At 62.8% G+C, this 56,555-nt stretch carries 52 protein-coding genes (1 of these 52 running past the window's edge); 31 read left to right on the top strand and 21 right to left on the bottom strand.

Features of this window, described 5'->3' with window-relative positions; genetic code table 11:
• On the top strand, nt 1-128 hold the 3' portion of the coding sequence (gene maiA / locus XCSCFBP4642_RS0119510; protein WP_029221251.1) for a maleylacetoacetate isomerase. Its footprint begins 535 nt before the window's first position; 128 of the gene's 663 nt are visible here — the last part of the coding sequence; its start codon lies off the left edge, out of view; the stop codon is at nt 126-128.
• Between the two features lie 503 nt (nt 129-631).
• On the opposite strand, the gene XCSCFBP4642_RS0119505 is transcribed toward maiA, so the two are convergent.
• Nucleotides 632-1,765: a PilT/PilU family type 4a pilus ATPase gene (locus tag XCSCFBP4642_RS0119505; RefSeq protein WP_029221250.1), complete on the bottom strand. Its 1,134-nt coding sequence runs from the start codon at nt 1,763-1,765 to the stop codon at nt 632-634.
• Between the two features lie 98 nt (nt 1,766-1,863).
• Between XCSCFBP4642_RS0119505 and XCSCFBP4642_RS25370 the strand changes: the two genes are divergently transcribed.
• The 17 genes from XCSCFBP4642_RS25370 to XCSCFBP4642_RS25975 all read left to right on the top strand — a co-directional run bounded on the left by XCSCFBP4642_RS25370 (nt 1,864) and on the right by XCSCFBP4642_RS25975 (nt 21,027).
• Nucleotides 1,864-2,247, top strand: a complete 384-nt coding sequence (locus XCSCFBP4642_RS25370) for a DUF4398 domain-containing protein (protein ID WP_033898571.1) — start codon at nt 1,864-1,866, stop codon at nt 2,245-2,247.
• Nucleotides 2,244-3,134 carry an OmpA family protein gene (locus tag XCSCFBP4642_RS0119495; protein WP_029221248.1) on the top strand — a complete coding sequence of 297 codons (891 nt, stop codon included), beginning with the start codon at nt 2,244-2,246 and terminating at the stop codon, nt 3,132-3,134. Before XCSCFBP4642_RS25370 ends, XCSCFBP4642_RS0119495 begins: the two co-directional genes overlap by 4 nt.
• A 353-nt stretch (nt 3,135-3,487) precedes the next feature.
• A complete protein-coding gene (locus tag XCSCFBP4642_RS0119490) occupies nt 3,488-3,706 on the top strand; it encodes an HP1242/YdcH family protein (protein ID WP_003484103.1) in 219 nt (72 codons plus the stop codon).
• A gap of 241 nt (nt 3,707-3,947) precedes the next feature.
• Nucleotides 3,948-5,318 carry a pyridoxal-phosphate dependent enzyme gene (locus XCSCFBP4642_RS0119485; protein ID WP_029221247.1) on the top strand — a complete coding sequence of 457 codons (1,371 nt, stop codon included), beginning with the start codon at nt 3,948-3,950 and terminating at the stop codon, nt 5,316-5,318.
• Nucleotides 5,319-5,408: 90 nt separating this feature from the next.
• Entirely contained in the window at nt 5,409-6,596 is a 1,188-nt protein-coding gene (locus tag XCSCFBP4642_RS0119480; protein WP_029221246.1) for a cystathionine gamma-synthase, read from the top strand.
• Nucleotides 6,597-6,635: 39 nt separating this feature from the next.
• Nucleotides 6,636-8,066, top strand: a complete 1,431-nt coding sequence (locus XCSCFBP4642_RS0119475) for a glycosyltransferase family 4 protein (RefSeq protein ID WP_029221245.1) — start codon at nt 6,636-6,638, stop codon at nt 8,064-8,066.
• Nucleotides 8,059-8,847 carry an ABC transporter permease gene (locus tag XCSCFBP4642_RS0119470; RefSeq protein ID WP_029221244.1) on the top strand — a complete coding sequence of 263 codons (789 nt, stop codon included), beginning with the start codon at nt 8,059-8,061 and terminating at the stop codon, nt 8,845-8,847. The genes XCSCFBP4642_RS0119475 and XCSCFBP4642_RS0119470 overlap by 8 nt, the downstream gene beginning before the upstream one ends.
• Nucleotides 8,848-8,849: 2 nt before the next feature.
• On the top strand, nt 8,850-9,593 hold the full coding sequence (locus XCSCFBP4642_RS0119465; protein WP_029221243.1) for an ABC transporter ATP-binding protein: 744 nt from the start codon (nt 8,850-8,852) through the stop codon (nt 9,591-9,593).
• Nucleotides 9,583-11,679 (top strand): FkbM family methyltransferase, encoded by a 2,097-nt coding sequence (locus tag XCSCFBP4642_RS25980; RefSeq protein WP_160170394.1) that lies wholly within the window; start codon nt 9,583-9,585, stop codon nt 11,677-11,679. Before XCSCFBP4642_RS0119465 ends, XCSCFBP4642_RS25980 begins: the two co-directional genes overlap by 11 nt.
• Nucleotides 11,676-12,308 (top strand): acetyltransferase, encoded by a 633-nt coding sequence (locus XCSCFBP4642_RS0119455; RefSeq protein WP_029221241.1) that lies wholly within the window; start codon nt 11,676-11,678, stop codon nt 12,306-12,308. Before XCSCFBP4642_RS25980 ends, XCSCFBP4642_RS0119455 begins: the two co-directional genes overlap by 4 nt.
• Before the next feature lie 5 nt (nt 12,309-12,313).
• Nucleotides 12,314-13,438, top strand: a complete 1,125-nt coding sequence (locus tag XCSCFBP4642_RS0119450) for a DegT/DnrJ/EryC1/StrS family aminotransferase (RefSeq protein WP_029221240.1) — start codon at nt 12,314-12,316, stop codon at nt 13,436-13,438.
• Between the two features lie 3 nt (nt 13,439-13,441).
• On the top strand, nt 13,442-14,476 hold the full coding sequence (locus tag XCSCFBP4642_RS0119445) for a glycosyltransferase family 4 protein (RefSeq protein WP_029221239.1): 1,035 nt from the start codon (nt 13,442-13,444) through the stop codon (nt 14,474-14,476).
• Entirely contained in the window at nt 14,473-15,510 is a 1,038-nt protein-coding gene (locus tag XCSCFBP4642_RS0119440; RefSeq protein ID WP_029221238.1) for a glycosyltransferase family 4 protein, read from the top strand. Before XCSCFBP4642_RS0119445 ends, XCSCFBP4642_RS0119440 begins: the two co-directional genes overlap by 4 nt.
• Entirely contained in the window at nt 15,507-16,799 is a 1,293-nt protein-coding gene (locus tag XCSCFBP4642_RS0119435) for a glycosyltransferase family 4 protein (protein WP_029221237.1), read from the top strand. The genes XCSCFBP4642_RS0119440 and XCSCFBP4642_RS0119435 overlap by 4 nt, the downstream gene beginning before the upstream one ends.
• A 45-nt stretch (nt 16,800-16,844) precedes the next feature.
• Nucleotides 16,845-17,879, top strand: a complete 1,035-nt coding sequence (gene gmd / locus XCSCFBP4642_RS0119430; RefSeq protein ID WP_029221236.1) for a GDP-mannose 4,6-dehydratase — start codon at nt 16,845-16,847, stop codon at nt 17,877-17,879.
• 81 nt (nt 17,880-17,960) lie between these two features.
• Nucleotides 17,961-18,860 (top strand): NAD-dependent epimerase/dehydratase family protein, encoded by a 900-nt coding sequence (locus XCSCFBP4642_RS0119425; protein WP_029221235.1) that lies wholly within the window; start codon nt 17,961-17,963, stop codon nt 18,858-18,860.
• Nucleotides 18,861-19,002: 142 nt separating this feature from the next.
• Nucleotides 19,003-21,027 carry a hypothetical protein gene (locus XCSCFBP4642_RS25975; RefSeq protein ID WP_029221234.1) on the top strand — a complete coding sequence of 675 codons (2,025 nt, stop codon included), beginning with the start codon at nt 19,003-19,005 and terminating at the stop codon, nt 21,025-21,027.
• Between the two features lie 68 nt (nt 21,028-21,095).
• Here the strand turns inward: XCSCFBP4642_RS25975 and XCSCFBP4642_RS0119415 are convergent, their stop codons facing one another.
• The 9 genes from XCSCFBP4642_RS0119415 to XCSCFBP4642_RS0119375 all read right to left on the bottom strand — a co-directional run bounded on the left by XCSCFBP4642_RS0119415 (nt 21,096) and on the right by XCSCFBP4642_RS0119375 (nt 29,965).
• Nucleotides 21,096-21,488, bottom strand: coding sequence for a GtrA family protein (locus XCSCFBP4642_RS0119415; RefSeq protein ID WP_029221233.1), 393 nt, complete (start codon nt 21,486-21,488; stop codon nt 21,096-21,098).
• Nucleotides 21,485-22,780 carry an NAD(P)/FAD-dependent oxidoreductase gene (locus XCSCFBP4642_RS0119410; RefSeq protein WP_029221232.1) on the bottom strand — a complete coding sequence of 432 codons (1,296 nt, stop codon included), beginning with the start codon at nt 22,778-22,780 and terminating at the stop codon, nt 21,485-21,487. The genes XCSCFBP4642_RS0119415 and XCSCFBP4642_RS0119410 overlap by 4 nt, the downstream gene beginning before the upstream one ends.
• A 23-nt stretch (nt 22,781-22,803) precedes the next feature.
• The gene (locus tag XCSCFBP4642_RS0119405) at nt 22,804-23,748 is read right to left on the bottom strand and encodes an NAD-dependent epimerase/dehydratase family protein (RefSeq protein WP_029221231.1); all 945 of its coding nucleotides are present in this window, start codon (nt 23,746-23,748) and stop codon (nt 22,804-22,806) included.
• A 1-nt stretch (nt 23,749) separates the two neighbouring features.
• Entirely contained in the window at nt 23,750-24,478 is a 729-nt protein-coding gene (locus XCSCFBP4642_RS0119400) for an SDR family oxidoreductase (protein WP_029221230.1), read from the bottom strand.
• Between the two features lie 2 nt (nt 24,479-24,480).
• Nucleotides 24,481-25,782: an FAD-binding oxidoreductase gene (locus XCSCFBP4642_RS0119395; RefSeq protein WP_029221229.1), complete on the bottom strand. Its 1,302-nt coding sequence runs from the start codon at nt 25,780-25,782 to the stop codon at nt 24,481-24,483.
• A complete protein-coding gene (locus XCSCFBP4642_RS0119390; RefSeq protein ID WP_029221228.1) occupies nt 25,782-27,170 on the bottom strand; it encodes a UbiA family prenyltransferase in 1,389 nt (462 codons plus the stop codon). Before XCSCFBP4642_RS0119390 ends, XCSCFBP4642_RS0119395 begins: the two co-directional genes overlap by 1 nt.
• Nucleotides 27,171-27,272: 102 nt before the next feature.
• Nucleotides 27,273-28,259 carry a lysylphosphatidylglycerol synthase transmembrane domain-containing protein gene (locus XCSCFBP4642_RS0119385; RefSeq protein ID WP_029221227.1) on the bottom strand — a complete coding sequence of 329 codons (987 nt, stop codon included), beginning with the start codon at nt 28,257-28,259 and terminating at the stop codon, nt 27,273-27,275.
• Nucleotides 28,260-28,274: 15 nt separating this feature from the next.
• Nucleotides 28,275-29,219 carry an electron transfer flavoprotein subunit alpha/FixB family protein gene (locus tag XCSCFBP4642_RS0119380; RefSeq protein WP_029221226.1) on the bottom strand — a complete coding sequence of 315 codons (945 nt, stop codon included), beginning with the start codon at nt 29,217-29,219 and terminating at the stop codon, nt 28,275-28,277.
• Nucleotides 29,219-29,965 carry an electron transfer flavoprotein subunit beta/FixA family protein gene (locus XCSCFBP4642_RS0119375; RefSeq protein ID WP_029221225.1) on the bottom strand — a complete coding sequence of 249 codons (747 nt, stop codon included), beginning with the start codon at nt 29,963-29,965 and terminating at the stop codon, nt 29,219-29,221. The genes XCSCFBP4642_RS0119380 and XCSCFBP4642_RS0119375 overlap by 1 nt, the downstream gene beginning before the upstream one ends.
• A gap of 232 nt (nt 29,966-30,197) precedes the next feature.
• On the opposite strand from XCSCFBP4642_RS0119375, the gene rfbB reads away from it, so the two are divergent.
• From rfbB to XCSCFBP4642_RS0119350, 5 genes are all read left to right on the top strand, one after another.
• The gene (gene rfbB / locus XCSCFBP4642_RS0119370; protein ID WP_029221224.1) at nt 30,198-31,253 is read left to right on the top strand and encodes a dTDP-glucose 4,6-dehydratase; all 1,056 of its coding nucleotides are present in this window, start codon (nt 30,198-30,200) and stop codon (nt 31,251-31,253) included.
• Between the two features lie 54 nt (nt 31,254-31,307).
• On the top strand, nt 31,308-32,195 hold the full coding sequence (gene rfbA, locus XCSCFBP4642_RS0119365) for a glucose-1-phosphate thymidylyltransferase RfbA (protein WP_029221223.1): 888 nt from the start codon (nt 31,308-31,310) through the stop codon (nt 32,193-32,195).
• Nucleotides 32,192-32,749, top strand: a complete 558-nt coding sequence (gene rfbC / locus XCSCFBP4642_RS0119360; RefSeq protein WP_029221222.1) for a dTDP-4-dehydrorhamnose 3,5-epimerase — start codon at nt 32,192-32,194, stop codon at nt 32,747-32,749. Before rfbA ends, rfbC begins: the two co-directional genes overlap by 4 nt.
• Nucleotides 32,746-33,645, top strand: coding sequence for a dTDP-4-dehydrorhamnose reductase (rfbD, locus tag XCSCFBP4642_RS0119355; protein WP_029221221.1), 900 nt, complete (start codon nt 32,746-32,748; stop codon nt 33,643-33,645). The genes rfbC and rfbD overlap by 4 nt, the downstream gene beginning before the upstream one ends.
• Before the next feature lie 315 nt (nt 33,646-33,960).
• Nucleotides 33,961-35,127 carry a nucleotide sugar dehydrogenase gene (locus XCSCFBP4642_RS0119350; protein WP_029221220.1) on the top strand — a complete coding sequence of 389 codons (1,167 nt, stop codon included), beginning with the start codon at nt 33,961-33,963 and terminating at the stop codon, nt 35,125-35,127.
• 300 nt (nt 35,128-35,427) lie between these two features.
• On the opposite strand, the gene XCSCFBP4642_RS0119345 is transcribed toward XCSCFBP4642_RS0119350, so the two are convergent.
• Nucleotides 35,428-36,831, bottom strand: a complete 1,404-nt coding sequence (locus tag XCSCFBP4642_RS0119345) for a mannose-1-phosphate guanylyltransferase/mannose-6-phosphate isomerase (RefSeq protein WP_029221219.1) — start codon at nt 36,829-36,831, stop codon at nt 35,428-35,430.
• A 45-nt stretch (nt 36,832-36,876) separates the two neighbouring features.
• Nucleotides 36,877-38,223 (bottom strand): phosphohexomutase domain-containing protein, encoded by a 1,347-nt coding sequence (locus XCSCFBP4642_RS0119340; protein ID WP_029221218.1) that lies wholly within the window; start codon nt 38,221-38,223, stop codon nt 36,877-36,879.
• Nucleotides 38,224-38,357: 134 nt separating this feature from the next.
• Between XCSCFBP4642_RS0119340 and XCSCFBP4642_RS0119335 the strand changes: the two genes are divergently transcribed.
• Both XCSCFBP4642_RS0119335 and XCSCFBP4642_RS0119330 read left to right on the top strand, forming a co-directional pair.
• Complete coding sequence (locus XCSCFBP4642_RS0119335; protein WP_029221217.1) at nt 38,358-39,089, top strand: CoA transferase subunit A; 732 nt, start codon at nt 38,358-38,360, stop codon at nt 39,087-39,089.
• Complete coding sequence (locus XCSCFBP4642_RS0119330; RefSeq protein WP_029221216.1) at nt 39,089-39,718, top strand: CoA transferase subunit B; 630 nt, start codon at nt 39,089-39,091, stop codon at nt 39,716-39,718. Before XCSCFBP4642_RS0119335 ends, XCSCFBP4642_RS0119330 begins: the two co-directional genes overlap by 1 nt.
• Nucleotides 39,719-39,756: 38 nt before the next feature.
• Here the strand turns inward: XCSCFBP4642_RS0119330 and XCSCFBP4642_RS0119325 are convergent, their stop codons facing one another.
• A complete protein-coding gene (locus XCSCFBP4642_RS0119325) occupies nt 39,757-41,823 on the bottom strand; it encodes a glycoside hydrolase family 99-like domain-containing protein (protein WP_266104051.1) in 2,067 nt (688 codons plus the stop codon).
• A 17-nt stretch (nt 41,824-41,840) separates the two neighbouring features.
• Nucleotides 41,841-43,490 (bottom strand): electron transfer flavoprotein-ubiquinone oxidoreductase, encoded by a 1,650-nt coding sequence (locus XCSCFBP4642_RS0119320; protein WP_029221214.1) that lies wholly within the window; start codon nt 43,488-43,490, stop codon nt 41,841-41,843.
• Nucleotides 43,491-43,615: 125 nt separating this feature from the next.
• On the opposite strand from XCSCFBP4642_RS0119320, the gene XCSCFBP4642_RS0119315 reads away from it, so the two are divergent.
• Nucleotides 43,616-44,212: an alpha-ketoglutarate-dependent dioxygenase AlkB family protein gene (locus tag XCSCFBP4642_RS0119315; RefSeq protein ID WP_029221213.1), complete on the top strand. Its 597-nt coding sequence runs from the start codon at nt 43,616-43,618 to the stop codon at nt 44,210-44,212.
• Between the two features lie 163 nt (nt 44,213-44,375).
• On the opposite strand, the gene XCSCFBP4642_RS0119310 is transcribed toward XCSCFBP4642_RS0119315, so the two are convergent.
• From XCSCFBP4642_RS0119310 to XCSCFBP4642_RS25355, 4 genes are all read right to left on the bottom strand, one after another.
• Nucleotides 44,376-45,020 carry an ABC-type transport auxiliary lipoprotein family protein gene (locus XCSCFBP4642_RS0119310; RefSeq protein ID WP_029221212.1) on the bottom strand — a complete coding sequence of 215 codons (645 nt, stop codon included), beginning with the start codon at nt 45,018-45,020 and terminating at the stop codon, nt 44,376-44,378.
• On the bottom strand, nt 45,017-45,943 hold the full coding sequence (locus XCSCFBP4642_RS0119305) for an MlaD family protein (RefSeq protein ID WP_029221211.1): 927 nt from the start codon (nt 45,941-45,943) through the stop codon (nt 45,017-45,019). The genes XCSCFBP4642_RS0119310 and XCSCFBP4642_RS0119305 overlap by 4 nt, the downstream gene beginning before the upstream one ends.
• Before the next feature lie 2 nt (nt 45,944-45,945).
• Nucleotides 45,946-46,791, bottom strand: a complete 846-nt coding sequence (locus XCSCFBP4642_RS0119300) for an ABC transporter ATP-binding protein (protein ID WP_029221210.1) — start codon at nt 46,789-46,791, stop codon at nt 45,946-45,948.
• Between the two features lie 85 nt (nt 46,792-46,876).
• Complete coding sequence (locus tag XCSCFBP4642_RS25355) at nt 46,877-47,989, bottom strand: MlaE family ABC transporter permease (RefSeq protein ID WP_033898566.1); 1,113 nt, start codon at nt 47,987-47,989, stop codon at nt 46,877-46,879.
• A 154-nt stretch (nt 47,990-48,143) separates the two neighbouring features.
• Between XCSCFBP4642_RS25355 and XCSCFBP4642_RS0119285 the strand changes: the two genes are divergently transcribed.
• A complete protein-coding gene (locus XCSCFBP4642_RS0119285) occupies nt 48,144-49,403 on the top strand; it encodes a threonine/serine exporter family protein (RefSeq protein WP_029221209.1) in 1,260 nt (419 codons plus the stop codon).
• Between the two features lie 58 nt (nt 49,404-49,461).
• Here the strand turns inward: XCSCFBP4642_RS0119285 and XCSCFBP4642_RS0119280 are convergent, their stop codons facing one another.
• From XCSCFBP4642_RS0119280 to XCSCFBP4642_RS0119270, 3 genes are all read right to left on the bottom strand, one after another.
• Complete coding sequence (locus XCSCFBP4642_RS0119280) at nt 49,462-49,926, bottom strand: H-NS histone family protein (protein WP_029221208.1); 465 nt, start codon at nt 49,924-49,926, stop codon at nt 49,462-49,464.
• A gap of 144 nt (nt 49,927-50,070) precedes the next feature.
• Nucleotides 50,071-51,765 (bottom strand): proline--tRNA ligase, encoded by a 1,695-nt coding sequence (locus XCSCFBP4642_RS0119275; RefSeq protein WP_029221207.1) that lies wholly within the window; start codon nt 51,763-51,765, stop codon nt 50,071-50,073.
• A 114-nt stretch (nt 51,766-51,879) separates the two neighbouring features.
• Nucleotides 51,880-52,281: a DUF4124 domain-containing protein gene (locus XCSCFBP4642_RS0119270; protein ID WP_029221206.1), complete on the bottom strand. Its 402-nt coding sequence runs from the start codon at nt 52,279-52,281 to the stop codon at nt 51,880-51,882.
• 132 nt (nt 52,282-52,413) lie between these two features.
• Between XCSCFBP4642_RS0119270 and pssA the strand changes: the two genes are divergently transcribed.
• From pssA to XCSCFBP4642_RS0119245, 4 genes are all read left to right on the top strand, one after another.
• Nucleotides 52,414-53,187 (top strand): CDP-diacylglycerol--serine O-phosphatidyltransferase, encoded by a 774-nt coding sequence (pssA, locus tag XCSCFBP4642_RS0119265; protein ID WP_029221205.1) that lies wholly within the window; start codon nt 52,414-52,416, stop codon nt 53,185-53,187.
• Between the two features lie 10 nt (nt 53,188-53,197).
• Nucleotides 53,198-53,662 carry an alanine acetyltransferase gene (locus XCSCFBP4642_RS0119260; RefSeq protein WP_029221204.1) on the top strand — a complete coding sequence of 155 codons (465 nt, stop codon included), beginning with the start codon at nt 53,198-53,200 and terminating at the stop codon, nt 53,660-53,662.
• Nucleotides 53,659-54,141, top strand: a complete 483-nt coding sequence (rimI, locus tag XCSCFBP4642_RS0119255; RefSeq protein WP_193395359.1) for a ribosomal protein S18-alanine N-acetyltransferase — start codon at nt 53,659-53,661, stop codon at nt 54,139-54,141. Before XCSCFBP4642_RS0119260 ends, rimI begins: the two co-directional genes overlap by 4 nt.
• Before the next feature lie 742 nt (nt 54,142-54,883).
• On the top strand, nt 54,884-56,017 hold the full coding sequence (locus XCSCFBP4642_RS0119245; protein WP_029221202.1) for a pectate lyase family protein: 1,134 nt from the start codon (nt 54,884-54,886) through the stop codon (nt 56,015-56,017).
• Nucleotides 56,018-56,555: the final 538 nt, after the last annotated feature.

Here is a 56,555-nt window from a genome sequence, read left to right as displayed (position 1 = left end):
ACAACGCACACCGATTCGACGTCGATCTGGCACCGTATCCCACCTTGCAACGCATCGAGCAGGCCTGCCTGGCGTTGCCGGCCTTCGATGCGGCACGGCCCGAAATGCAGGTGGATGCGGTGGCGTGAGGGCAAAAACGCTGCAGCCCTCATCCGCCCTTCGGGCACCTTCTCCCGTGGTACGGGAGAAGGGCAATCAACCACTTATCCGCCCTTCGGGCACCTTCTCCCGTGGTACGGGAGAAGGGCAATCAGCCACTTATCCGCCCTTCGGGCACCTTCTCCCGTGGTACGGGAGAAGGGCAATCAACCACTTATCCGCCCTTTGGGCACCCTCTTCCGTGGTATGGGAGAAGGGCAATCAGCCACGCATCCGATCCTGGCGGATGTCGCCACGCCGGGCCGACGTCGCAATGCAAGTTTGAAGGGTTCGGAGCCGGCACCCTGGAAGCATCACTTGGCCGCCGATCTTCCTTCTCCCGCAAGCGGGAGAAGGTGGCGCGCAGCGCCGGATGAGGGTGTTCGTCGCATCGACGTTGTGAATGAGGCGCTAGTCGCAGAGCTCGGCCCTCAACCACCAGTCGCCAGCAGCCCTAAGCGCCGCAAGATCGCCGATCTTCGCCGTCGATCAATCAGATAAACCCGTGGCTGATCTTCGGTGCCGATGCCGCCTCGTAATCGGCATACGGGTCGTGTTCGCCGGAGCCGCCTTCGGACAGGCGGAACTTCAGCGCCAGGCCGTCACGCGAATCGGCAGCACGCAGCGCTTCTTCCTGCTCGATCTCGCCGGTCTTGACCATCCGGAACAGGCATTGGTCGAAGGTCTGCATGCCTTCTTCCAGCGACTCTTCCATCGCTGCCTTGACCTCGTGTACCTGGCCGCGACGCAACAGGTCGCGGATCATCGGCGTATTGAGCAGCACTTCGGTCGCCGGCCGGCGGCGTCCATCCACGCCCTTGACCAGGCGCTGGGAGACCACCGCGCGCAGGTTCAGCGCCAGGTTCATCAGCACGTTCTTGTGCGCGCTTTCCGGGAAGAAATTGAGGATGCGCTCGATGGTCTGGTCGGCATTGTTGGAGTGCAGCGTCGCCAGGCACAGGTGGCCGGTTTCGGCGAAGGCGATGGCGGCCTCCATGGTCTCGGCGTCCAGGATCTCGCCGATCAGGATCACGTCCGGCGCTTCGCGCATCGCATTCTTCAGCGCGCTCTGGAAGGCATGCGTGTCCAGGCCCACCTCGCGCTGGTTCACGATCGACATCTTGTGCTTGTGCAGGTATTCGATCGGGTCCTCGATGGTGAGGATGTGCCCGGTGGTGGTGCTGTTGCGGTGGTCGATCATCGAGGCCAGCGAAGTCGACTTGCCGGAGCCGGTCGAGCCCACCACCAGCACCAGCCCGCGCGGGGTCATGATGACGTCCTTGAGCACCTGCGGCAGGTTGAGCTCTTCGATGCTCGGGATCCGGCTGCGGATGGCACGGATCACCATGCCCACCTCGCCACGCTGCTTGAACACGTTCACGCGGAAGCGGCCGGCATCGGGCAGGGCGATGGCCATGTTGAGCTCGAGCTCGCGCTCGAACTGCGGTACCTGGCCTTCGTCCATCAATGAGTAGGCGATTTTCTTGACCATCCCCGGCGGCAACCCCGTATTGCCGAGCGGGTAGAGCTTGCCTTCGATCTTGATGTAGACCGGCGCGCCGGTGGTCAAGAACATGTCCGAGGCATTCTTTTCGGTCATCAGCTTCAGGAAGTAGCCGATATCCATGCGCAATGGTTCCCCAACAAACAGCAGCGTCTCGTTGCAAGTCCGCCGCAGGCTTCCGACAATGGCCGTGCTCGAGACTTCTCGCTACGGCTCCCCTAATGACGGCTAGCTTCGCATACTTGCGGCGATCCCTGTATGGCATCGCCTGTTTCATGGTTCTTTCCTCTCCGGCCGCCGCCCAGGTGGCACCGGAGCTCACCGCCGCCGAACAGGCGGTGCAACGCGCCACCCAGGCCGACGCCGACCAATACGCTCCGGATCTGGTCAACCTGGCCCGCCAGGAGTTGATGCAGGCCCAGCAGGCGCAACTGGACAAGCGCCAGCGCAAGCAGGTGCCGCAACTGGCCTTGCGCGCCGCCGCCGATGCCGACCTGGCCAAGGCGCGCAGCGAGGAGGCCGTGGTCAGCGCCCAGCTGGAGCAACGCCGCAAGGAAGTGGCGCAGCTGCAGATCACCCTCAACACCGGGGAGGGTGCCCGATGAACCTGCGCCCCTTGCTGTATCTGGGTGTGTTGAGCCTGGCGACACTGGCGCCGCTGGCCTTTGCGGCCAAGGACGACCCGCAGGTCGATGCGCTGAACCGGCGCCTGGCCGTGCTGCAGAGCGATCCGCAGACCGGTGACCTGGCCCGCTACGAACGTCTGCAGGCGCAGCAGACCGTGGCCGCGCTGGCCGAAGCCAAGCGCCGCGACCGCGACGAGCTGGTGTTCCTGGCCGACCGCCGGGTCGAAATCGCCGAACTCACCGCCCGCACCGCACTGGCGCGGCGAGAGCTCGACCGCCTGGAAGGCACCCGCAACGATCTGCTGATCGAAGCCAGCCGCCGCGATGCTTCACGCGCGCGCCAGGAGGCCGAGCGCCTGCGCGTGCAGGCGCAGATCCAGGCCGAGGAGGCCGAGCGCATGCGTCAGGCCGCCGAGCAGGAAACCCTCGCCCGCCAGGATGCCGAGCTGGCCTTGACCAGCGTGGCCGGCAAGCAGACCGCCAAGCTCAACGCCGCCCAGCAGAAGGCCGTGCAGCTCGCGCACGAGGAAGCCGAACTGGTCGCCGGGGCCAAGCTGCCGCCCGCCAAGTTCGACACCCGGGGCGAGGTCTTCTCGCTGGGTAGTGCTGCCTTCGGTGGCAAGGCGGCGTTGTCCGGCGATGCCGCCGGGCAGGCCAAGGCCCTGGCCGAATACCTGAACATCGGCAAGAAGGGCCGGGTCAGCATCGTCGGCTTCGACAACGACGCTGCCACCGCCAAGAAGCGTGCCGAAGCGGTGCGCGACGCGCTGGTGGCCGCCGGGGTCGCCAGTGCACGTCTGCAGGTCATCGGCAGCAAGGCCGCCGCCAGCAAGACGCGCGCAGCCGAGGTCGTTGTTTCGCCGTAATGCAAGTGGTTGGGAGTTAAGGTCTTTTAACCCGGGCATGACGCCCGGTTGAACCGCAGTCACTGATTGATGCGGTAAACGCCAAAAGCGGTCGGTTCGGCCTTGAACCCCCTCCGCGACCGGCGTAGGGTCGTACCTCCGGGCAGCAACTCCGCGGCCCGGAAAGTACGGAGGGCCGGGCCAGTGACGCAAGGGCACGCAGCGACGCAACGTGATGGAAGAGCAGGTGGTCTCGCCAATTCGTGTGCCGTTGTCACCTTTGCCGCCGTGACTGGTGGGTCTTCCATCCCCAAGCTGCGCCCCGTGCCGCCCGCGGCCGGGGCGTTCTTGTTTTAAGTGAAGGAGGTAACGCCATGTTCGAAGGGCAACCGCAGACCGAAATCGATGCACTGATGAAGTCCGATCCCCAGTTCAAGCAGCTCTACCAACGCCACAAGCTATTGAACAAGAAATGCATGGATGCCGAACTCGGGGTGCTCCCGATCGACGACGTGACCTTGGGCCAGATGAAACGCGAAAAATTGCAGGCCAAAGAAAAGCTCACCCGGATGTACGACCAGCTCACGCACTGATCCTTCCCCATCGTTAGAACAAGTTCACCGTCGCGGGCGGTGGCGGCCTCCTCGTCGGCTTGCCACCGTCCGCGTCTTTCGTTGTAGTGGCGGCTCCCTCGCGGGAGCGCGGCTCCAGTCGGCTCGGTTGAGCACGCTTGTTCATCGGCGCACCACACCGCTTCACGTCTGAATGAGCATTCACCGGCCGTTCGACGGATAATGCCCGGTCTAGCCCGTGTGGCGCAGCGACGAAATCCCGATGGCGATCCATTCCTCCGTACTCGAACTGATTGGTAACACGCCGATCATCAAGGCCCAGCGCCTGGATACCGGCGTCTGCGAACTGTTCCTCAAGCTGGAGGCGAGCAACCCCGGCGGATCCATCAAGGATCGCATCGGCCTGTCGATGATCGAAGCGGCCGAACGGCGCGGCGATCTCAAGCCCGGCGCCACCCTGGTGGAAGGCACCGCCGGCAACACCGGCCTGGGCCTGGCGCTGGTGGCGCAGCAGAAGGGCTACCAGCTGATCCTGGTGGTGCCGGACAAGATGAGCCGCGAGAAGATCTTCAACCTCAAGGCCATGGGCGCCAACGTGGTGTTGACCCGCTCGGATGTGGCCAAGGGCCACCCGGAGTACTACCAGGACCTGGCCGCCAGGATCGCGGCCGAGACCCCAGGCGCCTACTTCATCAACCAGTTCGGCAACCCGGACAACCCGGCCGCGCACGAATTCGGCACCGGCCCGGAAATCCTGGCGCAGATGGACGGCCAGCTGGATGCCATCGTGTTCGGCTGCGGCAGCTCCGGCACCATGACCGGCCTGTCGCGCGCCTTCGCCAGCGCCTCGCCGCACACCGAACTGGTGCTGGCCGACCCGGTCGGCTCGATCCTGACCCAGTACATCGAAGAGGGCACGGTCAGCGAGAAGTCCGGCAGCTGGCTGGTCGAAGGCATCGGCGAGGACTTCCTGCCGGACATCTCCGACTTCACCCGCGTCAAGAAGGCGTATTCGATCACCGACGCGGAAAGCTTCCACACCGCGCGCGAGCTGCTGGCCAAGGAGGGCATCCTCGGCGGCTCGTCCACCGGCACCCTGCTGGCCGCTGCGCTGAAGTATTGCCGCGAGCAGGCCACGCCCAAGCGCGTGCTGGTATTCGTTTGCGATACCGGCAACAAGTACCTGTCCAAGATGTACAACGACTACTGGATGCTGGACAACGGCTTCCTGGAGCGCCCGCAGCACGGCGACCTGCGCGACCTGATCCTGCGCCCGTACAACAAGCGCGACACCGTGGTGGTGGGCCCCAAGGACCTGCTGACCACCGCCTACCAGCGCATGAAGCTGTACGACGTCTCGCAGCTGCCGGTCATCGATGACGGCGAGCTGGTCGGCATCGTCGACGAGAGCGACGTGTTGCTGCATGTGTACGGCGACGAGGCACGCTTCCGCGACCCGATCTCCACCGCCATGGTCAGCAAGCTCGATCGCCTGGATGTCGCCTCGCCGATCGAGGCGCTGCTGCCGGTGTTCGACCGCGGCCAGGTCGCCATCGTCATGGACGGCAAGCAGTTCCTGGGACTGATCACCCGCATCGACCTGCTCAACTACCTGCGCCGCCGCGTGCAGTGACGCCCGTGCAGCTGCGCGTTTCGACGAGACGCGCAGCACGGGCCATTCAGTCCTGCTTGTTACAATCGCCAACTTTTTCCGGGAACCTCCATGTCCAATCGCACCACACCCAGCCACGATGGCGAGCGCGAACTCTCGCTCGCCACGCTGGCGATCCATGGAGGGCAGTCGCCGGACCCCAGCACCGGGGCGGTGATGCCGCCGATCTACGCGACGTCCACCTATGCGCAGTCCAGCCCGGGCGAGCATCAGGGCTTCGAGTATTCGCGTACCCACAACCCCACGCGCTTTGCCTATGAGCGCTGCGTCGCGTCGCTGGAAGGCGGCACGCGTGGCTTTGCGTTCGCCTCCGGCATGGCCGCCACCTCCACCGTGATGGAACTGCTGGACGCCGGCAGCCACGTGGTGGCGATGGACGATCTGTATGGCGGCACCTTCCGCCTGTTCGAGCGCGTGCGTCGCCGCACCGCCGGCCTGGATTTCAGCTTCGTCGACCTGACCGATGCGGCTGCCTTCGAAGCCGCGATCCGCCCCGACACCAGGATGGTGTGGATCGAGACCCCGACCAACCCGATGCTCAAGCTGGTCGATATCGCCGCCATCGCCGCGATCGCGCGCAAGCATGGCCTGCTGATCGTGGTCGACAACACCTTCGCCTCGCCGATGTTGCAGCGCCCGCTCAGCCTGGGTGCCGATATCGTGGTGCACTCGGCCACCAAGTACCTCAATGGCCACTCGGACATGGTCGGCGGCATCGCGGTGGTCGGCAACAACGCCGAACTGGCCGAGCAACTGGCCTTCCTGCAGAACTCCATCGGCGGCGTGCAAGGCCCGTTCGACAGTTTCCTCGCCTTGCGCGGCCTCAAGACCCTGCCGCTGCGCATGCGCGCACATTGCGACAACGCCCTGGCGCTCGCGCAATGGCTGGAAACGCACCCCGCCATCGAAAAGGTGATCTACCCCGGCCTGGCCTCGCACCCGCAACACGTGCTGGCCCAGCGGCAGATGTCCGGCTTCGGCGGTATCGTCTCGATCGTGCTCAAGGGTGGCTTCGAGGCGGCCAAGCGCTTCTGCGAGAAGACCGAACTGTTCACCCTGGCCGAATCGCTCGGTGGCGTGGAAAGCCTGGTGAATCATCCTGCGGTTATGACCCACGCCTCCATTCCCGTGGCCCGCCGCGACCAGCTTGGCATCAGCGATGCGCTGGTGCGCTTGAGCGTGGGGGTTGAGGATGTTGGGGACTTACGGGTGGATCTGGCGGCAGCGCTGGAGTGCTGAATCGACGTGGGTATAGACGTTCATTTGAGGAACAAGGCATTGCAAGATTCCGCTAGCAGTCTTCCGATCCTGCGCCGATTGGCGCAATGGATCTTGCGCAACCGCTGGTTGCGGACGTTCTATGCCTGGATTCCTGCGTCATTGCGCACGCGAGTGGCTCAACGAATGATGGCCGAGCCGCGCGCTCCGGTGGTTATGTTCCCACGTTGCGAGAGTTGGGCTGCGAAAAGGCACCCGGTGACTGACGCGCCTGTCCGCTTTTTCGCATTGCCGCAAAGTGTCGAGAACGGGCAGGGGGTCAACATATTTGCTTACCTGCGCGGCCAATTCGGACTGGCCGAATGCGCCCGCCTGTATGCGCGTGCTCTGCTGGGAGCGGGATATCCCACTGCGCTGGTGGATATCGACTTGAATCTCCCGCACGGTCTGGATGACCGGAGTCTGGATAGCTACATTCGTGACGAAGCGCCTTACGACATCCACCTGGTTTTCATTAATCCGGATTATCTGGTGCCCGCATTCGAGAGTATTGGCGAGGCGCGTCTCCGTGGGAAACACATTATTGCCTGCTGGTTCTGGGAACTCGAGATCATCCCGGAAAGTTGGCTGCCCGCGATCGAATCAGTCGATGAGATTCTCGTTGCATCCGAGTTCGTGCGCGAAGCTTTCGCGTGCGTGACCGATAAGCCGGTGGTGTGCGTTCCTCTTCCACTGAGCGAGGTGGGAGACAGCGGCCTGCAGCGTGTCGATTTCGATATCGACGCCAAATCTTTCGTGTTTTTGACCAGTTTCGATTTCAATTCGTATGTCTATCGCAAGAATCCCTTCGCAGTCATCGAGGCCTTCGCGCAAGCGTTTCCCGAGACGAGGAAGGATGTGTTGCTGCTGGTCAAGACGAGCAATGGTCATCGCAACCCGCAAAGCCTTCGCGCATTGCTGGAAAAAGCCAGTGCCGACCCGCGAATCGTCGTGCGCGATCAAATACTGGATCGTGCGGACGTTCATGCCTTGCAACGGTGCGCCAACGTCTATGTTTCTCTGCATCATGCCGAGGGATTCGGTCTTGGACTTGCCGAGTGCATGGCACAAGGAAAGCCTGTGATAGGTACCGGCTGGTCAGGCAATCTCGCCTTCATGGATTCCCACAACAGTGCATTGGTGAATTACGCGATCGTACCGGTGCAGGAGGGTGAGTACGCCCACCACGAAGGCCAGCGCTGGGCGCGCGCAGATATCGACGATGCCGCCGCGTGGATGCGCCGGTTGGCGGATGATCCGGTGCTTGCGCGGCAATTGGGTGCGCGGGCTCAGGCATCCGTTCTGGAAACCCTGTCTGCCGAACGCGCGGCCAGCGCGCTCATCGGTTGGTTCGAGCGCATCCATATGCAGCGCCGCCAGCGAACGGTCGCTGTTCCTTTCTCCGGATCCACTGTCTCTTCTTCTTCGCAGGTCGACAATTTCAATGCATAGTTATTCATCCACCTTCAATGACCTGGTAGAAGGCATGAAGGCTGCGCGAGTTTCCTTCTACATAGCGCAGGGCGATATCCGCGCGCGCTACCGGCGTAGTGTACTGGGACCCTTTTGGCAGTCCCTGGCTACCGCAGTCGGGGTACTCGGCCTTGGCTTGCTATGGAGCCAGTTGCTCAATATCGATCGTCAGACATTCATTCCGACACTAACTGCGGGTCTGATCATCTGGCAGATGCTGTCCGGCGTTCTGGTCGAAAGTTGCGGGCTGTTCGTCCGACAGGCGTCCCTCATCCGCAACGTCGTGATGCCGCTTTCGGTCCATCCGACGAGCGTCGTCACGCGCTACCTGGTCAACTTCGTCCATAGCTTGATCGTGTTCCTGATCGTGGCAGTGTTCCTTCATATCCCGGTAACCTGGTACACGTTGCTTTTCATTCCGGGTCTTTTGCTGGTAACGCTCAATCTGCTGTGGATCTGTTTCGTGTTTGGTGTGCTTGGAGCACGTTACCGCGATCTGGAGTACGGCGTGTCATCGGTGATGCCGATGCTCTTTCTGGTAAGCCCGGTGATGTACCGACTGGAAGCGCTGCCATTTTCTTCGGTGATCCTGGAATTCAATCCGTTCACCTATCTCATTGAAGGGATTCGTGCACCAATGCTGGGCCATGCGCCAAGCATGGAAACGTATGTGGTATTGACGGCGATGGCGGTGCTGGGTTGGGTCGCGGCGTTCTGGTTTCTTCACAAGGCCAAGCTGCGCCTTCCCTTCTGGATCTAACGATGACAGCCAAGCTCGAATTCCACGATGTCACGTTGCGCTACCCCATCTACAACAACCACAGTCTTTCGCTACGCCGCAACCTTGTGGGGATCGCCACTGGCGGGAAGCTATTGGCGAACTCTGGCCAGGTAACCCAGGTCACCGCGCTGGACAAGGTCTCGTTCGCGCTCAAGCAGGGCGATGCGATCGGCATCGTAGGGCACAATGGCGCAGGCAAGAGTTCGCTCCTTCGTACGATGGCGGGTATCTACACGCCATTGGAAGGCCGTATAGAGCGCACTGGCCGGGTGGCAACGATGTTCGAGGTTGGCGCAGGTATGGACCCCGAGTTGTCCGGTTACGAGAACATCACTCGCATGGGCATGATGCTCGGATTATCGCGGCAGGAGATCCAGTCCCGGATTCCTGAGATCGAGGAATTCACCGACTTGGGCGATTTCCTGCAACTGGCAGTGCGTACCTATTCGGCAGGTATGACAATGCGTCTGATGTTCGCTGTGGCAACGTGCACCAAACCGGAAATTCTGCTCGTGGACGAGGTGTTCGACGTTGGTGACGAAGCCTTCAAGGAGCGTGCGGCGATTCGCATGCGCGATTTCATCAAGTCTTCGCAAATTTTTTGTCTGGCGTCGCACTCCATGGACGCCATCGCCGAGTATTGCAATCGGGTATTCGTGCTGAGTCATGGCACGCTTCGCGAAATTTCGGTGTCCCAACTCAAATCGGAAGGCTATGGCTCTTAAGCTCAGGCTGGACAATGCGGTGCGTGCAGCGGCGGACACCGCCGCGCAGGACCGAGGAAGCGACGGTACGCTCCTGCCTGGAGAGCAGGTGATGCTGTCTAGTTTGGCGGACCCTGGCACTTCGGCGTTGACTTTGCGAGGTTTTGGCGCGTTCGAATCGGATGGGGCTTGGACCGTTGGCGCCGCGGCGCAAGTGGAAGTGCGGTTGCGTGGCGTGGCTCTGGGGGCGCGCCATCGATTGATCTTGAACGTGCTTCCGTTCGAAGCAGAGGGGCATCGCGCCCTAATCGGCATGAGCATCAACGGTGGTCCTTCGAATCATATCCTGCGCCAGGGGCAGGGTTGGCAGAGGATAGAGGCGGATTGCCCGATCAAGGCAAAGGGAGCGAAGGGCTCGCTGCTGATTGAATTTCAGATTGCCAATCCGATGTCGCCCAGCGCGCTGAGCATGGGTAACGATGATCGCGCGCTGGGTCTGAAGCTCGGCATGTTACGCATCGAGGAAGTTGACGGTGCCACGGAAGCCGTGGAAGAGGTGGTCGCTGTTCCGATCGATTCCGATGCCAAAGTGCCTGCAGCGTCTTTGGGTCTCGATACGCTACCGCAGCCTGACCAATTGATTCATCAGCTGGCCAATCGTGGTCCGCTGTTGCGCAAGTTGTTGCTTGACAAAAATCCACTGGTACGTGTGGTGCGTTGGATGCGGCGTGTCTCGCGCGGCATGGTCTCCATGCAAGAGCAGCTCGATTTGATCCGGCTGGATTCTGCGCGTCAGGCTTACGATCTCTCGCGGCGGATAGATCGGTCCGAGGCCGAATTTCGCGCAATGGAGAGCCAGCGTTCGCAGACCTCCGAAACGGAACTGCGTGCAGCCGAGCATGAATTGCTGCGCGCCGATACGCGGCGACAATTGGATGAGGTTGAAGTCGCAGTGCGCCGCATGCAGCGGGAACTACAAAGTGAAATGCGCAACGCGTTGGAATCGGTGCGCTCGACTCGGGAAGAGATCTACACTGCGCTCCGCGACTCCGCGCGTGATGTGATCCAGCTGCGTGGCGAGAGCGCTGCCATGCTGGATGTCATACGGGGTTCGGCAGGTGGCGAGCGGGAAGTCGCGCGTTTCCAGCACCTGGAGGACCTGATCACCTCCGCTCACGGGAAGCTCGATCAGGCTGGCTTGGCCATCGCCGCGCAGGCGCAGTGCGATTCGGTAACGCATCCCCAGTTGCTGGCGCATATGCAGGCAGTAACTGGCGATGTGCAGGCGTTGATGCAAGGCGCGTCGCGCCGCGTGTTGCGTACGTCCAGCGGATGGATCATCAACACCGGTTTCGGACACTTCTCCTGCGACGAGCGTGACGATTTGCTTGCCGTGTGCCTTGCCGAATACGGCGACGTAGAGCGGGGTTTGCGGTTATTTCTGGAGCGTGTCCTGCAGCCCGGCGACGTGTTCGTCGATGCCGGTGCCAACATTGGTCTGCACACCGTCGTCGGCGCTCGTGCAGTCGGTCCGGAGGGACGGGTATTCGCGATCGAGGCAATGCCGCGGACGCTCGAACACCTGCGCGCCAGCGTGCGGCTGAGCATGGTCGAAGAGTGCGTCACGATATTCCCCGTGGCTGCAGGTGCACAGGCTGAAGATGGGCGCGTGTTCCATATTGGTGTCGTGTCCGGCCATAGCTCGTTGTACGCACTACCAGAAGAAGTGGCCAGCGCTCGGGTCGATATACGGCCGCTGGATGCATTGATCGATGTTGAGCGGGTCGCGCTGGTCAAGATCGATGTTGAAGGCGCCGAGCTTGAGGTCATTGCTGGCATGAAGCAGTTGATCGCACGCAATCCAGGTATCGCGATCGTCGCCGAATACGCAGCGTCGCACCTGCAGCGGGTGGGTACCGATCGCGCGCAGTGGGAGCGCATGTGCCAGGACAATGCTTTCGTGCTACATGTGGTCGACGACCTGACCGGCCAATGCCATCCGATAGAAGGCCTTGCCGCCATCGAGGCACGGCCAAGTTCCAATATTCTGATGTGCCGTGCCGATAGTCCGGTACTGGCGGCACTACACAGAGAGGTACTAGCATGAGTCGTGTGGCGGTGGTGGGTGGTGGTGGTCACGCCAAGGTGGTGATCGACTTGCTGCGTGCCGGCGGGCATGAGGTGGTGGCATGTCTGGATGCAGCCCTGACCGGACAGCAGGTCAGCGGCGTGCCGGTACTGGGTGGTGAAGACGAGTACCTGCCCAGATTGCAGGCCGACGGCATCGATGATGTATTCGTAGCACTTGGCGAGAATCGGCTGCGCCGCAAGGTGGTCGCGCGCATTCAGCATCTAGGCATGCGCTTCGTCTCCGCGATCGGTGGATCTGCGGTACTTTCCCCGTCCGCGAAGATCGGCGCAGGCTGCGCGATCATGGAAGGCGCCATCGTCAATGCCGACGCGGTTATTGGCGATTTTGCTATAATTAACACAAACGCATCGGTAGATCACGACTGCGTGGTGGGAAGTTTCTGCCACATAGCGCCCGGCAGTGTGCTCGCTGGCTGCGTGCGATTGGGCGAAGGTGTGTTCCTGGGGGCGGGAGCCCGGGTCATCCCCGGCATCGGTATCGCTTCTGACGTTATCGTGGGCGCAGGCGCCGCGGTCGTCAGAGACATCGACGAAGCTGGGGTGTGGGTCGGGGTGCCTGTGCGACAAATTATAAAAAAGGATTGAAGCAAATGTTGGCGAACAAGCGCATCCCCGTGGCGGTCCCGAGCCTGGCGGGCAATGAAAAAACCTACGTCAATCAGTGCTTGGATTCCACCTGGATATCGTCGGCAGGCGAATTCATCGGGAAGTTCGAGACCAACTTCGCGGAATTCTGCGGGGTTCGCCACGCGGTCGCGATCAATAACGGAACCACGGCCATTCATCTGGCTCTGGTCGCGCTGGGTATCGGCGCTGGCGATGAGGTGCTGATCCCCACCTTGACCTATATTGCTACGGCCAACGCTGTGGCGTACTGCAACGCGATCCCCGTCTTGGTCGAATCCGAGCCGGGTACGATGAATCTTGATGCGGCACGGCTCGAGGCGAAGATCACGCCGCGCACCAAGGCGATCATCGTGGTGCACCTGTACGGTCACCCGGTCGATATGGATCCCATCCTCGCGATCGCGCGCAGACATAACCTCAAGGTGATCGAGGACGCCGCCGAGGCACATGGTGCCGAGTACAAGGGCGTGCGGGTCGGTGGTTTGGGTGATTGCGCCACTTTCAGTTTTTTCGGCAACAAGATCGTGACTACCGGAGAGGGGGGCATGGTCACCACGAACGACGATGAACTCGCCGCGCGCCTGCGTCTGTATCGTGGGCAGGGCATGGACCCGAAGCGTCGCTATTGGTTTCCCGTCGTCGGTTTCAATTATCGTATGACAAACTTGGCGGCGGCGATCGGCCTGGCGCAGATGGAGCGCGTGGACGAGGCGCTGGCGGCGCGGCAGCGCGTGGCGAGCTGGTACGAAGCAGCTTTCGCCGCGCATGACGATCTGGTCGAGCGTCCGTTCGTTGCGCCATATGCCAAGCATGTCTACTGGATGTACACGGTGCTGTTGAAAGGCGTTAGCGAAAGCCAGCGCGACCAGGTCATGGCGTTGATGGACAAGGATGGCATTGAGACCCGGCCGCTGTTCTATCCGATGCATGTGTTGCCGCCTTATCTGCAAGATGGCGCGGAATTTCCGGTAGCCAACGATCAGGCCGCGCGTGGTATGAATCTGCCAACGCATGCGCAGCTCGACGCCACGGACGTGGAGCGCGTCGTTCATTCACTCGCCTCCGCACTGCGTCAGTTGGGGCGCTGAGTCTTGCGCATCGCGATCTGTTCTTCCTTCGTGCCGTTTATCAACGGCGGCGCACGTTTCATCGTCGAGTGGCTGGGCGAGCGTTTGCGCGAGCACGGCCATACCGTCGAGGTCGTGTACCTGCCGATGTGGGAGGCTCCCGACGCGATCTTGCCGCAAATGGCGAGCTATCGCCTGATGGATCTGAGCCAATCCGTGGATCGCATCATCACGACGCGTCCGCCATCGCATCTGATCCAGCACCCCAACAAGATCGTGTGGTTCATCCATAATTTCCGGCAGTTCTACGACATGTGGGACTCACCGTATCGCAGCTTCCCCGACGACGCGCGGCATCGCGCGCTTCGTAATGCGCTGGTGCGTGCCGATACCACTGCGCTCAACGAGGCGCGGCACGTATTCGCCAACTCGAAGGTGGTTGCCGATCGGTTGCGGCGCTTTAACGGCATCGATGCCGAGGTGTTGTATCCGCCGTTGCAGGATGTATCGCGTTTCCATGATGCGGGTTATGGCGATGAGATCGTCTATATCTGTCGTACCGAGCCGCACAAACGTCAGCATCTGTTGCTTGAAGCGTTTAAACATGTGCGGACTCCGGTAAAACTGCGCTTGTGCGGTTCGGGTAGCCTGCACTACGCCGCCCAGTTGAGAACGAAAATCGACGAATACGGTATCGGCGACCGTGTGGTGCTGGTAGATCGCTGGATCAGCGAGGAAGAGAAGGTTGAATGGCTGTCGACCGCGTTAGCAGCCGCTTATCTGCCGGAAGACGAGGATTCCTACGGTTATCCTTCGCTTGAGGCTGCGCATGCGTGCAAGGCGGTCTTGACCACCAACGATTCCGGCGGCGTCGTTGAGTTCGTCGAGGATGGCCGCAACGGCTTTATCACAGAGCCCGATCCGGTCGCATTGGCAGAAGCCATCGATCGGCTGTGGAGCGATCGTACGTTAGCCAAACGCATGGGCGCGGCGTCGCGCGAGCGGGTGCGCGAGTTGCGTATCGATTGGGACCACGTCATTGCACGGGTATTGTCGTGAAGATTCTCGTCGTCAACAACATGGTGCCGGGAATTCGCGGCGGCGCCGAAGAACTGGCCGATCAGCTGGTATCCAACCTGCGCCATCACGGGCATGAGTCGGAGTTGATGCGGATTCCCTTTACGTGGGATCCCCCGGAGCGTCTGATCGGTGAAATGCTGATGTGCAAGAATTTCCGGATTTTCAACGTTGATCGCGTGATTGCCATGAAATTTCCGGCCTATCTGGTGCCTTTTGACGAGAAGGTCATGTGGCTGGCGCACCAATATCGGCAGGCTTACGACCTGTGGGACGCGGGCCAGTCCAATATTCCGGATACCCCAGAAGGCCGGCAGATCCGTCTCGCGATCAAGGAGGCTGACAATCAGGGCCTGGAAACGGTAAAGAATATCTACGCGGTTGGGCGCACGGTGCAGCAACGTCTGCTGCATTACAACGACCTCCATTCGGAAATCCTGCGCGCTCCCTTGAACGACGAAGAGCTGTTCACCGGCGGCAATTACGGGGACTATATTTTCGCTGGTGGCCGCATCAACGCAAGCAAGCGCCAACATCGCTTGGTAGAGGCCCTGGCGCACGTGCCCGGCAATGCGCGTCTAGTCATCGCCGGTCCTGCCGATAGTCCCGCCGATGCGCAGCGGTTGCACGAGTTGGTGGAACGCCATGGGCTGGAGCAGCGTGTGAAGCTCGACATCGGCTTCCTGCCTCGGCAGACAATTGCTGACTATGTGAATGGCGCCCTGGCTTGCGCGTACTTGCCGTTCAACGAAGACTCGTATGGTTACGTGACCATGGAAGCATGCCAGGCGCGCAAAGCGGTCATTACGGTCAGCGACTCAGGCGATCTCACCGAATTAATTCATGATGGTCAGCAGGGTTGGGTCTGCGAAGACGACACCGAGCAACTCGCCGCGGCGATCGCTGCCGTATTCGCCGATCGCGGACGCACACGTGTACTTGGGCAGGCGGCGCATGCACGCTGGACCGGCATGGGTATCAACTGGACCTCGACCGTGGAGGCGTTGACGCGATGAAGATCGTCTGGGCTACTCCTTACTGTGAAGCGTCCGCCATCGCGCGCTACAGCCAAGCGGTGATCGCCGAGCTTCGCGCGCGCGGCCATGATGTAGCGGTGTATCGGACAGAAGTCGGAGCCGAAAGCGAACTGCCGCCGCGCGACGCAGTGGGTGTGCTGGAACCGGGGTCGCGCGAAGAGCGCGACTGGCTGGCGCAATGTGACCTGGTGTTTGGTAATGTCGGTGACTACTTCGCCTACCATGGCAGGCTGATCGAGTTGGCTTCTATCCGGCCCTATGTCGCTGTGCTTCACGACTGGTGCGTATTGAGTCTGTTCTTGGGGTGGCTGCAGGCTACGGAGCGTGTAAACGAAGCCGCTGCAATCATCTCGCGCATGTACGGCCGCGAAGCGGGCGAGCAATATGCGAATGCAAATCCGGAAAACCTACACGAAAGCGCGGTGCGTCAATTTCCGCTGACCGAATGGGTGTCGGGCAATACGCTGGGTTGCGTCATTCATTCGCGCTTCTACGGCGATCGCGTACGTGCCGCGTCCCCCGGTCCGGTGCACAAGCTTTCGCTGGCCTATCCTGTCGAGCCGATCCTGCGCACGCCAGTGCACGTCAACGACGGGCAACGATTGGCTGTACGCACGTTCGGCATGGTCAACCGCAACAAGCGCGTGGATTGGGTCATCCGTGCACTGGCTTCCGACGCGGTCCTGGCCCGAGTTGCAGACTATCGTGTGCTCGGTCAATGTCCCGACGACGAGCGCGAAAGGCTGGAGGCGATCTGCCGTGAGGTGGGATTCAATGGCCTCGTGCTTGAGGGTCGCGTCACTCAGGAACGTCTGCGCGAGGGATTGGCTGAGGCCGACGTGGTGACTTGCTTGCGCGACCCTGCGCTGGAAGGCGCGTCGGCATCGGCGATTGAGGGCATGCAGTCCGGCGCTCCGGTCATCGTCAGTAATGCAGGTTTCTATGCAGAGTTGCCTGACGAGATGGTGCTCAAGATACCGACCACGTCGGGGGGAACCGCATTGCGCGATCAGTTGCGTTTCGTCCACGAAAACCGCCACGCTGCGCGCGAAATCGCTAGCCGCGCGGGACAATGGGCCGCCAACGAATTTTCCGCGCGGCATTACGTCGACGACCTAGAGCGGATTGCCCCCGATTACATCGAGGCAGAGCCATACATCCGGACGGCTCAGGTATTGGGGCGCCAGCTGGGTAGAATGAACCTCTCCGGCGACAGTAATGCCGTCCAGAGCCTCTCGCGGACGCTCAACGCAATGTTTTCGCTGTAATTGAACGGGCTACCAAGCCACCTCGCACCTCTCAGGATCACTACGATGAAATCTGCAGTAATTACCGGTATCTCCGGCCAGGACGGCGCCTACCTCGCCCAATTGCTTCTCGAAAAGGGCTATCGGGTGTTTGGCACCTACCGCCGCACGAGCTCGGTCAACTTCTGGCGCATCGAGGAACTGGGTATTGCGAGCCATCCCAATCTGCACCTGGTCGAGCACGACTTGCAGGACATCGGTTCGACGGTTCGTCTTTTGCAGAACAGCGAGGCAACCGAGGTCTACAACCTCGCGGCGCAAAGTTTCGTAGGAGTTTCGTTCGATCAACCCGTGCTGACCGCCCAGATCACCGCTGTGGGTGCGTTGAACTTGCTGGAAGCCATCCGTGCGGTCAATCCCAAGATTCGCTTTTACCAAGCATCGACCTCGGAGATGTTCGGGCTTGTACAGGAAGTGCCGCAGACCGAGCGGACGCCGTTCTATCCGCGTAGTCCGTATGGTGTAGCAAAGCTCTACGCGCATTGGATCACGGTCAACTACCGTGAGTCTTACGGAATCTTCGGTTCTAGCGGCATCTTGTTCAATCATGAATCGCCGTTGCGTGGCCGGGAGTTCGTGACGCGCAAGATCACCGACTCGGTTGCCAAAATCAAACTGGGCAAGCTCGATGCGATCGAGCTGGGTAATCTCGATGCAAAGCGTGACTGGGGCTTTGCCAAGGAGTATGTGGAAGGCATGTGGCGGATGCTGCAGGTCGACAAACCCGACACCTACGTGTTGGCAACGAACCGCACTGAAACCGTGCGTGACTTCGTGACAATGGCTTTTAAGGCAATCGATGTAGAGTTGTTGTGGGCAGGTAGCGGGTTGGACGAGACCGGAACCTGCAGTAAGTCGGGCAAGGTGCTGGTGAAGATCAACCGGAAGTTTCACCGCCCAGCCGAAGTCGACCTACTGATCGGCGATGCTGCTCGTGCCCGCAACGAGCTTGGCTGGGAGCCGAAGACTACGCTGGAAGAGTTGTGCGAAATGATGGTTCAGGCCGATCTGCGGCGTAACGCCAGCGGCACATCGTTCTGACGCGCCTGCGGTGCTCTCCCGTGGCGTCGGCGCCGCGGGAAGGTACATCAGCAATGCCCCACATGCGAGGAAATTGAGTCGATGACGCCGACTGCATTGGTCACCGGAATCGAAGGCTTCACAGGGCCTTACATGGCGCAGGAGCTGAAGGCCATGGGCTATCGCGTTCATGGCCTGCGCCGCCACGGAGAGTCCGGAGCGGATCTCAGCGCGGTTGATCTGCTGGACCGCGGAGGCCTTGGTGACGTGATGGAGCGCGTCAGGCCGCAGGTGGTCGTTCATCTGGCAGGGATCTCGCACGTCGCGCATAGCGACGTGTCTGCGATATACCAGGCCAACGTGGTCGGTACGCGTCACTTGCTGGATGCGCTTGCTAACCTTAAGCAGGCCCCCGCGTGCGTGCTAATAGCCAGCAGCGCACACGTCTATGGCCCGTCGTCGCATGCATTGTTGACTGAGCAGTCACCGATGGCGCCGTTCAACGATTACGCGGTTAGCAAGGTGGCGGCCGAGTATGTCGCACGCCTGTACATGGATCGGTTGCCCATCGTGCTCGCCCGGCCGTTCAATTACATCGGCATCGGTCAGTCGCCATCGTTCTTTGTCTCCAAGGTCGTTGACCATGCGCACCGCGGAGAACGTGTGCTGCGTTTGGGGAATCTGGATGTGGAGCGCGATTTCACTGATGTTCGCGATCTGGTCAGATGCTACGGATTGCTTATTGAAAGCGGTCTGCGTGGCGGGGCGGTGAACGTGTGCAGTGGGCGCTCGGTCAGTCTGCGCAGCGTCATCGAACTTATCGAAGAATTGGCTGGAATCTCGTTCGACATCCACAGTGACACTGAGTTGGTGCGTGACAAGGAAGTCAATCGCTTGGCCGGTTCGAACGCTCACCTCATTGCACAAGTCGGTGGGTTCGCGTTCCGGCCGCTGCGAGAAACGCTGGACTGGATGCTACGGACGCCACGATCGGAGTGCTAGTCCGAGTCGAAAGGAAGGGTGGCGCCATCGGCCACTCACTCGTGGCCAGCGGTGCCACACGGTCGGTGGCCGGGAGCGCGCAGACTCTGTGACAGACATTGAAATCATAACGATAGCGCGCGGCGGCAATGCCAGGAGCACCATGATTCGCAAACGCCTTTCCACCACAGCTCTGCTGTCCGTCGCCGTCTTCGCGGCGATCGTTGCTGCTGCTCTGTTCGCCAAGGCGTCGTTCTTCTTTCACGACGACGTACTGCCATTCACCGACTACGCTTCTAACGACATCCTGGTGACCTGGGCCAAAGACTGGCTACTGTGGCACGGTAACTACAGTCGGGTGGGTTTCTACCACCCCGGTCCGTTCTTCTTTCAGCTCATGGCGTTGTCGGAGATCGCATTTCATGACATGTTGCCGATCTTCCACACACCGTTTGCCGCCCAGGTCTTTGCGACACTGTGCATCTGCGCATGCGCGATTGCGTTGGTATCCGCACTGCTGCATAGGCTGACCGGCCATGTGTCCACTGCGCTGGTCGGTACGGCCGCTTATGCAATCGTGCTGCTGCTGGCCAAAGCCTACAGTTTGACTGCGCCGTGGCCTCCGTTCCTCTACGTGGCGGCATCCACCTTCCTGAGCGTTGGATTATGCGGTTTGCTGCTTCGAGGATGGCGCTGGCTGCCGTGGTTGATTCTCGGCGCCGGTGCAATGGTGCATGGCCATGCCAGCTTTGTTGGGTTGGTTCCGATCATCTGCGTCGTTACGGTTCTGGGTGTCGCCCTTGCCATGCGTTTGCGCTGGCTGCCGAGACCACCTGTCACGATTCCGCCCCCGTCGACGATCGTGGTCAGCCTGGCGCTGATCGTGCTGTTCCTGTTGCCGGTTCTGCTGCAGACTTTCAACTATTGGCCGGGAGAATTTCCCAAGTACTTCGCTTTTGCCGGGCACCGCGCGCCTAATCCAGCATTTGCCGTGGTGCGCTATGTATTCGATTTCATGCCGCTCTGGGGCATCGTGCTTCCACTGGTCGCGCTCGGCGCCTGGTTGATGCGTGGTACGGAGAACGCGCGTGCGGTTCTCGTCGGGCTGCTGGTGCTGGCAGCTGGTCTGGTCGCGGCACTGTTGTATGGTCGCAAAGGCGTGGACGATCTTCAGTATCGTTATCTGGAATACTGGTTCGTGCCGCTCTACGCTATCCTGGTGGCGATTACCGCCGCTTGCATGATCGAGTGGTCGCAACGGGCGCATCGTGCTGCCGGTGTCGTCATCGCCGTTTTCGCGATCGGCGGTGTCGTGTATCTGGGATCCCAGTCCGAGGAATTGCTGCAGAATCCCGCGTCGGTGAGCGAAGCTCCATATCGCAATGCTTTGCAGGCCATCACCGCCAGCGCAGGTGGCAAGGTCGTCGAACTGTCCATCGATCGAGAGGGCGGCTGGGATGTGGGCTGGTCGGATACTGTGTCGCTATTTGCATACGCCAATCGCGTGGGGCATGGCAAGGCGCAGATGTGTATCGCTCCAGAGTCCTGGCATCTCCTGTTCCATACACAGTACCGGTGTCCCGAGGCAGGTCGGCGCGCTCGGGTGTTGGTCAGCGGCAAATTTTATGCCGAGCGCAAGCAGATCGTCGCAACCACCAATGCGCGCTACTACGTTGGCGATAGTAGCCACGCGCTGGTCAGGGAGCCTGGATCGGGCAGAGTAGGTGACGAGTCACTGAGGTCGGATCTGAAATTGAGCGCGATGGACGTGGCCATCGCGATGACGCTGCAAGGTGAGCCGCTCTTGGAGAAGGGAACCGGAACGGTGTCGATGCGTATACGCATCGACAATCGCGGCGGGACATCATTGGCTGGCCGCGGCCAGTATCCTGTCAATCTCGCTGTCGTGCAGTTGCCAAATGGCAGAGGCGGTATTGATGCGATGCCGCGCGTTGAAGTGCAGCGTATTCCCTTGCCGGGATTAGCACCGGGGGCCGCGGTGGAGATGCCGCTGACGGTGCCGTTGTCCCGCTTCGCGAAAGGCGCGGTGGTCCGACTGGAGTTGGTGCAGGAAGGCGTGGCCTGGTTCACCTACGACTACGGTCTGCCGCCGCTGGATATCGGTCCGTTGCAGACGTGCAAGGATCAGCCCGAGCGCTTGTGCGAAGGAGCGGCGCTGGTTCCGTAGGTCGGCGCACTTTTACCTTAAGAAACAACAGCGCGTGACGCGGTGTGTGGATCCGGCCATCGGTGCCTTCACTGCGCCCGGAACGAAAGATACTTGTGACCGACGAAGCTGGTGAACACCGGGAACACGACACCGATGGCGTGCGCCAAGGTTTCGGCCGTGTCGCGGCTCGGTAGCCAGAGGGTCAACCAGCGAGAGAGCAGAAGGCTGATCACTACCGTCTGCGCCACGGCGAACAGATTGATCAGCACGAACCACGCCACTTGCGTACCCACTGAATTGGTGGGGTTCTTGAAAACGAATGCACGGTTGAGTGAGAAAGCGGTGATCATGCCGATGATGTAGGCGATCACGATCGCTGGGACGTAAGCCAGTACATAGCTCAGTACGATACGCGAACCGAAATTCGCCGCAGCGGCGATGCCGCCAGCGGCGAGAAACAACACGACCTGCCGCTTCATCCGTTCATCGCCTCGGCCGCGAGTTGCTGCGCGGTGGCGATGCTCTCGTTGATCGAGCGGTCTTCCGGATAATAATAGGCCGTATCGGCCATGTAGAAGCCGCGCAGCGGTGTTTTCATCGGCGGCAGCATGCCCTGGAATCCGGGCGGGCAGATGGTTTGCGCATATTCGTAGCGATGGCAATGGGTTGCGCGGATCCACTCCGGCTTGAAGTCTGGATTGATCATCGGCAAGTAGCTGATGACTTCGTCGATCAACCGCTGGTTGCTCCACTGCCACTTCGGGTGGGTCTTGGGCATGTAGTAGGGCGCGTACACGATGTGCTCGCCGGGGCCATTGCCGGGGTTGAGGTTGCTGTACTCGATCAGGCCTGGGATGGCGATCCGGTCGTCGCTGATGTTCATCCAGAAATTTTCGCTGACTGGCTGGGACAGCTTGAGGATCACGCAGGCAACCGGAATATTCTCGATGGTGCCGATCTGGTCGGCGAAGGCCTTCGGCAAGCCGGGCACCATCCTGGGTACGTACTGGATCGGCGCGGTGGACACCACGCCGTCGTAGGCTTGGTGGCCATCGCAAGTGCGGATGCCGGTGACCTTGCCGTCGGTCGAGGCGACCTCGTCGATCGGTCGCGACAGCAGGATTCGGCCGCCGAGACGTGCAACTTCTGCCGCCATGCGTTCCAGCAAAACAGCCGAGCCGCCCTCAAGATAGCCCATGCTTTCATTAAGAAGATTGCGCCGCGACAACGCCACGCGCTTAATGCGTGTGCCGATCCACGAGGCGGACAGGTCGTTCTGGTACTCGAAGAACTTCAGAGCGAACGCCTTCTCCCACATCACCTTGTAGGCTTTGGGGCCGATCCAGCGGGTGATCCAGTCGCGCGCGTTCTGCTTGTCCAGCGCAGTCCAGTCGCTGATGCCCTTGGTATGCATGACGTGCAGGGCGTAGCGGATCTTGTCGACCAGGCCCAGATGCGGGAAACCCAGCAGAGCGAACGGCGTCCCCCATTTGTGCAGCTTGCCCTGGTAGTAGTAACCCATCTTGGTGTCGGTCCAATGCAGGTGATCGGACAGCTTTAGATTCTCGAGCAGTTTGAAGAGCGGAAAGTCGGTCTTGCAGATGAAGTGGTAATAGCGCTCGATGCGCAGGCCGTTGAAATCGAAGTCCGCTGACATGCCGCCGATGCGGTCGTCGCGTTCGTACACGTCGACCTGGTGGCCCTTCTTCAGCAGTTCCATGGCGGCCATCAGGCCCATTGGGCCGCTGCCGACGATCGCGAATGTACTCATAGTTTTAAGTCTCGTATGACGGTTCAGCGCTTGAGCACAATATGGCTGTAGCGCGGGTCGGTATAGCTTTCGCGGATCGCGTCCTCGAACGGCGTTTGTCGCACTCCGAACACCGCTTCGGTATCGACGCCCTTGAAGTCGTCGCCGGCGCTGAGCGCCTTGAGCTGGTCGGCGGTGAATGGTGGCTTAGAACTGAAAAGCGAATACACACGCAGCAGAAAGGCGAATAAGCCGATCGGGATATGCAAGATCAGGGTATGCAGTTTTTTAACCCGCTTGATCGTCTTGATGATGTCGACGTAGTCCACGCGCGTATCGCCAACGATATCGTAGACATCGCCGTCGGGCTCGCGTTCGATGCACTTGGCGATGCAACGGCAGAAGTCGCGCTCGTACAGCGGCTGGCGCATGAAGCGGCCATCGCCCGGAATCGGGAACACCGGCGTCCTGGCCATGAAGCGCGACAGCCAGCCAAGGTGTTTAGGATCGAACCAGCCGAACATCAGGGTTGGGCGTAGCACGCAGTGGAGCAGGCCGCTGGCGACCACCATCTCTTCCTGTGCCCGCTTGGTGTTGGTGTAGTCGTCCTTGGCCACCGAGTTCACCACCGAGGAGCTGATGTGCACCAGATATGGTACCTTCGCCGCGCGGCAGGCATCGAGCACGTGCGCTGTCGCAGTCAGATTGTTGCGGGTGAATAGGTCAGTGGTCTTGCCGGTGATCTGCGCGTGCAACTGGGCGACGCAGGCTGCACCCCCGAACTCGCGTGCCCAGTCGCCGGGCTCGGCAAGGTCCGCCTGCACCACGCGCACTGCCGGGTGCAGCTCGCGCAGGATCTGCAGGTTGTGCGCGTGTTTGTCGATCGCTACCAACTGGGTGTAGCCCTGCTGTTCGAGTTCGACGATTAGGTTCTGGCCGACCAGGCCCGCGGCGCCGGTGATGACGATCTTGGCGTGTTTGTCCGTCATGTCAGAGCTTGATCCTGCGAAAAATGAATTCCGGGATATTCTTGATTACCAGCATGATTACCCACCAGAAACCAGGCAGGTAAGCCACAGCGCGACGGCTGTCCACTGCGCTGAGTATCCCCTTGGCAATCTGGTCCGGCTTTGCCCACAGTGCGCCCTTTTTGAAGGCCGCAGTCATGGGGGTGTCGACGAAGCCCGGCTTGATCGTGACGACGTTGATGCCTTGCGGGCGCAGGCGTTGTCCCAGACCGCTCAAGTAGGCGGTCACAGCGGCCTTGGCACTGCCATAAAGGTAGTTGCTGGCTCGGCCGCGATCTCCCGCCACAGAAGAAATGACTGCCAGCGTGGCACCCGACGTCAGTCGCGGCACAATCGCTGCGCACAGCGCAATCGTGGAGGTGCCGTTGGTGGCGAATTCGCGCAGCGACAGTTCGACCGATGCGTCACACGCAGCCTGATCCGGCAGCGTGCCGTGTGCGATCAACACGACATCGACACCGCTCAAGGCAGCCCAGGCTGCATCCAGAACTTCGCCATGATGCGCATTGTCGTTGACATCCAGCACGCCGATGCTGCTTCGGGCGCCGCGGGTCGTCAGGTCGGCCGCAATCGCTTCCAGGCGAGTTGCCTGCCGGCCGAGCAAATGGATCGCCGCCCCGCGCGCGGCGTAGCGTCGGGCGGTTGCTTCTGCGATGGCCGAGGTGGCACCGATGATGAGGACGCGTTGCATGTCTACTCCGTGACCCGGCGCCAGAAGCCGGATGAAAAACGTGGATCGAGATAGCCACTGAATTCGCTCCAGCGGCCATAGGCGCGCTGGAACGAATGCGCGGCCATACGTGCGTCTTTTGCAGGGTACAGAGCGCCGCCTGCCTCGTCGACGACGCGGTCGAGTCGCTCAAGCAGGCGGAGTACGTCAGCACCTGTATTGGGAAAGTCCAGTGCCAACGTCGTCCCGGGCCTCGGGAAAGACAGCATGCCGATGGAAGGCGTGTTGCCGAACTCTTTCAGCACTGCCAGGAACGAGCCGCGACCACTGCGCGCGATCTCGGCTAGTAGCGCGTTGACCCCATCCCGTGCGGTTGCGGGGGGCAATACACATTGATACTGCAGAAAGCCGGACGGGCCATACATCCGGTTCCAGTCACGGATGCCGTCCAGCGGATAAAAGAACGGCAACAGATGGGTGACAAAGCGTTTGTGCGGAGCGGGTTGGCGCCAGTAGTAAACCGCGTTGAAAGGCCGCAGGGACAACTTGTTCACCAGCGAAATCGGTGGCGTGACAGGCATGGACACGCCTGCGCCTGGCGACGTTGGTCGCTCCTGGGCAAGCCCGGTGCAGTGATCGGCGCGGGTGAAGTGCCCGCGTCCACGCGCCTTGCCACTTGCCAGACAATCGATCCAAGCCACGCTGTACTCGTGGCTTTCGGCAGATGCCGCCGACAACTCGAAGAATTCATCGAGTGAGCCGAAGCGGATGTTCTCTGCTTCCAGCGCGGGACTGCCGACACGGCGCAACTGAATTTCCGCCCAGGTGATCAGGCCGGTCAGGCCCAGCCCTCCCACCGTGGCCGCAAACCAGAGATCGGCGTCGTCCGGGGTGCATAGCCGCCGCTCGCCGTCGCTGCGCAACAGCTCGAATGCGCGCACATGATGGCCAAAATTGCCGGTACGATGATGGTTCTTGCCGTGCACGTCGTTGGCGATCGCCCCGGCGACGGTGACGTAGCGCGTGCCGGGCGTCACTGGCAGAAACCAGCCTTGCGGCAATACCAGCTCGATGATCTCGGCAAGGGTGACTCCCGACTCACAACGCAAGACACCATTACCTGGATCAAAAGCGATGAATCGATCAAGCCCACGTGCGCACAGCAGTGCACCATCCGGGTTCAGGCAACTGTCGCCATAACTGCGTCCATTGCCACGAGGCAGGGCATGGCCGTCGAATGCCGGCAGGCTTGCCGCGCGATCATGGACCGGTAGCAGCGTCTGGTGTGCTCTGGGATAGCGCCCCCAGGACTGCCCCGCTGCCATCAGATGGCGCTCAAGGCAAACAACCCGCACAGCACGACAACAATCTGGCTTACGCGATCAGTGGCAGCGAATACGATAGGGTCATCATGCATCTCCCCCCGATGGGCGATGATCCAGACCCGGCTCACCCAGTACAGCAGCACCGGACACACCAGCCATAGCAGCTTGGGATTGCGGTACAGCGCCACGCTCTCGGGGCTATTGATGTACAGCGCCATCACCATCACCGCGATGTAGCCAGCCGCTGCACCCATCGACTGCAGTAACGAGAGGTCCTCGACCGAATAGGCGCGGCCACTGGCCTTGGTCTTGCCGCTGCTCAACATGGCATGCAGCTCGGTGTACCGCTTAAGGAGGGCCAGCGACAGGAACATGAACATCGAAAATGCCAATAGCCAGAACGAGAGTTCGACGCTGATCGCCATGGCGCCGCCGATGATGCGTACGGTGTAGAGCGCTGCGAGCAGTACGACGTCGATCATCACGATGCGTTTCAACCGCAGTGAGTACGCCAATGTCATGACGTAGTAGGCGATCAGTACCAGGGTGAACTCGATGCTGCATGCCAGCGACAGCAGGAGGCCGGCTACGGTCAGCGCGGGGGCAACCAGCAGACCCTGCAAAAGAGGAAGTCGACCTGCCGCGAACGGGCGCTTGCGCTTGCGGGGGTGCTGGCGGTCAGGCGTCAGGTCCAGCAGATCGTTGAGCACATAGACGCCGGAGGCGCATAGCCCGAACGCCACCAGCGCAATTGTGGATTGCACCACCGATTCCAGATTCAGGAAGCGGTGCGCGGTCAGCAAGGGAACGAACACCAGCAGATTCTTCAGCCACTGATGCAGGCGTAACGCCTTCAGCCATGCACGGGCGCGCGGCGGCGCCGGCCAATGCGCATGCACGGTCGTCCGCTGCGCAGCGGCCTTGGCAAGTGCGACGCCATTGTTGACGACCCAGGCGCCACCGGCCCTTTCCCACACGTGTAAATCCACACTGCCGTTGCCTGCGTAATCGAAACTGCCCTGACCAAACGCGTCGACCAGCACCTCTGCCTTGTTGCGACCAGACAGATTGCGCTTTCCATCACTGGCAATGACCTGCTCGAAAAGGCCCAGATGCTCTGCAATGGGCTGCACCAGGAGTGCGTCGGAGGCGGTGCACAACACGCGCGGGCGTTGCGTTGTGGTGCGCAACAGCTCTAGCACCTGGTGGTTGTAGGGCAGGGTCTCTGCCGGCAGGACGACGCGGGACGCAAGTTCGCGCTTCAGCACGGCCTTGCCACGCAACAGCCACAGCGGCAGCAAGAACACGTAGAGCGGGTTTCGCGCCAGCAACGCCAGCACCGACTCATAGAGAATGTCCGAATTCAAAAGCGTGCCATCCAGATCCACGCACAAGGCGCGTCCCGAAACAACCGGACGGGTGGTGCTGTTGGTAGGGGCGGACATCGACTGCCTGGCGATCCATTACGGGGCGCCGATTATACCTGCCAATCACCGAGCTCTCTTACGAACGGCGAATTCTGCAGAAAGCATGGACACTGCACCGACGAGTATGGCGTACCAAAGCGTCACCAGGCGCGCCGCGACAGCGACCGCAATAGCGTCTGCAGTAGAAATTCCGAGCCGATTGAGCATCAATACGATGGCCAGTTCGGTCGAGCCGACGCCACCGGGAACAAACGACAGTGCGCCGATCAGCATCGCAAGTGGGTAAATGCCGAACGCGACAGTAGGCTCCAGTTGCAGGCCCATGCCGACGCAAAGGCTCACGAACACCGCCGATGTCAGTCCCCAGGCGATGAACCCGGCAAGCATGCTTTGCCCGAACGCAGGTAGATCCAGGCAGCTACGCAATTCCAGCGCTGCCGCAAGGAAAAAATGCGCCAGTCGCCGCAGCCAGCGGCCGGGAAGGCGCGCGCTCACGCCTTTCAGGTTGTCCAACAACGTGGGCCAGGCGGCTGCGCCGAACAGCGCGCAGACAAATCCCAGCACAACTGCAGCTAGCGCGCCCAAGGTGGGGAATACTGATGCGGCCAGCAGGGACAGCGACAGGATGACCAAAAGGTCGGATGCGCGCTCGAAGACGAAGACACCCAATGTGCGCTCGGCGGGAATGCCCATCCGCGCGAAGTAGCGAATTCGCATCAGTTCGCCTGCCTTGCCTGGCGTAGCGGTCAGTGCGAAGCCCGCCAAATAGCCAGCCAGGCCAAGCCCCATTGGTACGCGATGCCCTTTGCGACGGAGCAGCCATTGCCAGCGCCAGTACCGAAACAGGTACGTCAGCGATACGGGCACGATTGCGAGCAACATCAGGTGCCAGGCGTCACACAGCCGCGAAAACGTCCCGTTCCCGTGGTCTACCCAGACCAATGCGGCGATATAGCCGCCGCATAGCAGCACAACGAAGCTGACCAGATAATCCAGACGGTGCCGCGATGTTGCGGCACCGTTGATGCGGGAAGATGAAGGCGCATCCATTGCAGCAGACGGGCCTCAGCCCAACGCAGCCTCCAACTCCGGCAGCAGCGCAAACAAATCCCCCACCAGCCCGATATCGGCAATCTCGAAGATCGGCGACTCCGGGTCCTTGTTGATCGCCACGATGGTGCCGGCGTCCTTGATGCCGGTCAGATGCTGGATCGCCCCTGAGATGCCGATCGCCACGTACAGCTCCGGGGCAATGATCTTGCCGGTCTGGCCGACCTGCAGCTCGTTGGGCACGTAGCCGGCATCGACGGCAGCACGCGAGGCGCCCACGGCGGCGCCGAGTTTGTCGGCCAGGCTGTAGATGTGCTGGAAGTTCTCTGCCGAGCCCACGCCGCGGCCACCGGAGACCACGCGCTTGGCGCTCTGCAGGTCTGGGCGGTCGGAGCTGCCGGCCGCCAGGCCGATGAAGCGGCTATGCGTCGGCAGGGTGGCATCGACCGTGACGGACTCGACCGCCGCACTGCCGCCTTTGGCCGCTTCCGGCCAGGAGGCGCTGCGCACGGTAGCAACCACGATCTGCTCGGCCGGTGCCTTGACGGTGATGATGGCGTTGCCTGCATAGATCGGACGCTTGAAGGTATGAGTGTCCTCGACGGCCATCAGGTCGGAGATCTGGTTGACGCCAAGCAGTGCCGCAACCACCGGCATCAGATCCTTGCCGAAGGTGGTGGAGGGGCCGAAGACATGAGTGTAGCCCTGGCCGGCCAGCTGGGCGATCTGTGGTCCCAGCACCTGCGCGATGGCGTGCTCGTTGGCGGCATTGGCCACGGTCAGCACGCGGGCGACGCCGGCCAGCTGTGCGGCCTGCGCTGCAACGGCGGCCGGGTCGGCTGCCAGTACGACCACGTCGATGGACTCAGCAGAGATCGCCTGCGCGGCGCTCAGGGTCTTGGCGGTGGCCGCATTGAGCTGGCCGTTGAGATGTTCGGCAACAACGAGAACCTTGGCCATTACAACAACCCCTTCTGCTTGAGTGCGGCCACCAGTTCGGCGGCATCCTTGACCATGACGCCACGGCTGCGCTTGGATGGCGCGGCGTAGTGGGCGGTGATCAGGCTGTCATGTGTATCCACACCGAGGTCGGCAAATGCCAACGTTTCCAATGGCTTGCTCTTGGCCTTCATGATGTCCGGCAGCTTGATGAAGCGCGGCTCGTTCAGGCGCAGATCGGTGGTGATGACTGCCGGCAGGTCCACTTCCAGCGTCTCCAGGCCGGCATCGACTTCGCGGGTCACCGTGGCCTTGCCATCGGCGACCACCAGCTTGCCGGCGAAGGTCGCCTGCGGGCGACCCCACAAGGTGGCCAGCATCTGGCCGGTCTGGTTGGCGTCGTCGTCGATGGCCTGCTTGCCCAGGATGACCAGGTCCGGCTGTTCCTTCTCGACCAGCTTGAGCAGGGTGCGCGCGGCGGTCAACGGCTGGATGGCCGCGTCGGTGACCACGTGGATGGCGCGGTTGGCGCCCATCGCAAGCCCGTTGCGCAGGTGCGCGGCCGCATCGGCCGGGGCCAGGGTGGCGACCACCACCTCGGTGGCGATGCCGGCGTCGCGCAGGCGCAAGGCCTCTTCGAGGGCGATTTCGTCGAAGGGATTGGGCGAGAGCTTGACGCCGTCGGTGACCACACCGGAGCCATCGGGCTTGACCTGAATGCGGACGTTGTAGTCCACCACGCGCTTGTAGGCGACGAGGATTTTCATCGTGTACGAGATCCTTCAGCTGTTGCGGGAAGGCCCGGCCGCGGCGGCAGGCTCGGGAGTGGGGCCATTCTAACCGGGGAGGGCTCACCATGCGATGGCGTATGGATGACCGGTTGCTTGAACGTCCTTCCGCTTGGCGTGCGCGGATGTTCTTTAAGGCTTGCGCGGCATCCAGCATATATCCTGTGTGGTTATTGAGCCGCGTGCGGCACGCAACCAGGAGAATGTGGCAGTGGCAACTTGGCTCGTAACCGGCGGCGCCGGCTTCATCGGCGGCAACTTCGTCCTGGAGGCGGTTGCCCGCGGCGTCCGGGTGATTAATCTGGATGCTCTCACTTACGCTGGCAACCTGAACACCTTGGCGTCGATCGAGAACAATCCGGACCATGTTTTCATCCGGGGCGACATCGGCGACCGCGCGCTGGTGACGAGGATACTGGCTGAGCACCGTCCCGACGCGGTACTGAACTTTGCCGCTGAAAGCCATGTGGATCGCTCGATCGACGGTCCCGGTGCGTTCATCCAGACCAACGTGGTAGGCACGCTCGCCTTGCTCGAGGCAGTGCGTGATTACTGGAAGGCGCTACCTGATGGGCTTCGTGCCGCCTTCCGGTTCCTGCACGTTTCCACCGACGAGGTCTATGGCTCGTTGGGTGAAACCGGCAGGTTCACCGAAACCACACCCTATGCGCCGAATTCGCCGTACTCGGCATCCAAGGCGGCGTCGGACCATCTCGTGAGAGCATTCCACCATACCTACAGTCTGCCGGTACTCACCACCAACTGTTCGAACAACTACGGTCCGTATCACTTTCCGGAAAAACTCATCCCGTTGGTGATTGCCAAAGCGCTGTCCGGCGAGTCTTTGCCGGTCTACGGAGACGGCAAGCAAGTACGCGACTGGCTATTTGTGAGCGATCACTGTAAGGCGATCCGTACAGTGCTGACGAAGGGCCGGGTCGGTGAGACCTACAATGTCGGCGGCAACTCCGAACGCCAGAATATCGAGGTGGTACGGACCATCTGCATGCTGCTCGATCAGCAGCGTCCGCGCGAAGACGGCCGACCCCGCGCAAGCCAGATCATCCACGTCACCGACCGTCCTGGGCACGATCGCCGCTATGCGATCGACGCGTCCAAGCTGAAGAATGAACTGGGGTGGGAGCCGGCTTATACCTTCGAGCAAGGTATCGGATTGACGGTGGAGTGGTATTTGAGCCATGAGACTTGGGTGCAGGGCGTGCTGGATGGCAGCTATCGCTTGGAACGCATTGGCGCAACAACCTGATGCAGACCCTGGCGTTCAGCGCCTGCATTCGTGACAAGTAAAGGAAACGACTTCATGACGCAACGTAAAGGCATCATCCTGGCAGGCGGATCCGGTACGCGCTTGTATCCGATCACCAAGGGCGTCAGCAAGCAGCTGCTGCCGGTCTACGACAAACCAATGGTCTATTATCCGCTGAGCGTGCTGATGCTTGCCGGCATTCGGGATGTTCTGATCATCAACACGCCGCACGAGCAGGGGTTGTTTCAATGCCTGCTGGGCGACGGTTCACAATGGGGAATCGATATCCGCTATGCCGTACAGCCCAGCCCCGACGGCCTGGCCCAGGCTTATTTGATCGGTCGCGAGTTCGTCGACGGCAAGCCTAGCTGCCTGGTACTGGGCGATAACATCTTCCACGGTCATGGCCTGACCGACACCTTGCGGCGGGCGGATGCACGCGATCGGGGCGCCACCATCTTCGGCTATTGGGTCAACGATCCGCAGCGCTATGGCGTTGCCGAATTCGACAAGCATGGCAAGGTGGTCGACATCACCGAAAAGCCTGCAAATCCACGTTCCAACTACGCAGTCACCGGATTGTATTTCTACGATGGGATGGCCAGTGACTATGCTGCCTCGCTGCAGCCGTCACCGCGTGGCGAACTTGAGATCACCGATCTCAATCGATGCTATTTGGATTCGGGCAATCTGCACCTGGAGCAATTGGGGCGAGGCTATGCCTGGCTGGACACGGGGACGCATCAATCATTGCACGAGGCCTCCAATTTCATTGAGACGATACAGACACGGCAGGGCCTGCAGGTCTGTTGTCCGGAGGAAGTGGCTTTTGGACAAGGATGGATCGATGCCGGTCAGCTGGAACGTCTCGCTGCGCCGCTGTTGAAGAATGGGTACGGGCAGTATCTTCATTCACTCGCTAAACGCGGAGTTGTTTCTTGAAAGTGATAAATACAGGGTTGCCAGGCTGCCTGCTGATCGAGCCGGCGGTCTTTGGCGACGGGCGCGGATATTTCTTCGAGAGCTGGAATGCCGAGCGCTTTGCCAAGCACGGGCTTCCTGCGAGTTTCGTCCAAAGCAACGTTTCGAGTTCATCGAAAGGAGTTCTTCGCGGCCTGCATTATCAGTGGCCACGTCCACAAGGGAAGCTGGTCAGCGTGCTGGAAGGCGAGGTCTATGATGTCGCCGTCGACATCAGGCGTGGCTCTCCGCATTTCGGGCAATGGGTGGCCGCACTATTGAGCGCAGAGAACAAGCGTCAGTTCTGGATTCCGGAGGGTTTTGCACATGGCTTCGCGGTGTTGTCCGAGAGCGCGCTCTTCAGCTACCTCTGTACGGACGTTTACATCAAAGAAGCCGATGCAAGCGTGCGTTGGGACGACGCGGCGATCGGGATCGACTGGCCGATCACCGATCCGGTACTTTCGGCCAAGGATGCCGCAGCGCCCTTCCTTGAGGACGTGTCGAGCGAGCGGCTGCCAGTGTTTGCGCCATGACGACCTTGGTGCTTGGAGCCAATGGACAGGTGGGCACGGAATTGCTGCGGGCATTGGCAGGCGATGGCCCGATCCTGGCCAGCACCCGCAGTGGTCGGTTGCCGGATGGTGCCGCGTGTGAGGTCGCCGACTTCGACGCGCCGCAAAGTCTAGGGGCGCTGCTGGATCGGCTTGCGCCAACGTGTATCGTCAACGCAGCCGCCTACACCGCCGTCGACCGCGCCGAGCAGGAGCGTGATGCGGCCTTCCGTGCCAATGCCGAAGCGCCGGCGATCATTGCGCAATGGTGCGCGTGCGCCAATGTGCCCTTGGTCCATTATTCGACCGACTATGTCTTCGATGGGCAGGGCACGCGCCCCTATCGGCCGGACGACGCCACCGCGCCGCTCGGCGTGTACGGGCAGAGCAAACTGGCCGGCGAACAGGCAGTGCAGGCGGCCGGTGGCCGCCATCTGATCTTCCGCACCGCCTGGGTCTACGCGGCGCATGGACACAATTTCCTGCGCACGATGCTGCGCGTGGGAGCTGAGCGCGACGTGCTACGCGTGGTCGCCGACCAGATCGGCACGCCGACGCCGGCCGCGTTGATCGCCGACATCACGGCGCACGCGCTACGCCAGCCCGGTGAACCCTCCGGCCTGTGGCATCTGACCGCTGCGGGGCAGACCTCCTGGCACGGTTTCGCCGAAGCCATCTTTGCCCGGGCGCATGCGCGCGGCCTGCTCGCCCGCGTGCCGCGCGTGGAGGCGATCAGCACCGCCGACTATCCAACGCCGGCCACGCGCCCGGCCTACGCGCGGCTGGATACCCACAGCCTGCAGGACACGTTCGGCGTCCGTCTGCCCGACTGGCAGGACGGACTGAGCCGGGTGCTGGACACGCTTGCCCGCGATTGAGCTTCTGAGCGGCGTGATGGGCCGGTGTGGCTTCAGCACTGACTCATAGCTTGCACCTCGCTTCGGCTACCATCTGGCACTGGTCCGCGCCGGGCCGACGAACTGCTTCGTGCAGGTCGCAGCCGGCGTGGATGTGCCGCTGAAGCGGGTGCGACGCGTGCGTGCGCTGCATCGCATCGATCGGCACCGTGCAGGTTCTTGCGTGTCCCCCAGCGGGCGCGCCGGCCCGTGACGGGCTCGGCCGTACCGTCATCACGCGACGACCTGCGCGCAGCGCGCTGCCTCCTCCCCCATCCAAAATCGCAAGGAATTCCAATGAAGATCGCTGTCGCGGGTACCGGCTATGTCGGTCTGTCCAATGGCGTGTTGCTCGCCAAGCACCATGAGGTCGTGGCGCTGGACATCGTCGAGGCCAAGGTCAAGCTGATCAACGAAGGCCGCTCGCCGATCGTCGACAAGGAACTCGAGGCCGCGTTGGCCGAGGGTGGCCTGAACTTCAAGGCCACGCTGGACGCCAACGAAGCGTTCGCCGGCGCCGAGTTCGTGATCATCGCCACACCCACCGACTACGATCCGGACACCAATTATTTCAACACCAGCTCGATCGAAGTGGTGATCGCCAAGGTAATGGAAATCAACCCGCAGGCGACGATGGTGATCAAGTCGACCATTCCGGTCGGCTACGTTGCCAAGCTGCGCGCGCAGTTCGGCACCGACAACATCATCTTCTCGCCCGAATTCCTGCGCGAAGGCCGGGCGTTGTACGACAACCTGTACCCTTCCCGGATCATCGTCGGCGAGCGCTCGGCGCGCGCGGAAACCTTCGCGCGGCTGCTGCAGGAAGGCGCGCTCAAGCCCGACGTGCCGGTGTTGTTCACCGAGCCGACCGAGGCCGAGGCGATCAAGCTGTTCGCCAACACCTATCTGGCGATGCGGGTGTCGTACTTCAACGAACTGGACACCTACGCGCTCACCCACGGGCTGGACAGCCGTCAGATCATCGAAGGCATCTGCCTGGATCCGCGCATCGGCAGCCACTACAACAATCCGTCCTTCGGCTACGGCGGTTACTGCCTGCCCAAGGACACCAAGCAGTTGCTGGCCAACTACCAGAGCGTTCCGCAGACCATCATCCGGGCGATCGTCGATTCCAACACCACCCGCAAGGACTTCATTGCCGCCGACGTGCTGCGGCGCAATCCCAAGGTGGTTGGGATCTATCGCCTGATCATGAAAGCCGGCTCGGACAACTTCCGTTCGTCCAGCATCCAGGGCGTGATGAAGCGCCTCAAGGCCAAGGGCGTGGACATCATCGTGTACGAACCGACGCTGAGCGATCCGGAGTTCTTCCGCTCGCGCGTGGTCAACGACCTGGAAACCTTCAAGCGCGAGGCCGACGTCATCATCAGCAACCGCATGGCCGACGCATTGCAGGACGTGCAGGACAAGGTCTACACGCGCGATCTGTTCGGCGACAACTGAGCAGGGCCGGCGCCGGGTTCTGGCGGGTGGCAATGCCGCTCGTCTAGGCGTCCATGAGGTTCACGCAATGCGGCGCTGTTGTCGCCTCGCAGGCGGCCCCGCTTGGCTTTCCAAACGGTATTGAAGGGCGGGCGATGCAGTTGCGTCGCCCGCACGCACAGGTGTGCAATGCAGCCTGCGCAAGCATGCGACCTTTGATCTGCCCACGCGTAGCGTGTCGCAATCGAAAGTGAGTCACCAATAACGCAAGACGGCGGCCAGGGGCCGCCGTCGATCTTGCCGTCTACGTTGGGCGCGTGATCATGCCCGGCCGTAGGTGTCCTCGAAGCGCACGATGTCGTCCTCGCCCAGATAGCTGCCGGACTGCACTTCGATCAGTTCCAGCGGCAGCTTGCCCGGATTGCGCAGGCGATGGGTCACGCCGAGCGGGATGTAGGTACTCTGGTTTTCGGTCAGCAGCAGCACTTCTTCGCCACGCGTCACTTCGGCAGTGCCGCTGACCACGATCCAGTGTTCCGCGCGGTGGTGATGCATCTGCAGGCTGAGCACGGCACCGGGCTTGACGGTGATGCGCTTGACCTGGTGCCGCTGGCCCATGTCGATGGAATCGTAAGCACCCCACGGGCGGTAGACCTTGCGGTGCCAGGTTGCCTCGGAACGGCCGGCCGTCTTGATCTGGCTGACCACGTCCTTCACCTCCTGAATGCGATCGCGGTGACCGACCAGCACGGCGTCCGGCGTCTCGACGACCACCACGTCTTCCAGGCCGACCATGGCGATCAGGCGCGAACCGTAGGCATAGGTGTTGCGGCAATCCAGCTGGATCACGTCGCCGTGGTGCGCATTGCCCTGCGCGTCCTGCTCGGACACATCCAGCAGCGACGACCACGATCCGACGTCGTTCCAGCCGGCATCCAGCGGCACGACGACCGCATCTGCAGTCTTTTCCATCACCGCGTAGTCGATCGAATCCGACGGGCTGGCCGCGAACGCGTCCTTGTCCAGGCGGGTGAAGTCGGCATCGCGCTTGCCGTTCTGCCACGCAGTCTGGCAGGCGTCGGCGATGGCGGGATGGAACTTGCGCAGCTCTTCCAGGTAGCGGGAGGCGCGGAACAGGAACATGCCGCTGTTCCAGTAATACTCGCCGCTCGTCAGGTAGCCCTGCGCAGTCGCCAGGTCGGGCTTTTCGACAAAGCGTTCAACCGCGCTGACGCCCGCGCCCGCGCCGGCCTTGATGTAGCCATAGCCGGTTTCGGGTGCGGTCGGCTTGATGCCAAAGGTGACCAACTTGTCTTGTGCTGCTGCTTCGGCAGCAACTTTCACTCCAGCCTGGAATGCAGCCTCGTCACCTATCACGTGGTCCGAGGGCAGCACCAGCAGCAGCGGGTCGGCGCCATCGCGCGTGGCTTCCAGCGCAGCAACCGCAATCGCCGGCGCGGTATTGCGGCCCTTGGGCTCCAGCAGGATGGCAGAGGGCTTGACGCCCAGCTGCTGCAGCTGCTCGGCGGCCATGAAGCGATGCTCTTCGTTGGCCACGACGATGGGTGCGTGCCCCGCGACGGGCGCGGCACGCAGCCAGGTGGCCTGCAACATGCTCTTGTCGCCGACCAGCGGAAGGAACTGCTTGGGGTAGGACTCGCGCGACAGCGGCCACAGGCGCGTGCCGGAGCCGCCGGACAAAATAATCGGAAGGACGTCGCTCATGAGCGGGGGAAACTCCAGTGCGTCAAAGTGGGGGGTGATGGTAAATCAGTCGCGCAGCAAGTCGGAAATCTCTTGCGTGCGGCTTTCCAGCAATGCGGCATCGCCGCGCGTTTCCACGTTCAGACGCAGCAGCGGCTCGGTGTTGGAGCTGCGCAGGTTGAAACGCCATTGACCGAAATCGGCGCTGATGCCGTCGGTGTGGTCCAGCTCCGGCGACAGGTCGGCGTAATGCGCCATCACGCGGGCAACGGAGGCCTTGGCATCGGCGACCTTGAAGTTGATCTCGCCGCTGCAGGGGAACTTCTGCATGCGCGCTTCGACCAGGTCGGCCAGCGAGCGACCGGATTGCGACACCAGCTCGGCGATCAGCAACCACGGGATCATGCCGGAGTCGGCGTAGGCGAATTCGCGGAAATAGTGGTGCGCGCTCATTTCACCGCCATAAACGGCATTCTCGCTGCGCATCTTTTCCTTGATGAAGGCATGGCCGCTCTTGCACAGCACCGGAATGCCGCCGGCTTCTTCGACCTGCTCGACCGTGTTCCAGGTCAGGCGCGGGTCGTGCACGACCTTGCCGCCCGGCTGCTTGGCCAGGATCGCCTGCGCCAGCAGGCCGACCAGGTAATAGCCCTCGATGAAGCGGCCGGTGTGGTCGAAGAAGAAGCAGCGATCGAAGTCGCCATCCCAGGCAATGCCGAAGTCCGCACCGTGATCCTTGACCGCCTTGGCGGTGGCATCGCGGTTTTCCGGCAGCAGCGGGTTGGGGATGCCGTTCGGGAAGTTGCCATCGGGCTCGTGGAACACGCGCACAAACTCGAACGGCAGGTGCGGGGCCAGCAGGTCCACGATCAGGCCGGCGCCACCGTTGCCGGCGTTGACCACCAGCTTGAGCGGCTTGAGCGTGCTGCGGTCCACATAGCTGAGCAGGTGCTCCAGGTAGACGGTTTTGTCGGTCCGGCTCTGCTCGCTCGCGGTCGGTTCGCCGGGCGCGGCAGTATCGGACGCGACCGTGTCGCGGATCGCAAACAGGCCGGTGTCCGAACTGATCGGGCGCGCCTGCTCACGCACCAGCTTCATGCCGTTGTAGTCCATGGGGTTATGGCTGGCGGTCACCATCACGCCACCGGCGGCCTTGAGGTAATCGGTCTGGAAATAGACCTCTTCGGTGCCGCACAGGCCGATATCGATGACCTCACGGCCGCTGGCACGCAGGCCGGCTGAAAGCGCTTGCTGCAACGCCGGGCTCGCCAGGCGCACGTCGTGGCCCAGGACCACAGGCCCCTGATCCAGCTGCGCCGCCAGCGCCACACCGATACGGCGGGCCAAGTCCTCATTGAGTTCATCCGGCACGCGGCCGCGGATGTCGTAGGCCTTGAAGGCGGGTAGCGTCATGGGCAATTCCTGGAATGGGGGACACCCGAGTTTAGCGGGTGCGCCGTGTCTTGGGTGTGGCGGAATTGCGAACAGGGACAGGGAACGGTCAGCGGATAGAATGGCCGCTTCACATCAGCGAGGTGAGGGCGGTGATGCGCAACGATGGACGTGGTACGGCAGGCGGTAAACGCCATGCCGATGCCAAGGCGGCGCTGGACGGAGTGTTGGCCGACGGCCAGACCCTGGCGGTGGGCGGCTTTGGATTGTGCGGGATTCCCGAGGCGCTGATTGCGGCCGTGCGCGATAGCGGGGTCAGCGGATTGACGGTGATTTCCAACAACGCCGGCGTGGATGGATTCGGGCTGGGGCAGTTATTGGCCACCCGCCAGATCCGCAAGATGATTTCGTCCTATGTCGGCGAGAACAAGGAATTCGAGCGCCAGTATCTGGCGGGCGAACTGGAGCTGGAATTCAACCCGCAGGGCACCCTGGCCGAGCGCCTGCGCGCGGGCGGTGCGGGAATCCCGGCGTTCTACACCGCCACCGGATACGGCACCATCGTGGCCGAGGGCAAGGAAACCCGCGCGTTTGCCGGCAAGCACTACGTGCTGGAAACCGCATTGCAGGCCGACGTCGCCCTGGTCAAGGCGTGGCGCGCCGATACCGCCGGTAACCTGGTGTTCCGCAAGACCGCACGCAACTTCAACCCGGCCTGCGCGATGGCCGGGCACATCTGCGTCGCCGAGGTCGAGGAGATCGTGGAGCTGGGCGCGATCGATCCGGATCAGGTGCATCTGCCCGGTATCTATGTCGATCGCCTTGTACTCAACGCCACGCCGGAAAAACGCATCGAACAGCGCACTGTGCGCAAGGGAGACACCTGATGGCCTGGACCCGCGATCAGATGGCCGCTCGTGCGGCACGCGAATTGACTGATGGCGCCTATGTCAACCTGGGGATCGGCCTGCCGACCCTGGTGGCCAATCACATCCCCGACGGCGTGGATGTGTGGCTGCAATCGGAAAATGGCTTGCTTGGCATCGGCCCGTTTCCGACCGAAGAGGAGGTAGACGCAGACCTGATCAATGCCGGCAAGCAGACGGTGACCGCGCGCGCCGGCGCCAGTTACTTCGGTAGCCACGATTCGTTCGCGATGATCCGTGGCGGCCACATCGACCTGGCCATTCTCGGCGCAATGCAGGTGACCGACCGCGGCGACCTGGCCAACTGGATGGTACCGGGCAAGATGGTCAAGGGCATGGGCGGCGCGATGGACCTGGTGGCCGGCGTCAAGCGCGTGGTGGTGCTGATGGAGCACGTTGCCAAGGACGGCAGCCACAAGATCCTGCGCGAGTGCGACCTGCCACTGACCGGCGTGGGCGTGGTGGATCGCATCATCACCGACCTGGCGGTGTTCGATGTCACCGCCGACGGATTGGTTCTGGTGGAGGCCGCAGATGGGGTGGAGCTGTCCGAGCTACGCACCAAGACCGGTGCCGAATTCCGGGCCTGAGATCGCGGCCGATCCCGGGCACGGGCAGCAAGGCGCCGTTACGGCGCCTTGCGTGCATAGCGATAGGGCGTGGCTGAAGCCGGCTCGCTGTTTCCCATGAGGCTTTCGAGTTTGGCAATCCGATACCCTGACTCGGTGACCGCGCGGCCCAGGAAGCGTTCGATCGCATGCGCCAGGGTCCCGTCGATCTGGCCTTGCTCGCTTTCGAAATCGTCAGGCTGCAGATGCGCGTCCAGTACCGGGCGCAAGGCGTCGAGCTTCGCCCAGAACATGCTGCCAGAGGCGAACAGGTCTTGTTCGGTCACCGCGTCCGTGCCGGTGCGAACGGCGAGATAATCCAAGGCATCGGCATTGCCGCCGATGAAGTCTGTGACCGCCAACAGATGTTCCCTCGGCGCGGCAAGGCCAAGTTGCGGGTCGGCAGCGAACGCGCCGACGACCGCATCCACGCGCTCCCCGCCCAGCAACGCGGCTAGCATCTCGCGCCGCCACGCGTCTCCATCATCGCGATGCGTCGATTTTTTGGTGTGCAGCTTCAACACCAGATGCTCGTCCTCGTCGAGCAACCGATTGGCGACATGCAAGAACGGCAAGATGTCCCGGCCTCGATTCTCGAAGCCTTCCACCTCTGCGTCGAGGCCGTGCCGGCGCAGGCATTGACGGACCTGCTCGACCAAGGCCGGATCGGTGGTGACAATCAGCCGCAATGGGGCGGCAGAGTGCGTGAGCGCATCGAAAATCTCGTCCAGGACATCCAGATACCATGCGTGCACGACCACGCAGGCGCGGTGCCGGCGCGGTGCCCACTCGACCTCGACCGGGCGCGTTAGCGCCTGGCGTGTTGCCTCCAGCCAGGCATGCCCAAGGCGCATGTCCGGCTCCAGGACGGCGCCTTCGGCCCACTCGTTCCAGGCATTGATGAATACCAGGCGATGCGCAGCCGGTGCATCGGCGAGGCGATGCCGCACGGTGTGCGACAGCCAATCCCGATAGCGGCGAGGCGATGCATGCAGATAGACGCGTCCCTTGCCGGAGCGGCGCGGCTCGTTGTCCCAGCCTGGATTCACCCCTGGATACAGCGTGTAGTCGCGTAGCGGGCGCTGCTCCATTTCGCTTGCGAGCGCGCGCCAATCCAGCACCTCGCCGCCAAAGTCCGGGTTCAGCAGGCGCTGCCGGGCCGTGACCGATGGCGGGGTGCTCATATTGGGAGGAAACTCGACCGCTGCATCGAATCCGATATCGCGTGGGTCCGGGCGTTCGAAACCCTGCACATAAGCCAGATGGATCTCACCGATGCCATTGTCGCGACACCAGGCGCGCCAGCGCGCTGCGGTCTGTGCAGGCTCGGGAAGGAGATTGGGTCGATACACCAGCAGGAGCGGGCGGCCCTCAACGCGCAGGTAGGTCGGATTGCGCATATAGGAAGCGACGTGCGCAATGAAAGCGAGATCGTCGTCGGCACCATGCGCCTGATCGATCAGGATGTCGTCGCCCCGACCGTCCCAGCGCCGCGCCCACTTCTCGTTCGCCCAGCACAGGCAGAACGGCAACGTGATGGCATCATCCCCGTGCCACTGCCGGATAGGCATTTCCAGCAAGGTCTTGCCGGCGAACCAGTAAAAGTAGAAACAGAACGCGGCAAGGCCGTATTCCTGTGCCAGGCGCGCCTGTTCGCGCATGATTTGCGGATTGCGAAGATCGTAGAAACCCAGGTCTGCAGGAAGTCGCGGGTGCTGGTGTCCTTCGAATTGCGCAAGCGCACGGCTGACATTGCGCCATTCGGTGAATCCCGTGCCCCACCATGCGTCGTTTTCCGGTATCGGATGGAACTGCGGCAGATAGAAGGCGATCAGGCTGGCCGGAAGGTTGACAGGCAGCGCTTGGGCGCGATAAGGCACGTGACCGATGGCGGCCTGGTCGCTGCGCGCAGCAGGACGCCGGGAGACGCCGTGGCCGGTCCTGCCACGCACAGGTTCCGGAACCCAATCGGCATGCCGGTCCAGGAACCAGCCGCGCCAACGGTCACGCGTCGCTTCGTCCAGTGGCATGGCGCGAAACGCGGCGCGCAACAGACCGAACAGACGGGTACGGACGCGGGTCTGCATCGAACGACGAGGCGGGTTCACAGATTCTGGTAGTTCGGACCCGAACCACCCTCCGGCGTGACCCAGGTGATGATCTCGTAGGGGTCCTTGATGTCGCAGGTCTTGCAGTGCACGCAGTTGGCGGCATTGATCTGCAGGCGTTTGCCGGAGGGGCTGGCGGTGTCTGCAACCATTTCGTAGACGTTGGCCGGGCAAAAGCGGGTGCAGGGGTTGTCGTACTCCTCCACGCAGCGGGTGGCGCAGACATCGGTGTCCAGCACCTTCAAATGCACCGGCTGGTCTTCGTCGTGTTCGGTAGCGGCGAAGTAGACGCCCTGCAGGCGGTCGCGCGGTGCGAGCTCGCGGGTGACGTAGTCGCGCTTGGGTTGTTCGTAATCGCCGATCTTGCGCAGCGCCGACCAGTCCGGTTTGTTCTTCAGGGTCCACGGCGAGGCGCCCTTGAGGGCGGTCTCCCAGGCGGCGTTGAGCAGGCCGAACCACAGGCCCTTCTTGAAACCGGGCTTGATGTTGCGGACTTCCTTCAGCTCGGCCATTACATCGGAGGCGCGTAATCTGGCGTCGAAGCCTCGCGGGGCCAGTTGCGATTGCACCAGGTGTTCGGCCGCGAGCATACCGCTGCGGATCGCCTGATGGGTGCCCTTGATCTTGGGCACGTTGAGCAGGCCGGCGGTGTCGCCGATCAGCAGGGCACCCGGCATCTCCACCTTCGGCAGCGACTGCCAGCCGCCGGTGACGATGGCGCGCGCGCCTGCCGACAGGATGCTGCCACCCTCCAGCAGCGACTTGATCAGTGCGTGGTTCTTCCATTGCTGGAAGGCTTCCCACGGCTGGTATTCGGGGTCGCTGTAGTCCAGCCCGCTGACATAGCCCAGCGCAATCTGGTTATTGTCCAGGTGATACAGGAAGCTGCCGCCGTAAGTGTGGTTGTCCGCGGGCCAGCCCAGCGTATGCACGATCTTGCCGGGCGTGACGCGGCCTTCGGGCACCTGCCATAGCTCCTTGATGCCGATCGAATAGCCCTGCGGGTCGCTGTCGGCGGTTAGATCGAAGCGCTTGAGCAGCCGCTTGGTCAGGTGACCACGTGCGCCTTCGGCAAGCACGGTGACCTTGGCGCGGATGTCGATGCCGGCGGTGTAGCCGGGCTTGTGCGAGCCGTCTTTGGCCACGCCCATGTCGCCGATACGCACGCCCACCACCTGGCCGCGATCGTCGTGCAGCGTTTCGGCGGCGGCAAAGCCCGGATAGATCTCCACGCCCAGCGCTTCGGCCTGCGGCGCCAGCCAGGCGCACATCGCGCCCAGGCTGACGATGAAATTGCCACGGTTGCGCATGCCCGGCGGCACCACCGGGAACTTGCGCGCGCTGTCCTTGCCAAGGAACCAGAATTCGTCGTCGGTAGCGGCCACGCAGATCGGCGGCGGGTTGTCGCGCCAGCCGGGCAACAGTGCGTCCAGCGGGCCGGGTTCGATCACCGCGCCGGAGAGGATGTGCGCGCCGATGGTGCTGGACTTTTCGATCACGCACACGCTCAAACCAGGGTTGAGCTGCTTGAGCCGGATCGCGAACGACAGCCCGGCCGGCCCGGCACCGACGGTGACGACGTCGTATTCCATGACGTCACGTTCGACCGCCTCTGGCGCCTGTGCGCCGACTCCCGTTACCGACATTGCTCCGCTCCCGTTGGCTCGATGGCTGAGCCGCATTTTCCGGGATTGCATGTGACGGCGGCAAATCGGCGCGATTCATCCGCTGCCGACGGCGCGGTGTGGGCACGCGTGCTAGCGTCTGGCCGATGAAGACCGAGGTGGCATTGCCGGGGGCGCAGATCCGCTGGCAGCGAGGATGGCTGGACGCGGCGCAGGCCGATACGCTGCTGCAGACCCTGCTGGCGCAGGTGCGGTGGGACGTGCACCGCATCCGCATGTTTGGGCGGGTAGTGGATTCGCCACGCCTTAGCAGCTGGATCGGCGATGCGGATGCCAGCTACCGCTATTCCGGCACGCAGTTCGCGCCACAGCCGTGGCTGGATGCATTGCAGCCAGTCCGTGCGCGGCTGCAGGCTGAGACCGGGCACCCATTCAACAGCGTGCTGGTCAACCGCTACCGCAGCGGGGCCGATGCGATGGGCTGGCACAGCGACGACGAGCCGGAGCTGGGGGCGCAGCCGTTGATCGCTTCGGTGAGCCTGGGCGCGACGCGGCGCTTTGCGTTCAAGCATCGCGACGATGCGGCGCTGAAGCAGACGCTGGAACTGGGGCACGGCGATCTGTTGCTGATGGGCGGCGACACGCAGCGCTGCTACAAGCATGCCTTGCCACGCACGGCGCGGCCGGTGGGGGAGCGGATCAATCTGACCTTTCGGCAGATTGCGTCGGTTGGGGCGGGTTGAGGCTGGGGCACGCTTGCCGAGAAACGGTGTGTGCCCTCATCCGGCGCTACGCGCCACCTTCTCCCGCGTGCGGGAGAAGGGAGGCCGGCGGATCCCGGCGATTGCAGCGTGCTGGATCTGATGCCGGGTGAGATACGCTCCGGCTGCAGGGCGACGCTTCGGCTTACGGTGTACGTGGCAGCGCAGCGCTGTCCTGCTGCCCGGTGGTCAAGGTCCAGCCCACCAGGTCGGTGGTCACCTGGGTCAGTGCCTGCTCGAAAGCGACCGCGACGGCGGCGGTCTCGGTGCCGCTGGAAGGCCGTGCAACCAGGAAGGTACGCGAGGCGACCACGCGTTGGTCGGCCGAGTGCAGCAACTTGGCGTTGAGTTCGATCAGGGCCGAGGGCAGCGACTGGCCGGCGTAATCGGATTCGAACCGGCGCACATCGATGGCCAGTTTGTAATCGGAGCGGATGCCGGTGCCGACATGGGCGACTGCGGCGATCTTGCCGGAGTCCTCGAAGCCGCGCACCACGCTGTCTTCCAGCATGTCGGTAGCCGGCTGCGCCCAGCCTGCGCCGTGATAGACCTGCAGCTCGCCGGGGCTCGGGCGCACATTGATGCGCGGGCTGTCGATCACGCGTGCGGCGCTGGGTTTGGCTACCACCAGCTGCCAGGTCACCTGCGGCCACGCCGGATTCGGCGTCACGCGCACGGTGGGGGCGTAGATGGTGGCCGGTTTCTTGTCGCCGCCGGTCAGTACCGAGCAGCCGCCCAGCGCCAGCAACGACATGCACAACAGGGGACGCAACAGGCGCATGGCAGTCATTTCGGTTCGAACTCCTTGGGTGCGTCGCGGCCGAGCAGGTAGCGCGCAGGGTTGTTGTCCAGTTTGTCGCTGACCCGGCGCAGGTCGCGGATCAGGCCACGCAATTCGGTCAGCGTGGGGCCGAGCTGGCCCAGGCCGTCGTTGGCGAAGCTGTTGATGGCCGCGCGGTTCTCGCCAAGAATGTTGTCGGCGTTGCCGGCAGCCGAATCCAGCTTGACCAGGGTGGCGTCGAGTTTTTCCAGGATGCCCGGCAGTTGCTGCACCAGGTTCTGGTCCAGCCGCTTGATGGTGCCGTTGGTGGTGATCAGGGTGGTGTCCAGATTGCGCGCGGCATCGCGCGCGCTGACGATCAGCGCCTGCATGCCTTCGTCGCGATCGGCGATGCCGCCGCTGATCTTTTCCAGGTTCTGCAGCGTGGCCGAAATGCTGGCCACGTTCTTGTCCGAGAGCATCTGGTCCATGCGCTCGACGATGCGGTTGGCGGTGTCGGTGATGTTCTGCAGCGCCGAGGGCGTGGTCTGGATGATCGGCGCATCGCTCTTGTCGATGGTGGTCAGCGACGGCGCCTCGGGCGTGCCGCCGGAGAGCTGGATGATCGACGGGCCGGTGAGGCTGGTGATGGCCAGCTTGGCGCGGGTGTCGCTCTTGATCGGCGTGGTCGAATTGACTCGCACATGCGCGACCACCTGGCGCGGGTCGTTCGGCGCCAGCGTCAGCTCGGTGATCGAGCCGACTGCGATGCCGTTGTATTGCACCGGGCTGCCGACCGACAGGCCGGTCACCGCCTCGCGGAACACCACCCGGTATTGCTGCCAGGTGCGGTCGGAGGAGTACTTGGCGGCCCACAGCCCGAATAACAGCAGGGCCAGGCCGGCCACGATGGTGAAGGCGCCGATCAGGACGTAATTGGCTTTGGTTTCCATGCTCAGGCGGTCTCGGTGGAGTCGGTCTTGGCCGCGCGCGCGGCGCGGGCGCGCGGACCGTGGAAATATTCCTGGATCCAGGGATGATCGATCTGCTCGACCTCGGCCAGCGGCGCGTTGGCGATCACCTTGCGATCGGCCAGCACCGCGATGCGGTCGCAGATGGCGTACAGCGTATCCAGGTCGTGGGTGATCAGGAACACGGTCAGGCCCAATGCCTGCTGCAGGGTGCGGATCAGGCGGTCGAAGGCGGCCGCGCCGATCGGGTCCAGCCCGGCAGTGGGTTCGTCCAGGAACAGCAATGGCGGGTCCAGCGCCAGTGCACGCGCCAGGCCAGCGCGCTTGCGCATGCCGCCGGACAATTGCGAAGGCAGCTTGTCCAGCGCATCGGCGGGCAGGCCGGCCAGCTTGATCTTCAGCAGCGCCAGTTCGAAATACCAGCGCTCCGGAAACTCGCCATGATGTTCCTTCAACGGCACCTGCACGTTTTCGCCAACGGTCATCGACGAGAACAGCGCGCCATCCTGGAACAGCACGCCGGTATTGCGGGTGATGTGCTGGCGGTCGACGAACCGGCCCGAGCGCGCATCCGCGCCCAGCACCTGGATGCTGCCGGCATCGGGCTCGCGCAGCCCCAGGATGCTGCGCATCAGCACCGATTTGCCGGTGCCCGAACCGCCGACCACGCCGATGATTTCGCCGCGACGCACGTCCAGATCCAGATCCTCGTGCACGGTCTGGCTACCGAAACGGTTGGTCAGCCCACGCACCGAGATGGCGAGCTCGTCGCCTGCATCGACATCGGCCTGTGAGCCGGGATTGGGGAGCGGGGATTCGGGATTGGTCACAGCACCTTCCTCTCCAGTACCAGTGCAAGCGCCGCGCTGCGGCTTTGTCCGAATCCCGAATCCCGAATGTCGAATCCCTGCCTCATCACCACCCCATCTTCATGAACCACAACGCCGCAATCGCGTCGAGGATGATGACCAGGGAAATCGTCTGCACCACCGAGGAGGTGGTGCGCTCGCCCACCGATTGCGCAGTGCCGCTGACCTTCAGGCCTTCCAGGCAGCCGATCAGGCCGATCACCAGCGCAAACAGCGGCGCCTTCGACAGCCCGACCAGGAAATGCCGCAGCTGGATGGTGTCGTGCATGCGCGCCAGATACATCTGCGGCGGAATATCCAGATCGAACGCGCCCACGGTGACGCCACCGGCCAGGCCCGCGATCATCGCGATGAAGGTCAGCAGCGGCAGGGTGAAGATCAGCGCGAGCAGGCGCGGAATCACCAGCAGGTCGATCGGGTCCAGACCCAGGGTGCGGATGGCGTCCACTTCCTCGCGCGATTTCATCGCACCGATCTGCGCGGTAAACGCGCTGGCGGTGCGGCCGGCCAGCACGATGGCGGTCAGCAGCACCGCGAATTCGCGCAGGAAGGCGATGCTGACCAGCTCCACCACATAAATTTCCGCGCCGAAGTCGCGCAGGATGGTCGAGCCCAGGAAGGCGATCACCGCACCCACCAGATACGACAGCAACACCACCAGCGGCACCGCATCCAGGCCCACCTGCTCCATGTGGTGCACGGTGGAGGTGAGGCGGAAGCGGCGCGGCTCGTGGATCAGCCGCATGATCTTGACCAGGTTCTCGCCTAGAAAACTATTGAGTTCCAGGATGCCCTGGCCGACCCCGTGGGTGGTGCGGCCCAGGCGGTCGAGCGCAGCGACGAAACCGTAGTCGCGCTTGGGCTTGGGGCGTTCGTCGTTGAGTTCCTCGATGGTGCACACCAGCGCCTGGTGTTCATCGCGGAAATCGATGGCGTCTTCCTTCAGCCCCAGGCGGCCGGCAAAGCGCAGCAGTTGCAGCACGCCGGCCGAATCCAGTTGCCCGATGCCGCGCGCGTCGATGCGGCGCACCCCGTCGGGCACGGCCTGCAGCAGTTCTGCCTGGGGCAGGGCGGTTGCCAGCACCCAACTGCCGGCGAGGCGGACCTGGGTCTGATCCTGCGGGTCTTGGTCGATGCGGGGAGGTTGCGGTTTGATCATGAGTGGCCTGTCCGTGGCGCCAGCATACAGGGACGATGTGAGCGAAAGATGGGCGCGCGATCGAAACGGTCGACGACAAGGGCGCCGGCGGCAGGCGCCGCGGCATACACTGGCGCTCTCGCCAGACGGCGTCCTACCGCTCCGACCCGCACGCATGTCCGCTGCCACCGTCGTTCTCCCGTCCGCCAGCGCCACCTATGCCCAGCGTGTAGCCTTCGTTTCGGAAATCGCCGGGCGCCTGCATTCCTACGGCACGACAGCGCAGCGGCTGGAGGCGGCGGTGGTCGGGTTGTCGCAGAAGCTGGGCCTGGACTGCGAGCCCTGGTCCAACCCGACCGGCATCATCCTGAGCTTCAGCGATCCGACCAAGGCGATCGGGTCCAGCGACATCACCCGAGTGATCCGGCTGGCGCCAGGCGAGAACGATCTCTACAAGCTCAGCGTGGCCGACTACGTGGCCGACAGCGTCGCCAACGGACGCATGAGCATCGCGCAGGGGCATACCGCGCTGCGCCGGCTGGACCGCGAAGTGGATCGGCGCGGCAAGACCTTGCAGGTACTGGCCTTCGGCCTGGCCGCCGCTGGGGTGGCCGGTCTGTGGAAACTGCCGTGGCTGGATATCTCCACCGCGGGCGGCATCGGGGTATCGATCGGCCTGCTCACCCAGTACACCGACCGGCGCCCGGCCACCAAGGAAGCCGGCGAAGCCCTGGCCGGGCTGCTGGCCGGCGTGGTGGCCGCAATGGTGGCCTCGCTGATCGGGCCGCTGAACCTCAATACGGTGATCATCGCTTCGCTGGTGGTGCTGTTGCCCGGCATGTCGCTGACCAATGCCTTCAACGAGCTGGCCAGCCAGCACTGGGTCTCCGGCACGGCGCGGCTGGCGGGCGCCGTGACCACGGTGCTCAAGCTCACGGTCGGTGCGGTGATTGCAGTGACCCTGACCCAGTTGATGGGCCTGCATCCGCAGGTGGCCGCCCTGCGCCCGCAGGCCGGCTGGGTGGAATGGGCATCGCTGCTGGTGGCTGCGTATGCGTTTGCGGTGTTGTTCAAGGCCAATCGGCGCGATTATGTGTGGATCATGGCGGCCGCGATGTCCGGTTATGTCATCGCACGTTACGCAGGGCATGCCTGGGGCGGGCCGGCTGGAGTATTTGCCTCGGCCATGGCATTGACCGCCGCCGGAAATCTGTTCGGGAGGGTGGTTCAAAAACCCGGTGCGTTGATTCGGTTGCCGGGCATCATCATGCTGGTTCCCGGCAGCGTCAGCCTGCGGGGTTTTTTGACCTTGGTACAGCAGCAGGATGTCAGTGTCGGGCAAGCCGCATTGCTGGCCGTTACCAATATCGTCATGGCCTTGATGGCCGGATTGCTGTTCGGCAATTTGTTGATTCCGGCCCGCAAGAATTTATGAGCAGGCGGAAATACGCCCAATGAAAACGCCGGCAATGCCGGCGTTTTATCGGTCTGGATCACGCGGCCTTTGACTTCTTGGCAGCGCGCTTGGTTGCCGTTTTACGCGGCGAGGCCTTCTTGGCCGATGCCTTCTTGGCAGCGCCACCCACCTTGCTGATCAGAAAGTCTTCCACTTTCTTGCCAGCGGCGGTCAATTCGGCCAGCCAGCGCGGCTGCTTGCCACGGCCGGTCCAGGTGTCCTGCGGATTGGCCGGATTGCGGTACTTCGGCGCGACCTTGCCCAGCTTGCGACCGGCACGTGGACCCGGCTTGCCGGCGGCGGCCGGACGACCCGGACCGGCACTGGCGGCGCTACCGAACACTTCTTCGATGGAATAACCCTGGGCCTTGGCAGCACGGGTCAGCTGCGTGCGGACCTTGGCGATCGGGGTGCGCCTGGCAACCACGCTCTGCTGCTTCTTTGCATTTTTGATCAGCGCGCCCAACTGCTTGGCCGACAGGCCGGTGAGATTGATCGACATCACTACTCCGTAAGAATGAGAGAGAAAGAATGCCGGTCCGTGGCAGCGGCGGCCATCATAATGTCAGAAAACCGCTATGACAAATGCGCCGAAATACTTCGGCGCCCCGCGTTCATCTGATTGCGGCGTGCTGGCGTTGTTTGATCAACTGCCCAGTCGGGAGAATAATCCGGCCTTATCCAGATTTTCTGCCGATTCGGCGGTGCGGGCGCGATATTCAAAAGTGCCGGCAGCCAATCCACGTTCCGAGACCACCACCCGATGCGGAATGCCCAATAGTTCCATATCGGCAAACATCGCACCCGGACGTAACCCGCGGTCATCCAGGGCCGCATCGATACCAGCTGCAACCAATTCGTCCAGCAAGGACTGGGCGGCGGCCACCACGCCGGCGTCCTGCTTGGGATTGATCACGCAGACCACCACCTGCCATGGCGCCATCGGTGCCGGCCAGATGATGCCGGCCTGGTCATGGTTCTGTTCGATTGCCGCAGCCACGATGCGCGAAATACCGATGCCGTAGCAGCCCATCTTCATCACCGCGACCTTGCCGGCCTCGTCGATGACGGTGGCCTGCAAGGCCTGTGCGTACTGGCTGCCGAGCTGGAACACGTGGCCCACTTCGATGCCGCGGGCCAGGCGCAGTTCGCCGCCATCGGCCGCGCGCTCGCCTTCGACCACGTTGCGCACGTCGGCCACGGTCTCCGGTTCGGGCAGGTCACGGCCCCAGTTGACGCCGGTCAGGTGGGCGCCGGCCACATTGGCACCGACCACGAAGTCGGCCATGGCCGCGACATCGCGGTCGGCTACCACGCGGATCGGGCGCGCGGTGTTGACCGGGCCCAGGAAGCCCGGCGCGCAACCGAGGTGGTCGCGGATTTCGGTTTCATTGGCCAGGCGGTAGTCGGCCAGGCCGGCCACCTTGCCCAACTTGATCTCGTTGACGGCATGGTCGCCGCGCACCAGCACCAGCACAAAGCCGGCCTGCGTCATCACCGCCACCGACTTGACCGTGCGCTGCAGTGCGATGCCCAGCAGCTGGGCGACGTCCTCGCAGGTCTTCTGGGTGGGCGTTGCGACCTGGTGCATGGCCTGCCCGGCATCCGGGCGCGGGCCGGGCAGGGCCGCGCTGGCGGTTTCCACATTGGCCGCGTAGTCGGACCCGGTGGAGAACGCCAGCGAATCTTCGCCGGAGGCGGCGATGACGTGGAATTCCTGCGAGGCATCGCCGCCGATGGCGCCGGAATCGGCCTGCACCGCGCGGAATTCCAGCCCCAGGCGGGTGAAGATGCGGGTGTAGGCCGCGCGCATGTTGTCGTACTCGCGCGCCATGTCGGCATCGGTGAGATGGAAGGAGTAGGCGTCCTTCATCAGGAATTCGCGCGCGCGCATCACCCCGAAGCGCGGGCGGATCTCGTCGCGGAACTTGGTCTGGATCTGGTAGAAGTTCAGCGGCAGCTGCTTGTAGCTGTTGATCTCCTGGCGCGCGAACTCGGCGGCCGCCTCTTCGGCGGTGGGGCTGTAGCAGAACTCCTGCTCCTTGCGATCCTTGATCTTGAGCAACTGCCCGCCGAACTTCTCCCAACGGCTGGTGGCGTCCCACAGCTCGCGCGGCTGGATGGTGGGGAACAGCACTTCCACCGCCCCGGCGCGGTTCATTTCCTCGCGCACGACCGCCTCGACCTTGCGCAGCACGCGCAGGCCCAGCGGCGACCAGGTGTACAGCCCGGAGGCAAGCTTGCGGATCATGCCCGCGCGCAGCATCAGCTTGTGGCTGACCAGCTCGGCGTCGGCCGGGGTTTCCTTGGTGGTGTGCAGGTGGAACTGGGAAAGACGCATCGGGCTTCGCTTGGGCGGAAAGCCGCTAGTTTGCCAGTCTCGTGCCCTGCCGGTCATCGCCGGGCGCGCTTTGCCGGGTGTGGCCGGCCGGAGTGAGCCGGTGCGTGGCGGCTGTCAGGTAGCCGGGCCGCCCGTGGCTGCCGGCTTGCAATAGGCCTTCACGGCGGCGTCGGCCAGGTTTTTCTGGGCGGCGCGGGTTTCCTGGTCCAGGACGGCGCCAGGCTTGCCATCGGCGCCGGCGGCCATGGAGACCTCGCCCTTGCCGCTGAGCAGTTCCAGGTTGCGGCGTGCGGTCAGGCAGTCGGCCGACTCGGGCGTGGCGGTCTCCGGCGCGGCGATGGCGGCGGTGCCGCTACGCGCATCGATCCGGCGCGCCTCAAAGCGCTGGCCGGTTGGCGGCGGGGTTTCGGTGTAGTGAGTCACGCCCTTGGCGTCCTTCCACTTATAGAGATCGGTGGCGCCGGCGGCGGCGCTGACCAGCATCAACAGGGCGCAAAGCCCGGACGACAGGTGCATGTGGCTTCCCCTGGATGATTCCCGCCGCGATTGCAGCATTCACGGCCCGCGCTGGCAAGTGATCGGGCGCGCAGAGCGCTGAACCAGCAAGCGCGCTACCGCCGGACGGACCTCAGGCTCTACACTTGGCGCATGGATGACATGAGACCGCCTCCGCGCTCGCGCACGATCTACCTGCTGCCGAACCTGTTCACGACCGCCGGGCTGTTTTCCGGGTTTTACGCCATCATCGCCGCCGCCAATGGGCAGTTCGTCCAGGCCGCCATGGCGGTGTTCGTGGCCGCGGTGATGGACGGGCTGGACGGCCGGGTGGCGCGCCTGACCAATACCAGCAGCGAATTCGGCGTGCAGTACGACTCGCTGGCCGATCTGGTCAGCTTCGGCATGGCCCCGGCGCTGGTGATGTACCACTGGTCGCTGTCGGCGCTGAAATACGACAGCAGCGTGATGGGTCGGGTCGGCTGGTCGGCGGCGTTTCTGTATGCGGCCTGCGCGGCGCTGCGGCTGGCGCGCTTCAATACGCAGGTCGGGGTGGTGGACAAGCGCTGGTTCATCGGCCTGGCCAGCCCCGCGGCGGCAGGGCTGATGATGTCGTTCGTGTGGGCATTCGCCGACGACAGCCTGGGCTTCGATGGCGAACAGCTGCGCTATGTGGCGCTCGCGGTCACCGTGGTGTCGGCGCTGTTGATGGTCAGCCGGATCCGCTTCTGGAGTTTCAAGGGCGGTGCGCGTGGCGCGCGGGCCGACCGCGTGCCGTTCCTTGCCCTGGCAATCGCCACGGTGGTGATCGCCTTGCTGGTGATCGACCTGGCGCGGTCGCTGCTGGTGATCGGCGTGCTGTATGCCTTGTCCGGTCCGGTGATGTGGCTGTGGCGACGCTGGCGCCGCGCGCCCGAGCTTCCGTGAGCCGACGTCGATGAACGCGTTGGCGAACGGGCCGGTGTGGTCGGATCTGCAGGTGTCGTGCCTGCAGGCAATGGGGCACACCGTGTATCTGGACCGTGCAGCGGCGGATGTCCTGCAGGTGCCGGTGGACGTCGCCGACAGTGCACCGGTGTCGGCCCCGGTGCGCGAGCAGCGCGTCCCGGCCGAGGCGGCAGCTGCACCTGCGCCGCGTCGATCGGCACCCGCTGCGCCGGCCGAGCCGCCACGCGCGCCCAGCACCGCGCCGGCGTCCGCACCGCAGCGGCGCGGACGCGTCGGGTTGCCGGACCGGTTGCAGATGGCCTTGCTGCGTGCCTCCGGCTGCAACCCCGGCGATCCCAGCACCCAGGCATTGATGGCGTCCTGGCCGCTGGCCGAGTTGCGAGGCAACCCCGCCGCCAAGCGCGCCCTGTGGCCGCAGCTGCGCGCGTTGCGGCGCCGTCGGGATCGGGCGTGAGCGCAATGAATGCGCCGTTGCCGACCTCGCTGCGCGCCATGCGCGAGAGCGATCTGGATGTGGTGATGGAGATCGAGCTGCGCGCCTATCCATTCCCATGGACGCGCAGCATCTTTCGCGACTGCCTGCAGGCCGGGTATCCGGGCTGGGTGATGGAACAGGCCGGGCAGGTGATCGGCTATGGCGTCATCAGCATCGCTGCCGACGAGGCGCATGTGCTCAACGTCTGCATCGCGCCGGAAGCGCAATCGCAAGGGCACGGGCGCGTGCTGTTGCGCGCGCTGATCAAGGGCGCCTGCGATCGTGGTGCGCGGCGCGCGTTCCTGGAAGTGCGCCCGTCCAATCCGTCGGCGATTGCGCTCTACCACTCCGAAGGCTTCAACGAGATCGGGCGACGGCCGCGCTACTACCCCTCCCACACCGGCCGCGAGGATGCGCTGGTGATGGCGATCGAGCTGTTCTTCGAAGGCTTTTCCTGAGCTGCGCTGCGCCCTGACGGGGCGGGTGATCGGCTGACGAGGGATTGCATATTCCGGGTGCGCATCCGGGTTGATGCACGCTTGTGCGCGCGTGCCTTGCGCAGAACATGGCGCGCTGCCGATGGCGCGTATCACCGCCGTGGTGGCTGGACGCCAGCGCCTTGCGTGCGGCACACGTCGCTCGGTCGGTTCGTGGCGTGGATGCCACGAGCGTCAGACGCTTTCGTCGATGCTGCCCTCAGCAGCCGTAGCCGTAGCCGTAGCCGTAGCCGTAGCTGTACCCCGCCTGCACTTGCTCGCGCTATCTGCAGCAAGAGCGCACGTCCATCCGCTGCATTGCAGTGAGCCGATCACTGCAATCCTGCGCGTTGCGAGTGTGCGCCTTCGACAGCATCGCGCACCACCTGTGCATCGAAATCATTCGCGTGTGATCGCATCAGCATCGCATGGCCGATGCATGCCCAACGGCAATGCGGCTCCCATCATGCTGCGCTGCAGTGTCCATGGCGCTGTCTCTGCGTGTCTTGGTCGCAGTGTTTTGTCTTCTTGCAACTGTCCCGCAACCGTTTGCGTGACTGTGCGTGCACAACGGCGATCTGCCTAGATACAAGCGATTGCGATGCTCTTAGTATCCCCTCCCGCGGAACTGAACATTACAGAGATGAATAGTACGTTCCGCAGTCGATAGACGAGGGGTGTGCCGCTGCGCGGTGCATCGAACCCATTCGAGGGAGACATCCAGATGAAGCCGAAATTCTCAACGGCGGCCGCCGCGTCGCTGTTTGTCGGGTCGTTGCTGCTTACCGGCGTTGCAAGCGCAGATCCTGCGCTGGAAGTGGCAACCACCGGTTGGGCCACGCAGAACGGTGGCACCAAGGGCGGATCCAAGGCCGCTGCCGCCAACATCTATACGGTCAAGAACGCCGCCGAGTTGAAGAGCGCGTTGAAGGCCAGCGTGGGCAGCAACGGGCGCATCATCAAGATCAGCGGCATCATCGATGTCAGCGAAGGCAAGCCCTACACCAAGACCTCGGACATGAAGTCGCGTGCGCGCCTGGACATTCCGACCAAGACCACGTTGATCGGCATCACCAGCAACGCCGAGATCCGCGAAGGCTACATGTACGTCAAGGCCAACGACGTCATCATTCGCAACCTCACCATCGAAAATCCATGGGATCCGGAACCGGTCTGGGATCCGGATGACGGTAGCGTCGGCAACTGGAATTCCGAATACGACGGCCTGACCGTGGAGGGTGCCACCAACGTGTGGGTGGACCATGTCACCTTCACCGACGGTCGCCGCACCGACGACCAGAACGGCACCGCCAATGGCCGCCCCAAGCAGCACCATGACGGCGCGATGGACGTCAAGAAGGGCGCCAACTACGTGACCATTTCGTACTCGGCTTTCAAGTCGCACGAGAAGAACGACCTGATCGGCTCCAGCGACAGCGCATCCAGCACCGACAGCGGCAAGCTCAAGGTCACCATCCACAACACCTTGTTCGAAAACATCTCCGCGCGTGCGCCGCGGGTTCGCTTCGGCCAGGTGCATCTATACAACAACTATCACGTGGGCAGCACCAGCCATAAGGTGTATCCGTTCTCGCATGCGCATGGCGTGGGCAAGGAATCGAAGATCTTCTCCGAGAACAACGCCTTCGACATCAGCGGCGTGAGCAGCTGCGACAAGATCGCCGCCGATTACAAGGGCAGCGTGTACCGCGACCAGGGTTCTCTGCTCAATGGCAAGTCGCTGAGCTGTTCGTGGAACAGCAATATCGGCTGGAAGCCGCCGTACACCTACAACCTGCTGCCGGCCAACAAAGTGGCTGCAGACGTCAAGGCCAAGTCCGGCGCCGGCAAGCTGTAACCGCCGCTCCATGGTGCGTCGCGATAGCTGCGGCGCTACCAGGCATCACGCAACGCCCGCAGCAATGCGGGCGTTGTGCGTTTGGGGGGCGCTGTCGCGTTTCGGTGGCGCGCTGTTGCCGTGTGAGTATCCGCACGCGCTGTCTCTCGCGCTTGGACGAGGCGCACCCAGAAGCGGGCTTCAAGCGCGAAGCTGACGTTTCTTGTTGAGGCGAAACAGGGCAAAAGCCATAAAGACGAAGCAATACTGTCACTGGCTCGGTATTTCCGTTGCTTCGCCCTGCACTCGCTGCCACGGATAAGCCACTGCCATCATGCTCCCTGGTTCGACCTGTGTGGCGTCGCTTCGCCTATTTGGGCTGGCTCACTCATCCGCACTTCGCCAACCTAACAGGCGCTATCCCTCCAAGTCCGTGATCCTTAGTGGCATGAATGCCGCCAAGGGAACTAAGGCAACGCTGATCAAGTCGGTCCCTATCGGAGAAAATATGCCCCTTCCTTCAAATCGGAACGACCGATGAAACAGCAGACATTGGCGA

Origin of the sequence: Xanthomonas cassavae CFBP 4642 (genome assembly GCF_000454545.1) — a bacterium.
GTDB classification, from domain to species: domain Bacteria; phylum Pseudomonadota; class Gammaproteobacteria; order Xanthomonadales; family Xanthomonadaceae; genus Xanthomonas; species Xanthomonas cassavae.
Note: the sequence above shows the minus strand (reverse complement) of the source record. Positions and strands in the feature narration are given on the sequence as shown.

Coding starts and splice junctions, on each gene's coding strand:
- XCSCFBP4642_RS0119505 (WP_029221250.1), bottom strand. CDS start 1,765: ATGGATATCGGCTACTTCCTGAAGCTGATGACCGAAAAGAATGCCTCG.
- XCSCFBP4642_RS25370 (WP_033898571.1), top strand. CDS start 1,864: ATGACGGCTAGCTTCGCATACTTGCGGCGATCCCTGTATGGCATCGCC.
- XCSCFBP4642_RS0119495 (WP_029221248.1), top strand. CDS start 2,244: ATGAACCTGCGCCCCTTGCTGTATCTGGGTGTGTTGAGCCTGGCGACA.
- XCSCFBP4642_RS0119490 (WP_003484103.1), top strand. CDS start 3,488: ATGTTCGAAGGGCAACCGCAGACCGAAATCGATGCACTGATGAAGTCC.
- XCSCFBP4642_RS0119485 (WP_029221247.1), top strand. CDS start 3,948: ATGGCGATCCATTCCTCCGTACTCGAACTGATTGGTAACACGCCGATC.
- XCSCFBP4642_RS0119480 (WP_029221246.1), top strand. CDS start 5,409: ATGTCCAATCGCACCACACCCAGCCACGATGGCGAGCGCGAACTCTCG.
- XCSCFBP4642_RS0119470 (WP_029221244.1), top strand. CDS start 8,059: ATGCATAGTTATTCATCCACCTTCAATGACCTGGTAGAAGGCATGAAG.
- XCSCFBP4642_RS0119465 (WP_029221243.1), top strand. CDS start 8,850: ATGACAGCCAAGCTCGAATTCCACGATGTCACGTTGCGCTACCCCATC.
- XCSCFBP4642_RS25980 (WP_160170394.1), top strand. CDS start 9,583: ATGGCTCTTAAGCTCAGGCTGGACAATGCGGTGCGTGCAGCGGCGGAC.
- XCSCFBP4642_RS0119455 (WP_029221241.1), top strand. CDS start 11,676: ATGAGTCGTGTGGCGGTGGTGGGTGGTGGTGGTCACGCCAAGGTGGTG.
- XCSCFBP4642_RS0119450 (WP_029221240.1), top strand. CDS start 12,314: ATGTTGGCGAACAAGCGCATCCCCGTGGCGGTCCCGAGCCTGGCGGGC.
- XCSCFBP4642_RS0119435 (WP_029221237.1), top strand. CDS start 15,507: ATGAAGATCGTCTGGGCTACTCCTTACTGTGAAGCGTCCGCCATCGCG.
- gmd (WP_029221236.1), top strand. CDS start 16,845: ATGAAATCTGCAGTAATTACCGGTATCTCCGGCCAGGACGGCGCCTAC.
- XCSCFBP4642_RS0119425 (WP_029221235.1), top strand. CDS start 17,961: ATGACGCCGACTGCATTGGTCACCGGAATCGAAGGCTTCACAGGGCCT.
- XCSCFBP4642_RS25975 (WP_029221234.1), top strand. CDS start 19,003: ATGATTCGCAAACGCCTTTCCACCACAGCTCTGCTGTCCGTCGCCGTC.
- XCSCFBP4642_RS0119415 (WP_029221233.1), bottom strand. CDS start 21,488: ATGAAGCGGCAGGTCGTGTTGTTTCTCGCCGCTGGCGGCATCGCCGCT.
- XCSCFBP4642_RS0119410 (WP_029221232.1), bottom strand. CDS start 22,780: ATGAGTACATTCGCGATCGTCGGCAGCGGCCCAATGGGCCTGATGGCC.
- XCSCFBP4642_RS0119405 (WP_029221231.1), bottom strand. CDS start 23,748: ATGACGGACAAACACGCCAAGATCGTCATCACCGGCGCCGCGGGCCTG.
- XCSCFBP4642_RS0119400 (WP_029221230.1), bottom strand. CDS start 24,478: ATGCAACGCGTCCTCATCATCGGTGCCACCTCGGCCATCGCAGAAGCA.
- XCSCFBP4642_RS0119395 (WP_029221229.1), bottom strand. CDS start 25,782: ATGGCAGCGGGGCAGTCCTGGGGGCGCTATCCCAGAGCACACCAGACG.
- XCSCFBP4642_RS0119385 (WP_029221227.1), bottom strand. CDS start 28,259: ATGGATGCGCCTTCATCTTCCCGCATCAACGGTGCCGCAACATCGCGG.
- XCSCFBP4642_RS0119380 (WP_029221226.1), bottom strand. CDS start 29,219: ATGGCCAAGGTTCTCGTTGTTGCCGAACATCTCAACGGCCAGCTCAAT.
- XCSCFBP4642_RS0119375 (WP_029221225.1), bottom strand. CDS start 29,965: ATGAAAATCCTCGTCGCCTACAAGCGCGTGGTGGACTACAACGTCCGC.
- rfbA (WP_029221223.1), top strand. CDS start 31,308: ATGACGCAACGTAAAGGCATCATCCTGGCAGGCGGATCCGGTACGCGC.
- rfbD (WP_029221221.1), top strand. CDS start 32,746: ATGACGACCTTGGTGCTTGGAGCCAATGGACAGGTGGGCACGGAATTG.
- XCSCFBP4642_RS0119350 (WP_029221220.1), top strand. CDS start 33,961: ATGAAGATCGCTGTCGCGGGTACCGGCTATGTCGGTCTGTCCAATGGC.
- XCSCFBP4642_RS0119345 (WP_029221219.1), bottom strand. CDS start 36,831: ATGAGCGACGTCCTTCCGATTATTTTGTCCGGCGGCTCCGGCACGCGC.
- XCSCFBP4642_RS0119340 (WP_029221218.1), bottom strand. CDS start 38,223: ATGACGCTACCCGCCTTCAAGGCCTACGACATCCGCGGCCGCGTGCCG.
- XCSCFBP4642_RS0119335 (WP_029221217.1), top strand. CDS start 38,358: ATGCGCAACGATGGACGTGGTACGGCAGGCGGTAAACGCCATGCCGAT.
- XCSCFBP4642_RS0119330 (WP_029221216.1), top strand. CDS start 39,089: ATGGCCTGGACCCGCGATCAGATGGCCGCTCGTGCGGCACGCGAATTG.
- XCSCFBP4642_RS0119325 (WP_266104051.1), bottom strand. CDS start 41,823: ATGCAGACCCGCGTCCGTACCCGTCTGTTCGGTCTGTTGCGCGCCGCG.
- XCSCFBP4642_RS0119320 (WP_029221214.1), bottom strand. CDS start 43,490: ATGTCGGTAACGGGAGTCGGCGCACAGGCGCCAGAGGCGGTCGAACGT.
- XCSCFBP4642_RS0119315 (WP_029221213.1), top strand. CDS start 43,616: ATGAAGACCGAGGTGGCATTGCCGGGGGCGCAGATCCGCTGGCAGCGA.
- XCSCFBP4642_RS0119310 (WP_029221212.1), bottom strand. CDS start 45,020: ATGACTGCCATGCGCCTGTTGCGTCCCCTGTTGTGCATGTCGTTGCTG.
- XCSCFBP4642_RS0119305 (WP_029221211.1), bottom strand. CDS start 45,943: ATGGAAACCAAAGCCAATTACGTCCTGATCGGCGCCTTCACCATCGTG.
- XCSCFBP4642_RS25355 (WP_033898566.1), bottom strand. CDS start 47,989: ATGATCAAACCGCAACCTCCCCGCATCGACCAAGACCCGCAGGATCAG.
- XCSCFBP4642_RS0119285 (WP_029221209.1), top strand. CDS start 48,144: ATGTCCGCTGCCACCGTCGTTCTCCCGTCCGCCAGCGCCACCTATGCC.
- XCSCFBP4642_RS0119280 (WP_029221208.1), bottom strand. CDS start 49,926: ATGTCGATCAATCTCACCGGCCTGTCGGCCAAGCAGTTGGGCGCGCTG.
- XCSCFBP4642_RS0119275 (WP_029221207.1), bottom strand. CDS start 51,765: ATGCGTCTTTCCCAGTTCCACCTGCACACCACCAAGGAAACCCCGGCC.
- XCSCFBP4642_RS0119270 (WP_029221206.1), bottom strand. CDS start 52,281: ATGCACCTGTCGTCCGGGCTTTGCGCCCTGTTGATGCTGGTCAGCGCC.
- pssA (WP_029221205.1), top strand. CDS start 52,414: ATGGATGACATGAGACCGCCTCCGCGCTCGCGCACGATCTACCTGCTG.
- XCSCFBP4642_RS0119260 (WP_029221204.1), top strand. CDS start 53,198: ATGAACGCGTTGGCGAACGGGCCGGTGTGGTCGGATCTGCAGGTGTCG.
- XCSCFBP4642_RS0119245 (WP_029221202.1), top strand. CDS start 54,884: ATGAAGCCGAAATTCTCAACGGCGGCCGCCGCGTCGCTGTTTGTCGGG.